General features: G+C 45.0%; 47 protein-coding genes (2 of these 47 running past the window's edge). 24 read left to right on the forward strand and 23 right to left on the reverse strand.

All coding sequences use genetic code 11. From position 1 onward, the window contains the following. The 6 genes from sps_RS10060 to sps_RS10085 all read right to left on the reverse strand — a co-directional run. Positions 1-811 carry the 5' portion of a thiolase family protein gene (locus sps_RS10060; protein WP_077752401.1) on the reverse strand. 380 nt of this gene lie to the left of the window's left edge, so the window shows 811 of its 1,191 coding nt (coding positions 1-811); the start codon lies at positions 809-811; its stop codon lies off the left edge, out of view. Between the two features lie 260 nt (positions 812-1,071). After that, the gene (locus sps_RS10065; RefSeq protein ID WP_149027256.1) at positions 1,072-1,521 is read right to left on the reverse strand and encodes a hypothetical protein; all 450 of its coding nucleotides are present in this window, start codon (positions 1,519-1,521) and stop codon (positions 1,072-1,074) included. A gap of 117 nt (positions 1,522-1,638) precedes the next feature. After that, positions 1,639-3,969, reverse strand: coding sequence for an immune inhibitor A domain-containing protein (locus tag sps_RS10070; protein WP_077752403.1), 2,331 nt, complete (start codon positions 3,967-3,969; stop codon positions 1,639-1,641). 506 nt (positions 3,970-4,475) lie between these two features. Beyond that, the gene (gene metA, locus sps_RS10075; protein ID WP_077752404.1) at positions 4,476-5,420 is read right to left on the reverse strand and encodes a homoserine O-acetyltransferase MetA; all 945 of its coding nucleotides are present in this window, start codon (positions 5,418-5,420) and stop codon (positions 4,476-4,478) included. A 70-nt stretch (positions 5,421-5,490) separates the two neighbouring features. Further along, a complete protein-coding gene (locus sps_RS10080; RefSeq protein WP_077752405.1) occupies positions 5,491-5,892 on the reverse strand; it encodes a YbaY family lipoprotein in 402 nt (133 codons plus the stop codon). 565 nt (positions 5,893-6,457) lie between these two features. Further along, on the reverse strand, positions 6,458-8,260 hold the full coding sequence (locus sps_RS10085; RefSeq protein ID WP_077752406.1) for a pre-peptidase C-terminal domain-containing protein: 1,803 nt from the start codon (positions 8,258-8,260) through the stop codon (positions 6,458-6,460). 778 nt (positions 8,261-9,038) lie between these two features. Here sps_RS10085 and sps_RS10090 point away from each other — a divergent pair. Both sps_RS10090 and sps_RS10095 read left to right on the forward strand, forming a co-directional pair. After that, positions 9,039-10,181: an IS4 family transposase gene (locus tag sps_RS10090; protein WP_077751384.1), complete on the forward strand. Its 1,143-nt coding sequence runs from the start codon at positions 9,039-9,041 to the stop codon at positions 10,179-10,181. Between the two features lie 146 nt (positions 10,182-10,327). Next, complete coding sequence (locus tag sps_RS10095; protein ID WP_077755632.1) at positions 10,328-11,095, forward strand: SDR family NAD(P)-dependent oxidoreductase; 768 nt, start codon at positions 10,328-10,330, stop codon at positions 11,093-11,095. Positions 11,096-11,200: 105 nt separating this feature from the next. On the opposite strand, the gene ompW is transcribed toward sps_RS10095, so the two are convergent. The 6 genes from ompW to sps_RS10125 all read right to left on the reverse strand — a co-directional run bounded on the left by ompW (position 11,201) and on the right by sps_RS10125 (position 17,622). After that, the gene (ompW, locus tag sps_RS10100) at positions 11,201-11,848 is read right to left on the reverse strand and encodes an outer membrane protein OmpW (protein ID WP_077752407.1); all 648 of its coding nucleotides are present in this window, start codon (positions 11,846-11,848) and stop codon (positions 11,201-11,203) included. Between the two features lie 294 nt (positions 11,849-12,142). Continuing rightward, entirely contained in the window at positions 12,143-12,655 is a 513-nt protein-coding gene (locus tag sps_RS10105) for a nucleotidyltransferase family protein (protein WP_335695443.1), read from the reverse strand. 111 nt (positions 12,656-12,766) lie between these two features. Next, on the reverse strand, positions 12,767-14,992 hold the full coding sequence (locus tag sps_RS10110; RefSeq protein WP_149027257.1) for a hypothetical protein: 2,226 nt from the start codon (positions 14,990-14,992) through the stop codon (positions 12,767-12,769). Positions 14,993-15,197: 205 nt separating this feature from the next. After that, positions 15,198-15,593, reverse strand: a complete 396-nt coding sequence (locus sps_RS10115; protein ID WP_077752409.1) for a YbaY family lipoprotein — start codon at positions 15,591-15,593, stop codon at positions 15,198-15,200. A 62-nt stretch (positions 15,594-15,655) separates the two neighbouring features. After that, entirely contained in the window at positions 15,656-16,522 is an 867-nt protein-coding gene (gene tesB, locus sps_RS10120; protein ID WP_077752410.1) for an acyl-CoA thioesterase II, read from the reverse strand. A 185-nt stretch (positions 16,523-16,707) separates the two neighbouring features. After that, positions 16,708-17,622 carry an SDR family NAD(P)-dependent oxidoreductase gene (locus sps_RS10125; RefSeq protein WP_077752411.1) on the reverse strand — a complete coding sequence of 305 codons (915 nt, stop codon included), beginning with the start codon at positions 17,620-17,622 and terminating at the stop codon, positions 16,708-16,710. Positions 17,623-18,051: 429 nt separating this feature from the next. Between sps_RS10125 and sps_RS10130 the strand changes: the two genes are divergently transcribed. Then, positions 18,052-18,924, forward strand: a complete 873-nt coding sequence (locus sps_RS10130; protein ID WP_077752412.1) for a 1,4-dihydroxy-2-naphthoate polyprenyltransferase — start codon at positions 18,052-18,054, stop codon at positions 18,922-18,924. Between the two features lie 64 nt (positions 18,925-18,988). Next, positions 18,989-19,228 carry a DUF3624 domain-containing protein gene (locus sps_RS10135; protein ID WP_077752413.1) on the forward strand — a complete coding sequence of 80 codons (240 nt, stop codon included), beginning with the start codon at positions 18,989-18,991 and terminating at the stop codon, positions 19,226-19,228. Between the two features lie 76 nt (positions 19,229-19,304). Here the strand turns inward: sps_RS10135 and sps_RS10140 are convergent, their stop codons facing one another. After that, a complete protein-coding gene (locus sps_RS10140; RefSeq protein ID WP_077752414.1) occupies positions 19,305-20,681 on the reverse strand; it encodes a leucine-rich repeat-containing protein kinase family protein in 1,377 nt (458 codons plus the stop codon). A 241-nt stretch (positions 20,682-20,922) separates the two neighbouring features. Here sps_RS10140 and tpx point away from each other — a divergent pair, with 241 nt between their 5' ends. The 4 genes from tpx to sps_RS10160 all read left to right on the forward strand — a co-directional run bounded on the left by tpx (position 20,923) and on the right by sps_RS10160 (position 25,485). Then, positions 20,923-21,420: a thiol peroxidase gene (gene tpx / locus sps_RS10145; protein WP_077752415.1), complete on the forward strand. Its 498-nt coding sequence runs from the start codon at positions 20,923-20,925 to the stop codon at positions 21,418-21,420. 3 nt (positions 21,421-21,423) lie between these two features. Continuing rightward, a complete protein-coding gene (locus tag sps_RS10150; protein ID WP_077752416.1) occupies positions 21,424-22,032 on the forward strand; it encodes a peroxiredoxin in 609 nt (202 codons plus the stop codon). A 237-nt stretch (positions 22,033-22,269) separates the two neighbouring features. Continuing rightward, complete coding sequence (locus sps_RS10155) at positions 22,270-24,558, forward strand: peptidase U32 family protein (RefSeq protein WP_077752417.1); 2,289 nt, start codon at positions 22,270-22,272, stop codon at positions 24,556-24,558. Positions 24,559-24,714: 156 nt separating this feature from the next. Next, entirely contained in the window at positions 24,715-25,485 is a 771-nt protein-coding gene (locus sps_RS10160) for a glutathione S-transferase (protein WP_077752418.1), read from the forward strand. 564 nt (positions 25,486-26,049) lie between these two features. Here sps_RS10160 and sps_RS10165 read toward each other — a convergent pair. Then, positions 26,050-26,349: a hypothetical protein gene (locus sps_RS10165; protein ID WP_077752419.1), complete on the reverse strand. Its 300-nt coding sequence runs from the start codon at positions 26,347-26,349 to the stop codon at positions 26,050-26,052. 277 nt (positions 26,350-26,626) lie between these two features. Between sps_RS10165 and sps_RS10170 the strand changes: the two genes are divergently transcribed. Continuing rightward, on the forward strand, positions 26,627-27,661 hold the full coding sequence (locus tag sps_RS10170; RefSeq protein WP_077752420.1) for a formylglycine-generating enzyme family protein: 1,035 nt from the start codon (positions 26,627-26,629) through the stop codon (positions 27,659-27,661). A 943-nt stretch (positions 27,662-28,604) separates the two neighbouring features. On the opposite strand, the gene sps_RS10180 is transcribed toward sps_RS10170, so the two are convergent. From sps_RS10180 to sps_RS10195, 4 genes are all read right to left on the reverse strand, one after another. Next, positions 28,605-30,218, reverse strand: a complete 1,614-nt coding sequence (locus sps_RS10180; RefSeq protein ID WP_077752422.1) for a LysM peptidoglycan-binding domain-containing protein — start codon at positions 30,216-30,218, stop codon at positions 28,605-28,607. Between the two features lie 14 nt (positions 30,219-30,232). Then, complete coding sequence (locus tag sps_RS10185; RefSeq protein WP_077752423.1) at positions 30,233-30,859, reverse strand: DUF4123 domain-containing protein; 627 nt, start codon at positions 30,857-30,859, stop codon at positions 30,233-30,235. After that, positions 30,838-32,943, reverse strand: coding sequence for a type VI secretion system Vgr family protein (locus sps_RS10190; protein ID WP_077752424.1), 2,106 nt, complete (start codon positions 32,941-32,943; stop codon positions 30,838-30,840). Before sps_RS10190 ends, sps_RS10185 begins: the two co-directional genes overlap by 22 nt. A gap of 202 nt (positions 32,944-33,145) precedes the next feature. Next, the gene (locus tag sps_RS10195; RefSeq protein WP_077752425.1) at positions 33,146-33,664 is read right to left on the reverse strand and encodes an Hcp family type VI secretion system effector; all 519 of its coding nucleotides are present in this window, start codon (positions 33,662-33,664) and stop codon (positions 33,146-33,148) included. Between the two features lie 468 nt (positions 33,665-34,132). Here sps_RS10195 and sps_RS10200 point away from each other — a divergent pair, with 468 nt between their 5' ends. Beyond that, the gene (locus tag sps_RS10200) at positions 34,133-35,932 is read left to right on the forward strand and encodes an RluA family pseudouridine synthase (protein WP_077752426.1); all 1,800 of its coding nucleotides are present in this window, start codon (positions 34,133-34,135) and stop codon (positions 35,930-35,932) included. A gap of 132 nt (positions 35,933-36,064) precedes the next feature. Here sps_RS10200 and gndA read toward each other — a convergent pair whose 3' ends face one another. Both gndA and sps_RS10210 read right to left on the reverse strand, forming a co-directional pair. After that, entirely contained in the window at positions 36,065-37,618 is a 1,554-nt protein-coding gene (gndA, locus tag sps_RS10205) for an NADP-dependent phosphogluconate dehydrogenase (RefSeq protein ID WP_077752427.1), read from the reverse strand. 376 nt (positions 37,619-37,994) lie between these two features. Further along, positions 37,995-39,932 (reverse strand): propionyl-CoA synthetase, encoded by a 1,938-nt coding sequence (locus tag sps_RS10210; protein ID WP_077755634.1) that lies wholly within the window; start codon positions 39,930-39,932, stop codon positions 37,995-37,997. 360 nt (positions 39,933-40,292) lie between these two features. On the opposite strand from sps_RS10210, the gene sps_RS10215 reads away from it, so the two are divergent. From sps_RS10215 to sps_RS10275, 13 genes are all read left to right on the forward strand, one after another. Further along, positions 40,293-41,270, forward strand: a complete 978-nt coding sequence (locus sps_RS10215; RefSeq protein WP_169915736.1) for a L,D-transpeptidase scaffold domain-containing protein — start codon at positions 40,293-40,295, stop codon at positions 41,268-41,270. After that, on the forward strand, positions 41,230-42,216 hold the full coding sequence (locus sps_RS10220) for a L,D-transpeptidase family protein (protein WP_169915738.1): 987 nt from the start codon (positions 41,230-41,232) through the stop codon (positions 42,214-42,216). Before sps_RS10215 ends, sps_RS10220 begins: the two co-directional genes overlap by 41 nt. Positions 42,217-42,523: 307 nt before the next feature. Next, the gene (locus sps_RS10225) at positions 42,524-42,922 is read left to right on the forward strand and encodes a MerR family transcriptional regulator (RefSeq protein WP_077752430.1); all 399 of its coding nucleotides are present in this window, start codon (positions 42,524-42,526) and stop codon (positions 42,920-42,922) included. A gap of 110 nt (positions 42,923-43,032) precedes the next feature. Then, positions 43,033-44,202, forward strand: a complete 1,170-nt coding sequence (locus sps_RS10230; protein ID WP_077752431.1) for an isovaleryl-CoA dehydrogenase — start codon at positions 43,033-43,035, stop codon at positions 44,200-44,202. Positions 44,203-44,279: 77 nt separating this feature from the next. Next, entirely contained in the window at positions 44,280-45,887 is a 1,608-nt protein-coding gene (locus tag sps_RS10235; protein ID WP_077752432.1) for a carboxyl transferase domain-containing protein, read from the forward strand. Positions 45,888-45,944: 57 nt separating this feature from the next. Beyond that, positions 45,945-46,820, forward strand: coding sequence for an enoyl-CoA hydratase-related protein (locus sps_RS10240; RefSeq protein WP_077752433.1), 876 nt, complete (start codon positions 45,945-45,947; stop codon positions 46,818-46,820). Continuing rightward, on the forward strand, positions 46,820-48,925 hold the full coding sequence (locus sps_RS10245) for an acetyl-CoA carboxylase biotin carboxylase subunit (protein ID WP_077752434.1): 2,106 nt from the start codon (positions 46,820-46,822) through the stop codon (positions 48,923-48,925). The genes sps_RS10240 and sps_RS10245 overlap by 1 nt, the downstream gene beginning before the upstream one ends. Continuing rightward, a complete protein-coding gene (locus sps_RS10250) occupies positions 48,922-49,083 on the forward strand; it encodes a 3-methylcrotonyl-CoA carboxylase (RefSeq protein ID WP_237158048.1) in 162 nt (53 codons plus the stop codon). The genes sps_RS10245 and sps_RS10250 overlap by 4 nt, the downstream gene beginning before the upstream one ends. 46 nt (positions 49,084-49,129) lie before the next feature. Further along, a complete protein-coding gene (locus tag sps_RS10255) occupies positions 49,130-50,020 on the forward strand; it encodes a hydroxymethylglutaryl-CoA lyase (protein ID WP_077752435.1) in 891 nt (296 codons plus the stop codon). 82 nt (positions 50,021-50,102) lie between these two features. Beyond that, positions 50,103-50,816 carry a CoA transferase subunit A gene (locus tag sps_RS10260; RefSeq protein WP_077752436.1) on the forward strand — a complete coding sequence of 238 codons (714 nt, stop codon included), beginning with the start codon at positions 50,103-50,105 and terminating at the stop codon, positions 50,814-50,816. A 16-nt stretch (positions 50,817-50,832) separates the two neighbouring features. Then, positions 50,833-51,489 (forward strand): 3-oxoacid CoA-transferase subunit B, encoded by a 657-nt coding sequence (locus tag sps_RS10265; protein WP_077752437.1) that lies wholly within the window; start codon positions 50,833-50,835, stop codon positions 51,487-51,489. Between the two features lie 249 nt (positions 51,490-51,738). Further along, complete coding sequence (locus sps_RS10270; RefSeq protein WP_149027259.1) at positions 51,739-54,387, forward strand: hypothetical protein; 2,649 nt, start codon at positions 51,739-51,741, stop codon at positions 54,385-54,387. A gap of 191 nt (positions 54,388-54,578) precedes the next feature. Continuing rightward, positions 54,579-55,145, forward strand: a complete 567-nt coding sequence (locus sps_RS10275) for a prepilin-type N-terminal cleavage/methylation domain-containing protein (RefSeq protein ID WP_077752439.1) — start codon at positions 54,579-54,581, stop codon at positions 55,143-55,145. Between the two features lie 38 nt (positions 55,146-55,183). Here sps_RS10275 and sps_RS10280 read toward each other — a convergent pair whose 3' ends face one another. Continuing rightward, entirely contained in the window at positions 55,184-55,714 is a 531-nt protein-coding gene (locus sps_RS10280; RefSeq protein WP_077752440.1) for a TlpA family protein disulfide reductase, read from the reverse strand. Positions 55,715-55,944: 230 nt separating this feature from the next. Between sps_RS10280 and sps_RS10285 the strand changes: the two genes are divergently transcribed. After that, positions 55,945-56,379 (forward strand): hypothetical protein, encoded by a 435-nt coding sequence (locus tag sps_RS10285; protein ID WP_077752441.1) that lies wholly within the window; start codon positions 55,945-55,947, stop codon positions 56,377-56,379. 43 nt (positions 56,380-56,422) lie between these two features. Here sps_RS10285 and sps_RS10290 read toward each other — a convergent pair whose 3' ends face one another. Then, the gene (locus sps_RS10290; protein ID WP_077752442.1) at positions 56,423-57,001 is read right to left on the reverse strand and encodes a thymidine kinase; all 579 of its coding nucleotides are present in this window, start codon (positions 56,999-57,001) and stop codon (positions 56,423-56,425) included. 197 nt (positions 57,002-57,198) lie between these two features. Continuing rightward, positions 57,199-57,671: the 3' end of a Na+/H+ antiporter NhaC family protein gene (locus tag sps_RS10295; protein ID WP_077752443.1), read on the reverse strand. 1,096 nt of this gene lie beyond the right edge of the window; the window shows 473 of its 1,569 coding nt (coding positions 1,097-1,569); the start codon falls outside the window, past its right edge — the gene reads right to left on this strand; its stop codon occupies positions 57,199-57,201.

The following is a 57,671-nucleotide window of genomic DNA, read 5'->3' on the forward strand; positions in this document are numbered from 1 at the left end:
TATTAGCCTGCTTCGCAGTCATCAACATAAGCGCCGCTGCGCCATCTGAGATTGAGCTTGAGTTAGCGGCAGTAATTGTGCCATCTTTAGCAAAGGCTGGGCGCAGAGTTGGGATCTTATCGGGACGTGCATTACCCGGTTGCTCATCGGTATCGACTAAGGTATCGCCGCGGCGACTCGATACAGTGACTGGTGCTATCTCATCTTTAAATGCACCTGATTCGATGGCCTTATTGGCTTTATCTAATGAGCTCAGAGAAAAAGCATCCATCTGCTCACGAGTAAGCTTGAATTCATCGGCTGTGTTTTGTGCAAACGTCCCCATAGCACCACCCGTATAGGCATCTTCCAGACCATCTAAGAACATATGATCCAATACCTTACCGTGGCCCATACGCATGCCTCCTCGCGCTTTATCGAGCAAATAAGGTGCCTGACTCATGCTTTCCATGCCGCCAGCGATAACGATATCTGCACTGCCAGCCTTGATAAGATCATGGGCTAACATGACAGTCTTCATACCTGAGCCACAGACTTTATTGACGGTAGTTGCGCCGACAGACAAAGGTAAATCAGCACCAAGGCTTGCTTGACGAGCCGGCGCCTGGCCAAGACCCGCTGGCAGTACACAGCCCATTAACACCTCATCGACGGCGTCGGCAGCTACGCCAGTCTGCTCAATCAGACTCTTGATGGCTGTCGCGGCCAATTTAGGCGATGGGACGGTAGATAAGGATCCCTGAAACCCGCCCATAGGGGTGCGCTTAGCTGCCACAATGACGATCTCTTGACTCAATTGCTCTGTACTCATTATCCACTCCGTCGTTTATCGACTAATTAGCGTCATCCAAAAATAGGTGATCTAGTTCAAGTTCTATAACTAAAGAATAGCACTGTGACGTTTACGCGAACGTAAAGCAAGCAGAAATAGTAATATAAGAAAGGAAACCAAGAAGTGATATTGTCACTCAAGATTTACACTCTTAACTGGCTTTTGGTTAACTCGAGGAAATAGGCGAGCTAGCTTAAATTGCTAGCCCTTGTACAGATGGGGATTAGTAGAATAGCCTACTAGAGTGCTGCGCCTTGTTTCAATTGGCACAGTCTGTACTCTGACTCGCTCTTATGACGATACCCTTCTATCAATACTTGTTTTTTCTCATCGCTGGTGTCTTGGGTTATCGCGCCTTCATTGCGCAAATTTGTTGTAATTTGTCCGTCACTCATCTTTGGCTTGTTACAAGACGAAGTGCTTTTATCTCGGCTCAGACATTGACGGTACTTATCATTTTTCTTATTGATATAGTTCCGAATTGCCATCTCCTTTTCCGTTTGAGTCATAGAGCCCTTGAGCACGCCACTTTTTGTTAGCATTGGCTCTAATGACCATATATCGACAACGGGTAACGGCTGCTGACAAACCTGAGCTAACTTGGCCTTAGCTAATGCTGGAGTCGCCATAATGGCTAACACAGAGACATTCAATAAGAGTACGGCAATTAATTTTATTGGTTTCATCATCTACCCATTTTTCACTATCTTAGTTATACCAATCAATGTTTGTTTTCGACAATAAAAAAGCGCTGAAATCAGCGCTTTTATTAAGCCCTATCAGCAAGGGCTTAGCTTACTTCATCATTAACGATAAATATAAACAGAACCTACGCTTCTGTCTTTACTCTGATTGAGCAAACGAACCTTCAGGCCATAGGTCGGAACATTACGACCCGCATCAGGAATATCAGTGCCGATATACCTTCTACGGTCATTGAACAGACGTTGACCACGAACTCGGTTATCACGAAGTGTGATGCCGTACTGTTCTTCAAGATCTAAGAACATCTTGTCATTTCTGTCTATGCTGAATGTCGCATCATGGATCTGATACTTAGTTGATGCTGGTGCGCCATCACTCCACATAAGTGTCTTCTGATCTGCATCGACAACCCCTAAGAAGCCATCACCTGGGTGAATACCTACCCAGTTGTCTGAATACTTGTTATCAACATACCAGATTAGAAGACCTTCTTCGTAGGCCATTGTCTCACCTGCAGCATTGATGTGGGCAAGGCCACTATCTACGCCATGATGAGTACGCCATTCAAGCAAGTAATAATGATCCGTATAGTTACTACCTGTATCAGCCATAAAGCCAGCAAAGCTAAATGGCTCAGAAGCTGAGTCATCGGCATTAGCGCTAACAACAGCTACACTGTCTAGCTCGACACTTAAATCATCGATATAGATACCCGCATTTGCCACACCAGGATCTGTGCCGTAAATAACTGTGATATCCACCATCTGACCCGCAAAGCTAGTCAGATCAAATTCTGCATCTATCCAACCATTTGATGTACCAGTAATACCATTGCCCAAGTTATTGCCATTTGGATTGGTATCTGTGGTCAATGCACCTGGGATAGTAAATAGCCCTTCTGAGGTTTCAACTGCCAGATATGCATAATCCCAATCGGCTTCGATGTCATACCAAGTCTTAAACTTAACAACAACTGAGGTTGCATCGGTTAAATCCACTGAAGTTGACATACGATTATCGAGATCATTTCCTGAACCACTAAAGTAAGCATATTGACCACTCACAGGAGTAGTGATCAGACTCTCTTTTTGAGGCAGGTTAATACGAATGGCATCATGGTTTGTGCCCTTACTTGACGCTTGGTCGAGTAAGCCTTGAACACCACTGCGTGGGATATCATCGAAGTTAACTGTGGCGCCGTGTAACCAGTTACCGCCCAGAGAACCCTGTAGCTGCTCCTTGGCCCAAGCACTGAAACCTGTTGGCTCTGTGCCACCTAGACGACCCGCCCAGCTACCAGAAGACATCACTGACCACATAGAAACAGGCTCACCTTTACCTGTATATTGAGTATCGTACTCATCAGGTAGACCTAGATCATGGCCATATTCATGGCTAATCACACCAACAGCACTATCGATAGGTGCAATAGTGTAATCATAAGCAACCATAGCTCCGCCCCAATAAGGAGCGTCAGATGTTGCACCAGGAATCGCCCAGACACCACCTAGATTCCAGCGATGTGCCCAGATAGCATCTTCGCCAAGTTGACCACCGCCGGCTTCTTCGCCCACACTCGAATGGAACACCATCACGTGATCCACCAGACCATCGGCTTCCCAGAAATCGCCATCACCATCGAGATCGTATCTATCTTCAATATCAAACTGAGAGAGATCGACACTTGGATCAGCAGATGCTGCAGCCAATGCTTCACGGATTAAGCTACGTGCGTCGCCATCTGGGTTGCCACCATAGTAAGCCGCATTTTCTGTAGCCATATACCAACCCGCTACGTCACCAGTGAGTGAGTAACTACCACCAGACTGCTTCTCATAAAACTGAGTAAATGAATTTGCATGATGTCCGTTAGGGGCTACCCAGCCCTCGGCACCGAACAAGATCTCACGATAATGCTCTTGATTATAATCTTCATAATACATGCCGCTATCTTCCGGCAAAATTGAGTTATGAGGGAAATCAGGGAACTCCATCAAGATAGCCAGCACTCGGCCCTGTCGAGTTTCACCGCTATAATCTTCCAACATAATGTTGTCAGGACGGTTTCTACGGGATGAACCTAATTTACCCGGCTTCTCCCCTCTGCCCTTACGAGCTTTCTTACCACTTGATTTTATTTCGCTATCCATGGCGAAATTGCTCGTCGCTTCGGCATCTAAGTTCGCAGCTCTCTGCGCCTCTTCCTGTTGACGAGTGTGTAGGAAACCCCGTAAGGCGACCTCAGCATCCTTATAAGATGCCCCTTGAGAAATTTTTCCTGATTTTTTTAACATTTGAATCAGTCTTTGCTCATCGGCAATGACCAGATCGAATGCACCTGATTGATGTGAATGTTCACGCTCTGCTGCGAGCGCATTACCTGATAATCCTGCTAGCGCTATGGCTAGTGGCAATAGTTTTTTATTCAACACGTGAATCCCCTGCGTTAACTTCCAATTGTTGAGATAGAGTTCTGCCTCGGAGTACTAGTTTTGCGCTAGCTTTTTTATGAATCGAGGCAAGGTAAAAACTCTACCTGAAGGGGGACAACCTCAACAACAAAATAACAACATATCATTCACAAGTTGTACTTATTTAGCTAAATGCTAATGCTTTAGTCTAAATTTGAAATGAGTGGGATCATTGAGCTTGGTCAAAGTGATAATCCATGCTTATAAACTGAGGACTTAGCATGCTGTTTCTATTTATTTTGAAAGTTTCAGATGATAAACACGTCTGTAAATTAGCGTGTTTTACTGACAAAACAGCCGGTACTTTAGACTTACCTAAGGCGATAAGTTATAGCCTTAGCAACTAGAATAAGGTTAAGTGTAAACCTGCTATTCCATAATCCAATGTTTAAACCCTGAGTCCTGAGCTTGCATAAAATAAAAGCCACATTAAGTGGCTTTATCTTCAAAGCGTCAATCTAAAGAGGTTACTCCCCCACTTCCCAAGGAGTAATGGCACTCATATCATCTAAGTTATATGGGGTTAACTGATACACATAATAATTGAGCCAATTACTGACCAACAAGCTGCCATGTCCATGCCAGCGTGCAACGGGTTCCTGTTCTGGATCGTCATCTCGAAAATAGTTTTGCGGAATTTCAGGCTCAAACCCCTCGGCAAGATCACGAAGGTATTCATCCTTAAGAGTCATCTTCTGATACTCAGGATGGCCCATCACAAACAAATTTCGACTATTGGTACTGAGCACCATATAGGCACCGGCTTCATCTGATTCCGTTAACACTTGCAGCCCAGGGTGGGCCTTAAGCTCATCGATATCCATCTGAGCAAAGCGAGAATGTGGTGCTAAGAACTCATCATCGAAACCGCGCAACAAAGGGTAATGTTGACAGGTACGCTGATGAAGAAACACACCTGAACGTTTCGCCTTGAGTAGTTTCCTATTCAAACCATACAGATGGTAAAGAGCGGCATGGGCAGCCCAACATAGAAACAGTACCGAGGTAACGTGGCGTTGGGACCAATCTATAATCTCACGTATATGATCCCAATAGGTTACATCTTCAAACTCTATCTGCCCCAGAGGCGCACCAGTGATGATGAGTCCATCGTAATTTTTATGTCTAAGCGCCTCAAAATCCCGATAGAAATTATTCATATGATCGATAGAAGTATGCTTAGACTCTTTATCATGGATCCGCAGTAAGTCCACATCCACCTGCAGTGGCGTGTTACCCAAAAGACGCAGTAACTGAGTCTCTGTTTCAATCTTATTGGGCATCAGATTCAAGATCAGCACTTTCATCGGACGTATGTCCTGATTCGCGGCCCGAGTCTCGGACATAACGAAAATATTTTCTGACTCTAAAATCTCTGCCGCGGGCAAATTATCGGGAATTTTAACCGGCATACAGCGCCTCATCCTCTATCATTGATTAAACCAAGTAGTAGATAATGCGCCGCTGAATCATTGATCCGACTTAGCTACCCACCTTATCTACCATGATAGACATAGGCTCTGGCGAACCTACATCTATGTTGTACGCTTGAGTATTAATAAACATCAGCTTGTCATCGAGGCGAATGCTTGCTCCTATCGCGTAGGTATGACCCGCCTCAAATTGATCTCTGTTTATCAAGAAATGAAAGGGAGCAGGAGACGTGACATCACTTCTCTCAACCTCAGCCATTACCACTGCAGGCACATCCATCAAGGACACATCTTTTACCTGAACCGTTAATACCGCATCTTGTGGCAAAGCGATACGCTCCTTGTACCAAATCTCCCCTTGTATCTCGACAACCGCATTAGGTGTTGCGCAACCAACTAAAGTTGCAGCAGCCATGACCAAAGGTAAAACTAGTTTCAACCATTTTTTCATTGTATCTCTCCTAATCATACATCAAGACCTCTAGATGTCCATACGTCCATTATAAATGAACAAGCACATTTATCATTTTACTCTTTCCTTAAACTTATAGCAGACCACATACATTGGCATAATGTAACCATGACCGGTAAAATTCCCACCAAGTGAGCTGGCTTCCAATGAAGCTTGATGAAATTTTTTGATTCAGCTTCTGGTTGAGTTGATATTGAGGAGTGTGTTTGAAGGTTTAATATTCATTGTGATCTATCGTCTGGCCGGCGAGGCATGTGCGAGCTTTATTTTGAGAGGGTTCTGCGAGTCGCTACAGGTCCATGCAGGCTGACCACCCCATGAATGACCAGTTCAACTCTATTCGGTTAGGCTATGGTGCTAACCGTAGCTTTGAGCCTGCTAAATCATTTTTAACCCAAAGTTAGTTGAGTGATTACAGCTCGATAAGCTTCTATGTTGAATGATCAATACAGAAGCTTATGCGAATTGTCGACTCCAAAGGACTTACTTTCTGCAAGCCCACTCTGTTCTAGCTTAATAAGATTAAATATTTAGACAACTAAATTTAGCGTGCCCATTCAACTTTAAGATCTAAGTTTGTGAAATTATTATAACCCATGAGACCAATAAACCATGTCCCATCTTGTGGGTTATCAATACTGCATTCTTCATTATTTCCAGCCAAATACGGACGACAATTCCAATTACTGAGATCCGGTTGACTGTTTCTGCGTACATACAAATCAGCATCACCCTCCCCCCCTTGGATCATCACTGTTAATTTAGTCATATTATCCGGAACTTCAATTAAGAAATATTTCCATTCACTCTGTTTAGCCGATAATAGTTTTCCCTCAAAGCTCCCTCCATTACTGTCACCATTGTCAGCAGCGAGTTCAAATAAAGCAGCGACAAGCCCTGTCATTGGTTGAGAATAATTAGAAGAATTTATTGCTTTAGCACGCCATACTTCAGGTAAAGGCTGGCTTATATCCCATTGAGGGTCAGAATCATTTATATCATAGTAGGATTGAGCAATAGAGTTTTTCTTTGGACCCCACAAAAAGTCTGGATGTGCTTGTGTATACCATTCACCGCCTATAATATCACCCTCTGAGTTTAACTCTAAATCATAGTGATAAGTTACATACGCGACTCTATCAAAAAACTTATTATCATATTCTCTTTGTGTTGGTGAAGTCTCTAACAAATAACCGACCCTCATCCTCACACCTATAATATGGGTCGCTTTATTGCTTCGAAACTCACTGAATTTATCAAGGGTATAATCTTCTATCGGTAACAAACTACCTGAAACTTGAGATTCATCTATTGCATCTCCTGACTCAGGATCGAAATATGAAATATCATAACTCAATAAAGGTTGATTCCAAACTTGGTAATCATAAGTTGCGTCAAATACCATACTTCTATTACTGACACCTAGTTGGTTTACTATTGAAATATGCCAAGAACCTGGGTTATTATCAAAACATGATTGATTGATAATTCTTCCACTCTCATTTTCTTCAGGTGTTTTCGTGTTACACCTTCCACCTATAAAGTTTATGTCTGTATTTGCATCAGCCCATAAAGCAGTCCCTAATGCTTTTAAGTCTGATGGATAAAATACCAAGTCTTCATTGCTAGCATCTTTTAATATTAGTGACTTAGTCGGTCTAGGAAACATATATGATGCAGGTGCCCAGCCATGGCATAGCCCCATCCATCTTTCTACAGAACCAGACCTATCAAAATAACTTTTACCTCTTTTCCAATGAGACTTTGTAAAACTAAAATTATCATCTCCGACTAACAAATCATATTTTTCAGCAGGTGATAATTTATTCCTACGTAATTCAACATAATTTACAACAGGTTCAACTTTATCAGTAAAATAATTCTGCCAACTATCAACATAGTTTAGATAGTCCTGCCAACGATGAGATTCTAAATAACGATTTGCCAGTGATCCTTTGTATAGAGGCCAATAATCATCAGACCAAGGCTGTGTTGGTATAGTGTGTGAAAATGGAATATTATCAACTATTTTGTATAAATTCCTAACAACATTATTACCTGAATCAACTAACTTAGCTGGGTTATCATTTCCACGCATATGAGAGGACGTCGAAAAATCATCACTCATTAACTCCAGCCTCAATTCATCTTTAATAGTGATAAAACCCTTAGAATAAATTTCATCATAATCAAAAATGGCTTTACCATACAAATGCTCTGGTATCTTTCTCATCACACTTGCAGGATCAGAATGAAAATCTTCCATGTACTTTTTAATTTCTTGCTGAGCATCAGCATATAACTGCCCTGAAAAAACCAGCAATATAACTATACAAAACCTTTTCAACTTAACCTTCCTTAATTATTACTTCAAATATTCCACTAAGCTACTAAAAAAATTCAAACTTCTAATCATTAGCCTTATATCTAACCCACATCCATGACGTTTAAACTTTACGGCAAATACATTTCGCCCCCATAAATATCCACAACGCAACGAGTAAAAACAAAACAATAAGAACACACTTAAAGCAAACCTATTACAAAAACAACAAACCAAGACCAATAGTAACGCGACAGATACACCATGCGGTATACGAAAACATAATAACTGTCCAAAGGAACAGTAAAATATAACGTCAAAAAAATAATACATTTAGATTTACAATGAGATATTTGACTTTTAATATTCACTTAGTTAGTGATATTTTTAAAGGATGAAATAGCCGAAGATAATTATACCCGTCAAATAAACTAAGATATTTAATCTAATTAATATCAGTCTCCCTCGGAAATAACTCCCCATAGAATACTTAAGTTGAAGAGATGAATAACTTTATTTGGGTGCAACTGTAGACTTGGGTTTCAAGGTGAGATTTCACGAAATGAGACTCTTCGAACGAGAAATAAGGTGAATATGGCAAAGCCATCTATGACCATTTGATCACGACATTCGTATACCCTATACGGCGCCTACTTCAAGCAATAAATACCGATGAAGCCATGTTTACCAGACAATAACTAAATAAGGAACTAGCCCTTAAGCATCCCCTCATAATAACCAGAGGCAGCAAGGCTTCCAGAGTATAATAAGCCAAATCACTCTATGTTCTAAAATTTATAACATGATAAATAAAGCCCTTATTCATAATCACATCGATGAACTCTTTGGCCATGACATGCATGCTAAAAGGGTCACCTCACTTGCTAATGCCGCTCACGGAGTGATTGAAAAGGGGTCACTCGCTATTCATGCCATTGGCGCTGGCTTAGCCCAAGCCAATAAACTTAAGCGTAAGTCTGCTATTAAACAAGTAGACCGATTACTCAGTAATACAAAGTTAAACGTCTGGCAATTACTGGACTCCTGGGGGCCTTATATTATCGGTGCACGCAAAGAGATAGTGGTCTCTCTCGATTGGACTGAATTTGATTCAGACGACCATTCAACCATCGTACTGAGTATGCAAACAACCCATGGACGTAACACGCCACTGCTATGGAAAACCCATCGTAAACATGCTTTAAAAGGTAATAGAAACAACCATGAAGATGAGTTGTTGGTTAAGTTAAGGTCGATCGTTGCAGAGGATGTTAAAGTGACAATTGTTGCTGATAGAGGCTTTAGTGATACGGCACTATTTAACTTCATTGAACATGAGCTGGGTTTTGACTTCATCATTAGAATTAAGGCTAATATCAAAGTCACCGATGCGGTAGGAGAGCTGTTTCCAGTAAAGGACTGGCTATTACCCAGCGGCATAACAAGAACCCTTAAGGACGTTCAAATAACGGGTAATAAGCAAGCAGTCGCTCGGGTCATTTGCACCAAGAAAAAAGGCATGAAAGAAGCTTGGTATTTAGCATCAAGTCGACGTGACCTAGTGAGTAGCAAGATGTTGACTTTATATGGGAAACGTTGGGGGATAGAGACGACTTTTCGTGACATTAAAGACTATCGTTTTGGCATGGGGATGAGTGCCACCTACACGCGTTCCCCGGTACGTAGAGACCGGTTGTTTTTGCTAAGCGCCTTGGCGATAGGCTTGCTGACGCTACTAGGAAAAGCGGGCGAGGATGCTGACTTGGAAAAGACAATAAAGGCAAATACCAGTAAAACTCGCTCATACTCTCTGTTTCGCCAAGGTTGTATTTACTATGAACTGTTACCCACGATGCGAGAAGAGTGGGCAGAACCTCTAATGGATAATTTTTATCGTTACCTTAAAAACCAGCCTATTTACCGTTCAATTTTCGGGATTATTTAAAATTGAAAAATGAGGGGATCTCTAAGGAACTAGCCTTACTTGCTAGCCAGCAATACACCACTCTCTTCACAGCTCTGGGCTATTCGCCTTGTCCTCCTGCTGATATCTTCCTATCATGGGTTACCCAAATTAAGTCGAATAGTCTAATGACCAAAGCAACAGCCATTATTGTGGGCGCGAGCTCCCTTCTGAGTCGTGAAATAGCCAAACAACTTGCCGAGCAAGGTGTTGAGCTTGTACTTCTTGCCCAAGAGCCAGAATCACTGCAAGAATTTGTCGATTCGCTTCCTACTCAGGCACACCTGTTCCCACTGGTGATTGCTAGCCCCCAGAAGGTCATTACTACTCTCGAAAACATCTGGGAAAAAATAGGCGGAGCACATTTAGTCATAGTGAATACTGGCTTAAACAGTTATGACCCACAGCTACCTTGGCTACCAGAGCAAGATATCATCACGGTTAACGTCCAGGGCTATGCGGCTATCTGCAACACCGCATTTAAATTATTTCGAGATCAAGGCTATGGCCAACTCGCGGCAATTAATTCCATTGCCGGCCTACGTGGTGGCCCGAATGTGGCCTATCACGCCTCTAAAGCCTTCGCCAGCAACTACTTAGATGGTTTAAGTATGCACGCCCAGAGATTAAAGCTGCCCATCACCATTACAGATATTCAGCTAGGCTTGCTGGATAAGGCCGCGATGCAGCAAAGCCGTCTCTGGCTATCGCCACCCGATGAGGTAGCCAGTCAGATAATCAAGGCGATGCAGAAGGCGAAACGTAAGGTCTATGTAACTAAGCGTTGGCGTCTGGTAGCCTGGCTAACTAAGTTATTGCCAGAATTTGTCTACAATACCCGTCACTGGCGCACTAAAGAAGAGCGTCTCGCGGCCAAAGCCGAAGGTAAGAAATAGGTCGATTTCAGCTCTCGTAATAAGCAGTTAAATCAAAAAAGGAGCCAATTGGCTCCTTTTTTGATTTGCGAAACTGGTTTTACTAAACTTTTTTATGAAACCAGTTTAGAAGGTATAACCGACACTCACCATGTAAACCCAAGGGTCGATATCGGTTTCGATAGTGGTAGCTTCCCCACCAAGATTGAATTTCACGTCAGTACTTATCTGTGCGTACCAGACAGAGGCATTCACCAACCAGTTTTTATTCACTTGATAGTCTAGACCCACCTGAGCTGCCAATCCCCATGAATTACCCATACTCAGATCCGATAACGCCCCACCTAGATCATTGGTGAATTCATTGTCATAGAAGTTAGTGAAGTTAACCCCTCCGCCGATGTAAGGACGTAACTTAGACTCAGCATTACCAAAATAGTATTGAACGACTAAGGTAGGCGGTAACTGCTTAGTTTCGGCTATCTTACCAACATCAGGCAGAGAAATATCGTGACTGAATGGTGTCGCCGCTAACAACTCAATGCCTATGTTATCGGTCAACATATAGCCGAAGTTAAGCCCTAATTGAGTATTACTGCTCACACCAAACTCACCGAAAGTTGCTACCTGCTCACTCGACTCGTTAGGTGCGACAACGACAGCACCTGCACGAATGATAATGTCACCCGCTTGATGAGCCAAGACTGAACCGCTGAAACCTGTAGCTAGTAGGGTGGCTGCGATTAATCCAGAAACGATACTTCTTTTCATCATACTACTCCATTAATACAAGACTAATTGTCGTTTTTATTATCATGCTTTTTACATTTGCCAGCATCCTGCCAGATCCAAACCCGCAACAATTTGATCCAAATCAACAAGTACACCAGATACCCACTTATAAGTACGCTAGAGTGACCCCTGTCACGCTTTAATAACAAATATTGAAGATACACCTTATGATTTAATGACTTAGATCTCACTTACAACAATGCGCCAACCCATTCCCTAGGACCTATGAAAAGTTAGGCTTACTGACACATAAAATGAAAACACGAGAGGGAGGGATCAGGCTAATTGTAGTTTAGGATATCGGGTTAACCAGGCTTTCTGGTCTGTTCTTGCGTTAAAAAGTGACAACTCACGTTTAGAGTTGTGAGTTAGCTTTAAATCGAACAGGGATTCAACTCCAAAAGGTGCAATAAAGTCGAAGCGATTACTCTCTCTAGAAACATGGACACCTATCGCGGTCTCACATTCAGGCCAGAAGGACATCGCGTGTTCGCAGCTCGTATAGGGGGCATCACAGTTTCGAATATGCATTCTCGCCTGATTCTTAACTGACCAGGGCAGATGAGGTGCCCATGAGTTTAGCTGCTGTTCGTAGTCTTTCTCTCTACTCTCACTGAGATCTTCTGCATCAAAATAGATAAGATCGATATCATTAAGATGCTGACCCGCTACATCGTGTAATCTATCCCATACAAGATCACGCACGAACCCTGCAGCTAATAACCATTGAGGCAAGTCGAGCTTAATGGCAATCTCTATGGCTTCCATCCTGATTGAATCTTGCTTCAACCATTGCTCAATCTTATATTGTCTTTTAAACCTTGAATCCACTTTTAGCCCAAGTTTCTAAAAAGATAATAAATACTAATCTATAGCCGATATTAAACCTAGAACACTTGGCTATAGTTTGACACTAAAAGGTGCGATGCCATCCCAGACAAAGGATTGCTTTATCTTGTCATCACGCAAGATATCAACAGTAAATCCATTCTCCTGTCGGCGAATCACAATGTCGAAGGGCCCGTTAAAGGCATATATCTTTCTTAACGCCATATTATCCCAATGCTCAGGCAATCGAGGAGCCAGTAAAAACTCATTGAACCCCGTAGGCTCAATGCCAAATAGGCCTTCGACAACCACTCTGGCGTAAAGCCCACTTTCAGCCGATAAATGACGTTGATCTCCCTCTGGCCAAGCCTCTACGGCATAAGGAACATGTTCCCCGGTCAACCGCTTGTAACTGTAGTGCTCGAAATAGGGCCAAACTCGCTCAAGTTCACCGACTTTCATTAAGGCTCTGAATCCGTATAAGGTAGAGCGATCCCAGAATGTCTTATCACCCTCTTCTGTCAGCAAGCCGTCTATGGTCCATAGTTTTTCAGACAATAATGCATCGATCGTCCCTTGCTTATTGGCATCAAAGCCGAAGGCTAATGGTAATGCAATCCAAGATCTGAGCTTATTGTTACCCTCAAAATATCGATATGTCTGATAGCCACTGATCTCGGCAGAAAAATAGTCAATAATTGCCGACTTTAGTTGCTTGGCTTCTTCCTGCAGCTCGTCGAAAGGTTCACCTAGTGCAGATTTAACCCGAGCGGCTCTGATCAGGCCACCATAAGCCAAAACATTAGTACTTAAATTTGCATTACCTGCAGGGAAACGTCCTTCTAACTCATCGCTATCACTGGCAATCACGCCGCTCACTAGCTGCTGACGACGGTTATATTCAAGGCACCAATCGATGAGCGGCATCAAGCGTCTCGCCCCATTGACATCACCCAGAGTCAGGGCGAAGTCACTGGCACCATAGGCAATCATGGCGCAATCTCCACGGTCGCCAGCCCCATTCCAGATATCTCTGCCTTCGGCAATGATCGAAGATGGCAATGGCTTGTATTCAGCATTCATGTAGCGAGAAAACCACTTAAAGCTATTCATCGCCGACTCTATGCCGCGCTCATCGCCCAGATAAGGAAAGAAAGGGTTCACATATTCGGCCTGATCATTAGCCCAAATCGCGGCGTAATAACGTGTGCCACCGGGGCCGTGGGCTAAGCCTCCTCGGGTAGCAAAAATGGATTCAGTGGCTCTGAATTTAGCAAATTCAAACATCTGATTAATCTTTGGATCCGGAGTCTCAAGTTTGAGTGCTGTGCGCCAACCGTCAACTTGTAGGGCTCTTTGTTTTAGCGCGCGTGCAGGTTCTATATAGATCATCTCATCGGCAAGCTTGGCACTGTACACAATAAAGTGCTCCTTACCCTCTCCAGCTGAGAGTCTGCTATTTAACCCATCAGAGTGAACCGAGATCAGGTAACTACCGTACTCACCTTGGCTAACTAGTGTCATTTCAATTTCATTTAATTCGGTTAGCCGTAACGTAAGCGGCTCGACACCGTTATTCTCGAACTGCCAACGCTCAATAAAAGCTGGTTCACTCGGATGAACCGAAAGGGTGCGGATTAACTTGAGTTCAGGGCTTAGCATTTGTATAAGCGTTAATTGGCCATCGAATATCACCTCTTTTAGGCCTGAACTGGTGACGAGCTCGTCATTGATATAAATGCTTGGCGTCACTTGATTAGAAAACTTGCGAATCAAACTGGCATGGGTGTCGTTTGGCAGAGTGCGTAACATGGGCCAAACTAAGGTTTTGTCGAGAACCAAGTCACCATCAATATCCAATCCATAATCGATGACGGCTGAGACTTGCAGCCCACTCATCTCAAGCTGGTCTTGATGGGCTGAATCCACAGTCCAATGAATACCGTTATCAGTTAGCTGCCAATATTGGTTAAATGTCGCTATCTTTTCTGAGGTGTGTACCTCTCGAGTTTTAGCTATTTTCTCTTCACTAGTAGACTCATCAATAGTAGATAAGTCCTGTTTATCTGTGCAGCCTGCAATCAAGAGCAATAGCACCGCGGATAGAAGCAGTAACAATGCCTGAATATCTTGCAGTGATAGAATGGACTTCAGCCTGAATAAAAGGCCTATCTGGCTAGTAGACTCTGAGTTGTTAACTCGCTCAGGGCTATGGTTTCGATCGAAAAGATTATCTAGCTCAGGGCTATTAGCTGATCTGACGTTTTTAATAATTTGATGGCTACCAATAAATCGCACAAGACACTCCATGTGAAAAGACTCACAGCAGCTTATTGCATACAATATTCACAATCAAGTAACACGACTTGAAAATAGCTAATCCAAATTGCTATAGCAAACGCTATAAATAGTTTATCTCAACACCTAACGTCCCAAATTTCAGCCACAAAAAAGGGGCCTTAAGCCCCTTTAATTTAGTGGTTTTATTAATAAATTAAGCTCACTACCTAACCGCTTTCATCAACACTTCAGTGGTGTACTTACCATTGTTAATAATTGGAAATCTGTCATAAGTCTGAAAAATAACCTGATTCTGATACAAGATCATTGCTACGACCCCGTAATTTACATTTTCTTCGACCGTTTCAGGCGGTAAGATAAATTTAAACGGCACTGGCGCTCTGGCAATATCGAAACTCTTTTGCGCAATAATTGCGCCCGGAGTGTCCATATCTATAATGGCTATGGTGATCTTACTCCCCTGAGGCAGATTAATCTTCTCCAAGTATCCGGCGGCACCGTTAATAATAACTGGCGGCTCGGACTCCACTGTCACACAGGCCGAAAGCGATAAAACACAAACCAATAAAATTACTACTCTTTTCAGCATTACCAACATCGTAAATCCCTTATTTCAACATACGGCCCAATAGCCATCAATAATTCCTTATCTTGGCTCCGCTATTTGGGCGAAACCATTCGCATTAAACCTTCTTGCGTGGCAGAAGCCACCAGCTCACCTTTCTGATTGAAAAACTGCCCCTTAACAAAACCACGACCGCCACTGGCGCTTGGACTCTCTATGCTATAAAGCAGCCAGTCATTCAAATCCAGTGGTCTATGAAACCACATAGAATGATCTATCGTCGCCATGCGCATACCAGGCGTCAGAAAGGAGACTCCGTGAGGCTGCGCGGCCGTGACCAGAAAGTTGAAATCTGACGCATAAGCCAACAAGTATTCGTTGACCGAAAAGTCTTTTGGTACTTTCCCATTGGCTCTGATCCACACATAGCGCTTGGGCTCTGTAATGCTAGATACCATAGGGTTACAGGCATCGATAAGACGCATCTCAATCGGTGCATCAGCCATAAATTTTTCCAGCATTTTAGGCGGCACTTTATCTTGAAGTGCCATGGCGAGTTCTTGCTGATTCAGTAAGCCATCAGGGCCTGGTACATCGGGCATTTTATCTTGATGCTCAAGCCCCTGTTCAAACTCTTGGAATGAGCAGGTCATATAGAAAATGGGTCGACCTTTCTGGATAGCCTTGACTCTTCTCGCACTGAAGCTGCCGCCATCACGCATAACTTCAACATCATAAACAATAGGTAGTTTTTCATCTCCGGCACGGAGAAAATAGGAATGCAAAGAGTGAACCTGGCGCGATGCAGATACCGTCTGTTTGGCGGCGCTCAACGCCTGCCCCATCACTTGACCACCGAAAACATGACCGAAGCCTAAATCTTGGCTCTGACCACGAAATAAGCCCTCTTCAATTCGCTCTAAAGAGAGTAGAGATAATAAATCATTCAATACCTGACTCACCGCATGCCTCACACTACTAATCAACAGCCATACAGCTTAACTCACATAATGGTCTTCAAGCCAGAGTTTTACTGAATCAGGAGGGTAATCTCCCCCTGATAACACAGGGGTTACACGACAGCTTATCTATAGGTACATCGCGCGTTTGAAACCTCACGCTCCATCAAGTCACTTAACCGCACTTATCACTCGATAGTGATATGACGCTCCCCTGCACCTCTCTTGGCCCAGGCAAGAACTTGGTCCTCACCACTTCGGTGTAAGTTGACAGGTTGTGCCTGATGGATCTGCTGCCAACTATTGTGTATGGCCTCTGGCTTACAAGAATCTGCAGGAAAATAACAGGACTTGAACTCGGTAAATTGTCCGTGACTGACACTTCCCGCTGCGGTAAGTAGATGCTGACCCGTAGGCGCTTCTGAACTACACAAGAACATCATGCTCGCCGTGATTGATGATTTAGAGAAAAGTGGCTTTACCGAAGACGCGAGGCGATTTTCTGTCATCGGAGTCAAGGCGTGAGGCGTTAAGGTGTTGACCTTGATATTACGATCTATTCCTTCGAGATAAAGGCTATTCACTAGACCTATCAAACCCATCTTGCTGGCACTGTATGAGGTTTCATGCATATCGCCATATAAACCACTGGCCCCACAACTCATTACGATCCTTCCATAGCCTTGCAGCTTCATCTGCGGCCATATTGCCTTGGCCATGTAGAAGCTGCCATTAAGATCGATATTTAACTGATGCTGCCACATATCGACAGTTAAATTATCAAAGTCACAAGGTGTATGTACCCCTGCATTATTGATTAAAATATCGATACGGCCCCAGCGCTCCAATATATCAACAACAGCCTGTTTCACTCCTTCTACGTCACTCACATCGAGATTAAAACGCATCGATTGTTCTCCCAGAGCGAGTACAGCCTTATGACTTCTGATTAATCCAGAGCTTGCAAGTCCTGCTTCTTGATCATGCTCACCCGAATCAATCAACGCCACCTTAGCACCACGTTCGGCTAAAGCCAGCGCATATGCTCGCCCTAAACCCGATCCTGCTCCCGTTATTACGGCCACCTGATTATCAAAACGCATCGATACCTTTCCTCAATGAATAGTCTCTAAATGTAGTTTAAACAAGGATAAAATAAGCATGTTAATCAGTACGATAGTCTTAAGCTAGACTAACAAGCCTCACTCATACTTTGAATATAAAAGCATATCTAACTCAGTAAATCTTTGAAGCAGATAACAAAATCAGATTCAATTTCCTATTGGCACGACTAAACCTTCCCTGCTTAAATCCAGCTGAAACTGAGTAATAAACATAGTTCTAGCTGATTATTTGATCATAGTATGTGTCCTACTTTTAATCCGAATTTAGTGCGAGTATTTGAATCTAATCACGTTCGATAAGGCGATCACAAACAGTGACTTCATCAAGGTCTAGAAACTTGTTATTATAGGGTATCAATAGCTAACGAACGTCTGCCGTCTTGATGTTCCCCCTTAAGAAATGAATAAATGAACCCTTGGATTTTGGCCGTAAGGCCACGGACATTACCAGCGGCTATCGGGCCTCTCTTGGTAGGAAATATACTGGCGTTAGAATTAGAACAATTCAGCATATTGATTGCCTGCACCTCTATGCTTTGCGCTATCTTGTTACAGGTTGCCACTAACTTAGCCAACGACTACTTTGACTTTAAGAGCGGTATCGATACCGAAGAGCGATTAGGACCAGTGCGTGTCACCCAAAGTGGCTTGCTTGCTCCAGAGAAAGTCCGTAATGCCATGACGCTCTGTCTAGTACTGGCAATTATTGTTGGCTCATACCTCATCTATCACGGTGGTTGGCCCATTGCCTTTTTGGCTTTAGCTGCAATTCTAGGTGCCCTTGGTTATAGCGGTGGTCCATATCCATTGGCATCCCACGGATTAGGTGAAGTTGCCGCTTTTGTCTTTTTTGGTTTAGTCGCTGTGGTCGGCAGTTACTTTCTGCAAGCGGGTGAAACCAACACTGCCGCCTGGATATTAGGCTGTGCAATTGGATTCTTAAATGCGGCAATAATGTTGGTCAATAACACTCGAGATATTGAAACTGACGCAAAAGCTGGCAAGAAAACCATCGCCGTTCGGCTGGGGATCGGTCAGGCAAGAGTCATCTATCAAGCCTTTGTTTACTTACCTTTCGCATTGATTATTGGTAGCTTTTTTCTTGGATTCTTACCTGGCGCCCCCGTACTGCTAGCAGGGCTCGCACTGATTATTGCACGTAAACTCAACAGTGATTTTAGCGTGACTTCAGGAGAGGCGTTAAACCCCTTACTCGGCCGTACCGCTAAGCTCACCATGATTTTCAGTGGCTTGTTTAGTGTAGGATTATTCTTCGTTTAAATTATGGACGAATATCTACTTGATAAGCGGCGTAATTTAAGCGCCGCTAAGCTTTGGAGTATCAATGGCCTGTAACGACTGTGAGTCATCAATTTTTAAGCAAAAACTTGGTCGTTGTAAAGCTTGTATGTGGCAACTGGCAATATTGTCAGTTATAGCCTGGCCCTTGTGGTGGTTTCTCTATAGCGAACGAGTTTCTCATGTTGAATCCATTGCACTGCTGTTTTTTTGTATCAGCTTCACCGGGCTTCTGCTGCTTCATCTTATCGTACTTAGCTATCGTTCACTTACTCGCAGAACTTAAAGGATAGAGCTTGAAGATAGAGCCTAAAAACAGTGCTCAGGTTCTCGATTTAAACTATTTTCTTAAACTTTCGACTTTAAAGCTGAACTTCACTCACTGGCTCTAAAACTACTAACTCTAGTTTGGCAAGAATCTCGAAAAAACGAGGTCGAAATGCAAACTCATTATGCAAACAGTCATCTCTTATTTGTAATAGCACAGACAAGAGCGCTTGCTTGCCTGATGTTATGGCTTCATCACTTAAGTGCTTCTCATCAACTAACAAGAGATCTTCCAATAGACAGCCAAAGGCTCTTACCTCTATGGCTTGCATCGCTTCTCTTTGCAATTGAGGCAGAACAGATAAATCCGACGAGGCACCAAAATCACCAAATAGCATATCGGCATCATCATTAATCATGGTGTTATGGGCATACAGATCCCCATGACTGACAGCTTGCTGGTGCAGGTGCGTCATCGTCGCCGCCATCTGTTGCAGAATTTTAGCAATTTGTGACACGTTAAATAGAGTCCCGGACGCAAAGGTATCTCGGGTACAAGTCACCAGCGATGGCGGTAAACCTAAGTTATAGAAACTCGGCGGGATCAATTCCATCACCAGCCCCAGATGCCCTTCCTCGTTTATCTGAGAGATAACGTTAATAAGGTTGGGATGCTCGCCCGCCTGTAAACAACAGGCTAGCTCATCGACAGGATAGCCATCACTGGTCACCTCCCCCTTAAACACTTTTACAGCCACAGCCTGGGAAGTAGCATGTAAACTAACGGGTTGATGTAGCCACTGACCTTTATAGATAACGCCCGATGCCCCTTCACCCAGTTTTTCACTAAGGATGATATCGGTCATCTTCACTTTAAGCATCTCAGGTACAGCTAAGGATATTTTATCCGTACAGTTAAGCTTATTACCATCAAATGCCAGCCAAGCAAGTTTTGGCAATTGCAGTAACCAGTCGGGGATATGAGTAAGCTGATTTGCAGATAAACGTACTAACTCGAGTTTCTTACAATTGGCCATCGACGCAGGTAGTGCAGAAAGGCTATTCCCCGCCAAGGCGAGTTTTTGTAGACGAGACAGCTGCCCCGTAGATTCAGGCAATATCTCGATTTGATTATCGGTTAAGATCAACCAGCGAGTCTGAACAGGCAAAGCGTTTTCATCGACTGTGCGGATCTTATTCGCCTTAAAACCTATCATCTCAAGCTTAGGACAATCGGCTAAAACCTTAGGCAAGCTTTCAAACTGATTATTTGAGAGAAACAAGATTCTAAGTTGTGTCAGAAGGCCCAAATCGTCGGGTAAGCTGGATAAGCAATTATTAGACAGATCCAGCACTTCCAAGGTGTCAGCTAAATCAAAGATCTCTTTTGGGAATTCAGTTAGGTTTTCGGCTAACTGTAAACGTACCGTCGATGTTAACTGTCCATTTTTAAGTGCTGCTAATGTTTGCAAACCTGATCACTCTACTTAATATTGAAAATAGCGCGACATGATATAGCATGTATCCATCTTGTGTGAGCGTTTTTTGAAAATGGATCTGATGGTTCATAATGGACTTTCCTTCTCCTTTAAGTATCAGCAGAATGTGTACTGGCCAGACCAATTAAAACTATCTTGAACTTTAACCATCACTTATATAACATGCGAAAAATATACATCACTGTATATTAAATAACTATTTGAGAGCTAAACCATGTCTATAACTTTCCAAGGATCTCCAGTCTCTGTTTCAGGCACACTCCCACAAACAAGACAAATTGCCCCAAACTTTACTCTTTGTGCTGCGGATCTCAGTGACATAACTTTAGAGAGCCTAAAAGGTCAAAAGGTTGTGTTAAATATCTTCCTAAGTATCGACACTCCTGTTTGTGCAAGCAGCGTTCGAACGTTTAACGAGAAAGCTTCTGCTTTAGATAATGTAACTGTTCTTTGCATTTCTGCAGATCTGCCGTTTGCAACTGACCGTTTCTGCGGTGCTGAAGGCATCGAAGGGGTGAAAACTGCTTCTTGCTTCCGCTCACCATCATTCACCGAAGACTACGGTGTCAACTTAAATCAGGGTGCCCTAAAAGGCCTAGCAACCCGCGCTGTTTTGGTGGTTAACGAGGAAGGCATTATCGTACACAGCGAGCTAGTCTCTGAGATCACTGAAGAACCAAACTACGAAGCAGCTATTGCAGCTCTAGGATAAGCAATGAAAAAAATAGCTCTATTAATATCTGCTCTTATTTCAACCAGTGTTTATGCACAGTTCGAAACAACGACAGAAAGCGCTAAATTTGGTCCAGGCCAAGTCGTCACACTTGAGAAAACAAACCAGTTTGATCTGATTGGTCATGCGGTTAAAGTTGGAGACTTGATGCCATCAGCTCAACTAATGACATCAGATCTTCAACCTTACGACACCAGTGCTGAAAGTAAAAAGATAAAAATTTACAGTGTATTAACTTCAGTCGACACACCTGTATGTGTACAACAAGCTATTGACCTTTCAGCGTATATAAAAGCACACGGTAACGAACACAAAGACATCGAGTTTTACGCGATCAGTGCTGATACGCCGTTTGCTCAGCAACGTTTCATCAAGGAACATTCGTTGTCGGGCGTAACCTACCTTTCGGATGCATCAGAGCATCAGTTTGGGCTTAAAACAGGCTCTCAGATCCAACAACTTGGTCTGTTAACTCGCAGTATTATCGTGACAGATATAAATAATAAAATTACTTATATTCAACGAGTACCTGAGCTTACAAGCATTCCAGACCTAGTAGCTGCAGTTAAGGTTGCTGACAAAAACCTGTAATTACCTGATATAAAAAGAGGCTGCGGCCTCTTTTTTCTTAACAGAACACATCAAAACTAATTCTATTTATCGACTTACCAGCCCTTCTCGAACTGACATCAATTTAGCCGCTCCCTCTTCAACCAGCATCGACTATGTTCTTTCGACTTAAGCCTAATGTATGGCAATGCTGGCGGGATGCGGGTAAAATCGCCCCTCAAAAAATGATAATCGATTAAATGAGTGAGTTAGTCTGAGATGAGTAGAAAAATAGAGTTGTTAGCGCCAGGCGGTGATGTTGAAGCAATAAAGGCCGCTATTGTTGCCGGTGCCAATGCCGTCTATTGCGGCTTAGATACCTTTAATGCCCGTAACCGTGCCGCTAACCTTTCCTTTGATGATCTCTGTGGCATCCTAAGGCTCGCTCACCAGTATGAATGTGAAGTGTTCCTGACTTTGAACGTGGTGATTTTGGAACATGAACTACCCGCACTATTTAAGTTACTGAATCAGTTAGTCAACACCAGTTTAGATGGCATCATAGTTCAAGATCTCGGTCTGTTTAATCTCGTTAAGAAGCACTTCCCGACCTTAGACATTCACGCATCGACTCAGTTAACCACTCATAATGAAGGCCAGATACACTTTCTTAGCAGAATAGGCGCTTCACGGGTCAACCTCTCACGAGAAATGAATTTACCTGAGATAAAAACACTAACAGCCCTGGCCCATGAACATGATATGTTGACCGAAGTGTTTGTTCATGGCTCTTTATGTATCGCTTTCTCGGGCCAATGTTATTCGAGCTCAGTCAGCGTCGGTAATTCAGGTAACCGAGGCCGCTGTAGTCAGGCTTGCCGAGATGAGTACGAAGAGACGGCTGCGGGCAATAAATATCCTTTGAATCTCAAAGATAACTCAGCGTATTTTGACCTGCCAGAATTAGTCGATGCTCAGGTTGATTCACTCAAAATTGAAGGTCGTATCAAGGGCGCACACTATGTTTATACCGTGGTAGATAGCTGGCGCAAACAGATCAACCAGTTCGTCGATACCGGCAAGTTACTTGAAGATGATACTAACCTCTACAAGGTATTTAACCGTGATTTTACCAACTCATTCTTGAAGGGTAACCTCACAAAAGACATGTTTATCGATAACCCTCGCGATAACAGTGTTAACCATGCGGTAGAAAAACAAAATGCTATCTCAGTGGTGCAAATCCAAGAAGTAAAACAAACACTCAGAGCCGATAAGAATGAGCTAGGGGCAAGCCTTGAAGATAAGATTCAGTACCTTAATATCGACAAGATGCTACTCACGTTAAACTTCAAAGGTCAGCTAGACCAGACCTTCGCTATTGAGGCAAGAGTTGAAACGGTTTCTAATCAAGTCGAACAAGCAAACCAGATCCAAACTTTCTCTGTTCAATCTGAGTCCATGCTACGAGCCTCAGATAAGTCTCCATTAGATAAAGAGGCGTTAGAGAAACGCTTCAGAAGCTTCAACAACGCTGATTATGTTATACAAAATTATGATTTCACTGAATTAGCTAGCGGTCTGAGTATTCCATTTAAAGAGCTAACGGCGCTTAAAAACAAGCTAGCGTTTCTGCTTAATAATTCGGTAGATGTGATAGCCCCGGTTGAACTCCCAAAACTTGAGCAGCATGCCAAGGTGCATGGAAAACAAGATGATAAGCCAAGCCTTTCACTGCTGATAAGTGATGAGCAAGATGCCCATCTTGGCGATATTACCGATGCCGATATCTACTTCAAGCTGCCAGAGAGCTTTAAGAAAAACTGCAATAAGTATATTGAGCTATTGAAGCGTAATCCAAGATTCATCCCTTGGTTCCCAGCAGTATTGATCGGCAAAGATTACCTCGAAGCAGTGAGAATTCTTGAAGAGGTTAAGCCCACACGTATCGTCAGCAATAACACAGGTGTTGCCTATAAGGCGTTTGAGATGGGCATCGAGTGGATTGCCGGCCCACTGTTAAATACCACCAACTCCTATGCCCTGCGAACCTTACAGGAAGACTTAAACTGCTCTGGTGCATTTATTTCTAACGAAATTAACCGTATGCAGATGAGAAACATTAAGCGTCCTGCAGGGTTCAAGTTGCTTTACAGCATCTATCATCCAATCTTAATGATGACTAGCCGTCAGTGTTTCTTCCAGCAGACCGTGGGCTGTAATAAACCGAGTATCGAAGATGGTTGCATGCTCAAATGTGAGAAAGCCACTACCATCACTAACGTCAAAGGGATCTCATTTGCCGTCGATAAGCAAAAAGGCGGTTACCCGAGCATCTACAACGATGAGCAATTCTTAAACTTAGATGTGATCAATGACTACTCTAACCTATTCGATCAGTTCTTTATCGACCTGACCGATATCGGCTCAGGCTCAAAAGCTAAACTGGATAAAACCCAACTTATTGCACACTTCGAAAATTTGCTCGAAGGCAGTGAAGACGCTAAGACTCAGCTAGATACTATGGTAACCGTGTCGACACATGCTCAGTACCGACAAGGTCTGTAACCGGTCCAAATTATATTTTATGAATAAAGTAGAAAGAGCAGCCTATCGGTGTTTTGAAATAGGCTGCTCTTTCTTTATAAGATAAGCTTGTTTCTTCATCGCCTCTGCACCTATACACTTATAATCGACCTAACGATTAAAGAGTCAATAAAACCCATGAACCAGCTCCCTTTACCAACCCTCTATTCACTGCAGCACTGCCCCTATGCCATGCGAGCCCGCTTAGGCTTGTTACTGGCTAAACAGAAAGTCATGCTAAAAGCCGTGGTCACCAAAAATAAACCCGAGGAAATGCTCGCCATTTCCCCCAAGGGCACAGTACCCGTGCTTATACTTGAACATGTGATTGAAGATCTCAGTGAATGTGAGGATGAGAGTCACGGTGTGGCTAGAGTGGTGACTAGAGTTGAGGCCGGAGTTGAAACTGGGATCGAAAGTGCAGACTATTCTCAACAAGTAAAAATCATCGATGAGAGTGTGGATATCATGCTGTGGGCGCTGAACATAAACGACCCGGATGATCTACTGTTAAGCCAGACACCCGATGCGCTGCCAAAGATGCTCAAATTAATCAGCTACAACGATAAGGTATTCAAGCCATTGCTCGAAGAATATAAAGATGCCAAACGCTATCATAAAGACACCGAATCCGAGTTACGTCAGCAGTGTGAAGGTTTTATACAAACTTTAGAGCTACGCCTGTCTCAACACACATACCTAATGGGCGACAGCCTAAGCTTGCTCGATTTTGCGCTACTGCCCTTCGTGCGTCAGTTTGCCCGAGTCGACCGCCATTGGTATTTACAATCCCCCTATCCGTTATTAAGACAGTGGTTAAAAGCCCACTTGGACAGCCCGCTATTTTCGCGAATGATGAAGAAATTCCCGCTCTATCTTGAGTCTGGAGAAGCGTATCCTTTTGGTTAAAAGAAAAGCTCTAGATAACCTGATTGATGTTCCGTGTAAACGACTGTTATAAGGCAACACATTATTAGCGCTAATAATATGTACTAATAAGATACCGCAAAACACATACCGACCAGCTAATGTAAGCTATTCCTATCAATTGATCGTCTGTAGAGGCATACTGATATAGTTATGCATTGACTTATAACTTGCATAAAGGCCATAGCGTATCTTCAGCCCTTAGGTTGGCTCAAACTAACTTTAGGTTTAAGAGTTTACCTCAAAAGGAAAGTATCATGAGTAAAGGTCAAGACAGTAAAAAAAATGTCAAAAAGAAACCGCTTTTAACAGCAAAAGAGAAGAAAGCAGCAAAGGCTGCGAAGAAAACCTCCAGCAATTCTCTAGCTCATTAAGCACTAGATGGTCATCAAAATTTTTCGATGGCCTTTCTTTTACTCGTCAAAAAAGCAACTAAAGAATCCATTCTTAATAGACTGCAAGTACCTAATCTTCTTACTAGAAACAGGAAACTTTCTTCAGAAGACCCCTTCATAAAATTTATTTTTCAGGGGAAAGCCGCATAAATCAGTCGATGACGGCCTTAGTCGCCTTCTTCATCACACTGTCACTTTTTTTCGGCTTAGCAATATCCACCGCTTTGCCCGCAACGCCCTCATCCGGTAACGCTTCATTCACTGCTTTAGTCGTAGCGTCTTTAGCCGTTTCGGCAGGAGAGCAACGACCCTTAACGCCAACAGTGGCATTTGCAACAGCACTTTTGGCTGCTTTCTCGGCAGTACAATCCGGATTAACAATCCCAGCACTGGCTAACTGAGAAATACTCAGCATTGCACCGACTAATACCCATCTACATACCTTGTCCATCACTGCACCTCGAATACAAAAATAAATTGAACCGAATATCATACTAGCACTGGGTCTTATACCACTCAACAAGAGGGTTTAATATAGAGGTCTCAAAACAAGATATCCGGCTCAAACTTTCATCAAGGTCAAGACCAAAACCAAAGTCGAAGCCGAAGCTATGTTCACTCGTCTGCCCTAATGCTTCCTAGCTGTATTAGAGAGAGATATTTGATTTATGTCTTTGGTAAATGACTGAATGAGTTTAAAATAACCAAAAATATTAAGGATGATACTCATGAGATTTTATCGGTTAAATTCATTGACTCTGGGCTTAATGACCACCTTCATACTGACAGCGTGTGGCACTGGTGATTTGAATCCTCTCCTCATCACCAGTAGCTCAGTGCCAGATAATGATATCAAGGCCATTTCAGCCAAAATAGAAGCCCGTTATCCCAAGATGGATAAACAGCTTAAGCTGCAAATATTAGATGTGGCGGTTAAATCCATGGAAGACATGGTGTGGATTGAAGGTGGCAGTTTCATGATGGGCGATATTCGAACCCCTTGTGACATTATCGATAAAGATCGCATGGACTGGACACCTGAAGCCAGTTGCTACAGCGACTTCATCTCCAGAAAAAATGGCGCAATTTATCAGCACAAGGTCACACTGGATAACTATTCATTGGCCAAATATGAAACAACTTATTATGGGGCCGATGCATATCGTTTAGCCCACGGTATAGAGCTGGACCGTGCCGAAGATCGTGTGTTGTATGAGGGATTAACTCAACGAATTAAAAATGACCCATCGAGAACCAAGCGCTGGCAAGAAGCCAAAAACTACTGCCTCTGGCTGGGCGATCTCACTGGCTACAAGTTTGACTTACCTACCGAAGCCCAGTGGGAATATGCGGCGCGCAACCGCGGTAAAAATATCTACTACGCCACCAACAATGGTTATAAACAGCGTGCTAATGACAGTTATTATGTTTCAGAGTTAGGCCGGCATGTCGACATCCTCCCCGAAGAAGTCAATTACGGCTCAGGATTTGACGAGGTTGGTAGCTGGCCGGCTAACCCCTTGGGTATTCACGACCTGTCCGGCAACATGGAGGAGTGGGTTAATGACTGGTTCTCGGCGGATTATTACCAACACTCACCAGAAGACAATCCTCAGGGGCCGGACACTGGCAGCGATAAAGTGGTCAGAGGAGGCCAAGGTTTGGTCGTCACGACTCGCGCCTTCGAGCCGATCGATAGTGAATATACTGCTACAAGAGGTTTTCGCTGCGCTGTGCAGCAAAGCCTCCCTGTGGTTGAATGATATTACCCTTTACACATAAAATGTATCTCCCGGCTGATATTCGTGTAGCTGGGCTATTTGCTCGCCGATTTGTTTTTTGTTAGGACTATTTCTATCACTCATCTCACTTCGACTACGCAATTGGTACACTTTAGGTAATTGAGGTGCGCTGCTGGCTTGAACATTGGCGCATCTTAGCGCAGCTAAGGCATCGAGCCAGACATTAAAGTCATGCTGTTGGTGTCTATCTAAGATGGCATTAATGCGGTTTAAGTTCGCAAATAAGGCTTTATCTCCCGATGCCTTAGTACCGCTGGCATTCATGCAGGCTAAGCTTTCTTCGAACTTACGCCAACTCTTGATGCTAGTGCTCAGCAAGAGATAGATGGCCTTTTCCTGTTGCTGCTCCCAGTTAAACCAAAAGGTCGTCACTAAAGTATTGAGCAGCAAACCAACAGTTTCCGGTGGTAACAAACGTGGAGGTATGCCGGCGTAATGTTCCTGATTAATTATCCGCTCGGCAACCCGCAAAGCCTCGGCTTCTTGATACTGTTGCGATTCCCAATTACGAACCCGATCACCCCACCAAGTCTCAATAGCAGTCGTTCCTGACATCACCGCTTGTTGCAAGTAGAGCTTGGGGTTCTGGACCAGTGCGTTTGTTTCATCCAGTACCTTTTGTGGCACAGCGAACGCATAGTAACTGGCACGTTGCAAATATTGGTACGCGTCTTTATTGATATTATCGAGCACGTGATAATCCACCACCTCGAGTGCGCCCCATATCACCTTGACCAGCTCCCAGAGTTTTTCAAAATCTACGGTAGTACCAAAGCCACCGCTGCCCCCAGGGCCCCAAACTAAGCGACCCGAGCAATAGAAATAAAATTGCCCCCTATCTAATGCCAGTTGAAACTCGCCGCCAATCCCGGCACCAAAGGAAATGTTGCCCTCGGCTTTAATTTCAGCCAGTGCACTGAAATTGGTGGTAGCAATATCTTCCGGTGACTGCCATTCGAGCGCACCTGCAACCTGACCGCCCGCTTGTACTCCAGCAAAACCTTCCGCTTTTACCCCGAGGCCACCTGTCGCATTGGTGGGGGCAAGCTGAGTATTGGCTGATAATAAAATCCCCCCCCGATGCCTGCTCTTGATTACTGAGTTTAGCTTCGCCATTGACAATCACTCCCGCAAAGCAGCTCAAGGTCACGCCGATTGAGGCGCGAAAGCAACCAAAGGAATAGAGTGCGGTTTGTTTGTTACTGTCGAGATAAGCCAAGGTTAAGGCGTAGCCTTTCTCATAGGGCATAAAATATTTGCCTTCCACCTTGCCTTCGGCCAAAGAGAAAGTGGCATCACCGCCGATACCAATATCCACCTTCCCTTCGCTGGGTTCAAAACTAGCCTTAACGCTGGCTTGAGCCGAAAATCGCAGTAACTGCGCTTCTGCGCTAACTGCAAAGCGGGTATCCCCATCCTCATTGACCCATAACTTTTTGGTGTCTTTCCACTCCTTCCATTTCCACCCGGGGTGTGCCCACTTCTTGATATTGCCTTCTAACTTACCCAACATGCCATTGCTTTTATCTTTGACCAGGCCCTCACGTATATCCTCAAACATCGCCTGCTGTATGCCAGCTACATCACGATTAGCTATCAACTGGCGTAATCGGGTCTGAGTTGGGTTTGTTCGCCAAGATGTCCTTTCACGCTCAAGAAACTCCGCGCGGATATACACTAATCGGTTTTCACTCACCAACATGATTTCGATGATGCCTCTCTGGCTAGGGCGGGAACCAAGCTGTCCACTCACGTTACCGAGGTTCTCGAAGTTAACGCCTTGCTTCACCGAGCTTTCCGGTGAAGGTTTACTGGGCACTTGCGCGATGAGTTTTTCTATCTCTGTATCGATACTCTTGAGTCGCTGGCTCCGCAGCGTTGCCATTGATGGCTCAGAGAAAAAGGGCACATAGTCAGCAAGCAACTGACGCGTACGCCGTAACTCGGTAATTTTTGCCACTAGGTACTGTTTATTTTGTGGCTGAATAGCTGAAGACTGGGTTGCCCCCTTACTTGACTCAACACCAATGGCCCCGGCGTGCACCGCTTTAGCGACCCAAGCCTGTTTTCGGCTCAGATGTTGTTCAACATCGGCTTCGCTGGCTTCTTTGTTATCGGGCGCTTTATCTAATACTGCTCGGTAATCTTCAATGAGCTTGTCCATAGTGGAAATTTCTTGCTTGAGCAAGGTCTGGGCATGCTCATCAAGGACGTAATAAGCATCAGGCTCACCACCAGTTAGAAATAATACATCGCAGGCATCCATCCCTTTACAAGCAGGTTTACCCATTACACAACCAGGCTCTACAGGACGCACTGGCTCAACCGGTTCAATGGTCAGCTCAGGCTCCGCCGGCTCAAAGGTGCTCGGCAGTGTTACGAGCTCGCCAGGATAAATGACGTCCGGGTTTAATTGATATTGCGGGTTTAACGCTAACAGCTCAGGAAAGGCAATATTTTGCTCGATGGCGATGCCTAATAGGGTATCGCCCTGTTTAACGGTATAGGTGGTAGTCATAATGAGTGGTTCCGTTATCCTGAATGTACAGTAGGTGAATGGGCAGTATTTTGCTGCCACTGGGTTAACACTTGCTGCATTGCCTCACCCTGTTGGGCTGTCATTGTCCAGCGGGTAACATCTGAGTGTTGAGAAGGTGAGGCGGCATTGGCCACAGAAGCGGATAACCATTGCTTGTCAAACCAGGTGAATGAGGTGATACCTTGAAAAAAATGTTGTTTATCTGCCTTGCTCATCACCATCATCAAAGGCAGCAGCATTCTGGGTTCATAAAACCTGAACAGGGCAAGGTTTTGGCCGCTATTAATGGTCAAGCATTCAGAGAGCAAGTCAGCTAACGCTTCAAAACTCAAGTCTGACTGAATAAAACAGCCAACAGGGAAACGCTGGCAAGCGGATTTAATACTGCTTGTGAGTTGTGTCCGCTCAGCAAGCTCAATCAATAGCGGTCCATCTTCGGCCAGTGATTGGTAAGGCGTATCAGAAAACAGGGGAATAGACCTTGCAGAAATGCCCTCTTCATACAACCATTGACTAATATCCGAACACAAAAGCGGCTCTATAATGGCGTATTGCGCACTGTCGATACGGGACACACTCTGCGTGATGTCAGCCTGAACTAAGTCGAGTGTATGCTGCATGCTTGCCCTCCATTGCAGTGGCAAAGTTCGGTGACTAACGCCCCCTTTTGCAATATCGCAGGGTAATCGAGTACCGTGACGCTTTCCATGCTGGCAGCAGCCAGCATCACCGCATCACCTTCTGGTAATATTGCAGCGTCGACATTACCAGGCAGCGAGGCCAGTGTCCCTGCATAACCACTGCCTGAGCCCGCGCTACCGCCTGAGTTTAAGTTGATTGCTGCACCAACTAAATGCACGCCCGCAGGGTCTATCTTAAGGAAGCTGCCACCGGCTTTAAGGGTGATTTCGGCGCCAGCTTCGATGATAATTTTTGTGCCCGCTTTAAGGTGCACTTCGGTGCCGGCTTCCAATATCGATTTTTTAGCCACTTTCTGCTGTAGACTGCCATCGATATTGAGGCTGACATCTTGCTTCACCACAGTGCGTCTCTCTCCCTCGACGGTAAGGTGGTCATTAGCCTTGATGCGGGTAAAGCGTTCATTTTCAATGTCCAGATGGGCATCGTGTTTGATGTTCGTACTCTGGTCGTTTTCAACTAAGGTATTCATGTCCTTCTGTGCATGAAGGTATATCTCTTCCTTGTCAGCCTCATCTTCAAAACGTAACTCGTTACTGCCTTCACCCTTATGGGTTTGGGTCTTCAGCACGGTACGGGTCTTATTAGCTGGCAGCGGATAAGGCACCTGATTAGTGCTGTGAAAAGTGCGACCTGTAATGATGGGTTGGTCTGGGTCGCCCTCTAAAAAACTGACAATGACTTCATGACCAATCCGGGGAATAGCCATCATGCCATATTGACCACCGGCCCAGCCTTGACTGACACGCACCCAGCAGCTGGAATTATCATCGCTATAGCCATAACGGTCCCAGGGAAATTGTACTTTTACACGGCCAAACTCATCACAAAAAATCTCTTCATCTTTGGGGCCGACCACTGTCGCACACTGGTCCCCACTGACCAAAGGTTTTGCATTAGGCTCTGCTTGCCAGGGCGCATTGCCGGGAATGGCGGTAAATGTGTTGCTATAGGTGGTGACGGCTTGAGTATTGGCCTCTTCCGCCGCCGCGCCTTGCTCACCTTTATGCTCAACCGAGACCATGAGCCAGTCACGGTTTAGCGCTGCATCTCCCTCTTTGTTTAAATCAGGGTGCTCCATCAGGTCAAACTTGCTGCCGCTGACGGCCTGCATGAGGTTGCTTTTACCGGCCGCGAGCTGTGCATCTCGGCGCAGGTATTCTTGCCGAACTTGTGTGAACGGTATACCACTCTCATCGTCTTTATAACGCCCGGGGTAATCGAAGTGTTCGTAATCTTGTCGCTGAAAACCCAATGCCTTACCCGTATTGGTTTGTAGGAAGCTGTATTGGGGCTTCTTGAAGCTGTTGTCTTTGAGCGTCACGCTGGCAGGCTTGATTTGGTGCTGGTAGCTAAATGAGCTAACAAATGGCACTTCTGCTGCGCCGCCATTGACCGCGTTGTAGGGAAATGGCACTTCTAAATGAGGTTGCTTAGTGGTGCTGTCACTGAACACCAGCGTGTGACTCTTCTCACTGTGCTGAAAGTAATAAAACAAGCCAACTTCTGCTGCTAAGCGGGAGATAAAGTCGAAATCAGTTTCCCGATACTGGACACAGTATTCACGCACCTGCGACTCAAATCTAGCATCACAACTGAACGCATAATCCTTAATCCCCATCTCAGTGAGGAGCGTCGCGATAATACTCAGCACGCTTTTTTGCTGGAAGATGCGACTATTTTGTCTGAGTTTGAGTCTGGATAGCGCCGGCACTAAGGTGATGTGGTATTGGGTATGATGATGGCCCGTATCAGCTTTACTGAATTGACTGACGATGCCGTGTACCTGACGTTGCAGCGAACCCGCTTGATACCAGGTGAGCAACCCCGTCTGGTCGACAATAGACTCAGGCGTCAAATCATCCAGTCGGCTCAGCAACGTGAGCTTGACCTCAAAGGGTGATGATAACCCCTCTTTAAAATCAAACGCTAACACCTCAAAGCTGTCATCACTCACACCTTCGGCGCTAAAGTGGTAACGCAATCCATTTCCAACAGCAATCATCGCAACATCCTAATGCAATTAAAGGGGGCTCCCCTTCCAAAGGACCAACAAAAGAAGGGGAGCGTGTCGAGCTGCAAACTATAGGAAGTTACAGGTCGACGGTGTTCAGCGCCATTTGAAAGGAGTCAAAACAACGTTGAACGTATTTGCCCTCAGGCTCAGGGTACCGAGCCTGAGGGCAAATAAGGGCTGAAGCTAAATCTTATGCTTCAATTGGCTTACGCCAGTCATCAGCACCTGATGTACCGGCAGTGACGTGATCCCAATCAATCTTGCGATAAGCCATAGATACAGTGAGTAGCTGAGTAAAGTCTGCTTTATTGCTGTCTTGGCAATGAGGCATATGACATTGAATGTCGATAATGGTGGCGCCTTCAAGCTTGGTGCTGAAGAAATGTTCCTGTTTACCCTCAACTGAAGTGCGGTACCACTTGAGTTCCACTTCTGAGATTTTCTCACCTGACGCCAGCGAGTTATACATCAAAGGCACCGCTTTATTGAGTGCCACAGTAAACTTAAATGGCTTGTGAATACGCTGACCAGAAGGCTGTCCTGATTGTGGATCTGTAGGCACCGTGACAACATGGTCAAATTGTTGAACCAGCATCTCATCTTCATGCCCTTCGACAAAAATGTCACCGACGGAGTCGGCAGTGAAAGCACCTGCAGTAATGTGTCCTTGGGTCTGTCCTTTGATGGAGATATAACATGGAGTTGGCATAGCTTATTCCTTTACTAACAATAAATTAACGAGTGTGTGTGGTGGCCACCCGCCAACAAAGCAAACACCATGCCAACTGCATAACCCGATGAATTTACAGAAATCAGGTAAATGGGGGATGTTGAGCTGGGCAAGATATGGCCCAGATTTGAGCAAGATCTTGCCCAGCGGGCAATAAATGGCCCAAGTTTTCTGGTGGGAATATGAAGTAAGGGATTTTAAAGTATGATGATTACAAATATATAAAGTCTTTAACTGCTGATTGAACTCCCTCAGCTTTCCACTTCCGAATGCAATTAAATAGAATAATCTGCTTTTCTTTAATGATCTCAGGCCATCTTAAGGTTAAAATCCCTCCATATTTTTCACCCTTATTTATCGTCCGCTTTATCGCACTGACTTCCTCATAAAATATGATGAAGCAAGTTTGCGCTTCACGGCTAAATCTTCATAACAATAGACAAGCAGATGCATTCCCCAGAACATTGTTTTACCTCATTTAAAGCGCCGACCTCTGAGTTTACTCTTCCGGAGCTTTTTACTTTTCCGTTTTATTATGAGCCCCACCCTCTGTGTTTGTTAGCAGCCAGTGAATTGCAGCAACACCTAGAAACCCAAACAGTGTGGCAGCATGACTTTGGTTTACGTGAAGCTGAAGACTCTGGTTTACGTGAAGCTAATGGTTCTGATTTAAATGAAGCTAATGGCTTTGGTTTAAATGAAGCTAAAGGCTCTAGTTTAAATGAAACTAAAGGCTCTGGCCTCAATGACGATGGGAGTGATGGCTTAGGCAAAATGTTCGGTGTGTTACTGGTAAAAAACCAGCAAGGTGAGCTTGGTTACCTATCAGCATTTTCCGGCAAGATAGCGGATAAAAATCTACTGCCAGGCTTTGTGCCTCCAGTATTTGATATGTTGGCCAAAGACGGCTTTTTTATTCCCGAGCAAGATAAGATAAACCTGATAAACGCTGAAATCACCGAACTTAAACGCAAGCCAGAGCTTGCTCGTTTACACTCTATGTTAGCCGATGAAACTCTGTTAGCTGAGCAACAGATAGCCGCCCATCGCGCATCTATGATTGAAAATCGTAAGCAAAGAAAGGCACAGCGTTTGGCGGGTGAATCCCTCGATGAAGATGCCCTTAAGCAACTCAGTATTCAGATGAGTAGAGAGAGCGTTCAAGATAAGAATCGATTAAAAGAGTTAACCAGCTATTGGGATGAACGACTCGCCAGTGCCAAGTCTGCACATGGGCAAGTTAATGATCGTCTCTTACGTTTAAAGCTAAAGCGTAAAACCATGTCTGCCGCCCTGCAGCAACGCCTGTTTGATGAATATTGCTTCCTGAACATAAAAGAAGAGCAAAGAAGTCTAGGTGATATCTTCAAAGACACCATACATAAGACTCCACCAGCGGGTTCGGGTGAATGCGCCGCGCCTAAGCTATTACACTATGCCTTTAAACATGGTCTGACACCTGTAGCCATGGCCGAATTTTGGTGGGGAGTCGCACCAAAGTCTGAGATAAGGCAACATAAGAACTTCTATGGTGCTTGTAAGGGGAAATGCCAACCGATATTAGGACATATGCTTGACGGTCTGCCTACCGATGAAAACCCTTTATTAACCAATCCTGCAGAGGGTAAACAGCTCGATATAATCTATCAGGATCGAGATATGTTAGTGATCAACAAGCCCGCAGAGTTCCTGTCTGTTCCCGGTAGAAACATAGATGATTCTGTGTATTCACGAATTAAACAGTTATATCCCGATGCAACAGGCCCGCTTATCGTCCATAGGCTGGATATGTCCACCTCTGGCTTAATGGTGATCGCCCTCAATAAAGAGGCCAACAAAAGCTTGCAGAAGCAATTTATTACTCGCACCGTCAAGAAGCGCTATGTAGCGTTATTAACGGGCGAGCTCAGCCAAGATGAAGGCATCATCAGCTTACCGCTTCGGGGAGACTTCGATGATCGCCCCAGACAACTGGTGTGTTTCGAACATGGCAAGCCGGCAGAAACAAAATGGCAGGTTATTTCTCGGCGCGATGGACTAACGAAAGTACATCTATACCCTAAGACTGGGCGCACTCACCAACTCAGAGTACACAGCGCCCACCCCCAAGGGCTTAACATGCCAATCGTCGGGGATGATCTATACGGTAAAAAGAGTGAACGATTACATCTCCATGCCGAGTTATTAGAGCTCAATCATCCAACGACACGTGAAGCCATGAGCTTCCGAGTTGATGCAGGCTTTTAATCGGCTTCGCCTCAACGGCTAGACTTGTACCGATTGGTATTATCACGCGCACAAAAAAGGCTTCCCGTGGAAGCCTTTTTACTCTTTGCTATAACTAGCAAGAAGATACAATACCGATTGGCATAAGCAGCATTAGACCTTAATCAAGTCTCTGGCGGCATCGCTCCAGTTGAGATGATACTTCTCACCTGCTGGTTTATCGGTGCGCTCAAACGTATGAGCACCGAAGAAGTCTCTCTGTCCCTGCAGCAGGCTAGCTGGCAAGGTTTCACAGCGATAACTGTCGTAATAGGCCAGAGCCGAGCCAATACAAGGCACAGGAATCCCCTTTAGCACCGCCGCCGATACAGCCTTACGCCAATCCAGTTGTTTCTCAGACAAGGCTGTACTGAAAGCTTCAGCCATCAACAAATTATCTAATTCTGTCTCATTACTCACAGCGGCTTGATAAGCTTGAGTAATGGATTGCAGGAATCTGGCACGAATAATACAACCAGCACGCCAGATTTTGGCTATTTCGGCAAAATCTAAATGCCAACCTCTGTCTTTCGCCGCCATGGCCATCAGCTGGAAGCCTTGGGCATAACAGGCAATTTTGGCACAATAAAGGGCATTTTCAAGCTGAGCAATGAAGGCATCGCGCTCATCAGCTGTTGGCTGCTCGGCCAAAGGACCTTTCAGCAGTAGGCTTAATTTCTGTCGCTGGTCTTTTTGGGTACTGACGGCACGAGCATAGACAGCTTCGGCAATCGTTGGCGCCGGACAACCAATTTGTAAACTGCTGACAGCAGTCCAGAGTCCTGTGCCTTTCTGCCCTGCTTTATCTAAGATCATCTCCACCAGCGGCTTACCTGAAATAGGATCGGCCTGTCTTAAGACTTCGGCGCTGATTTCCATTAGGTAGCTGTTCAAGCTACCTTTGTTCCAGGTATCAAATAGGTCGGCAATCTCAGTCGTTGTCATGGCAAAGCCATCACTGAGTAATTGATAGGCCTCACAGATGAGCTGCATGTCGGCATATTCGATGCCGTTATGTACCATCTTCACATAATGGCCAGAGCCGGCCGGACCAATATAAGTAGTACAAGGCTCACCTTCGGTAACTGGATTACCCGGCTCCTGACGCTCTATGGGTAAGCCTGTTTCAGCATCAACCTTAGCCGCAATCGCTTCCCAGATAGGCTTAATTCTGTCCCAGGCCTTGATGTCACCGCTTGGCATCAATGAAGGGCCAAAACGTGCCCCCATCTCACCGCCAGAAACGGCGCAGCTGAAGAAGACAAATTGCTTAGAGTAACGTGCTTCGCGCTCGACGGTATCCGTCCATAAGCTGTTGCCCGTATCGATAACGATGTCATCAGACTCGATACCTGCATCGATGAGTGCATTACACACACCATCTACAGGAGCCCCCGCTGGTACTGAAAGCACCAAGATACGCGGTTTTTCGAGACTAGATAACATTTCAGAAAGATTATTACAGCCATTAATACGTAAAGGCACTTGGGCTTGCTTGCTGGCGGCGCGTTCAGATTTCTCTTGTTGCACAACACCTTGCACCTTGTTCGAATCGAGATCAAACGCAGCAACGCTGTATTGATTATCGGCAATATTAAGTGCAAGGTTCTTGCCCATAACACCCAGTCCGATAACGCCGATATCATGTAATTTGGTGTGTTTTTGCATTGATTAATTTCCGCAGGTCACAGAGATAGTTTACCCTATCTTGTTATTGACTAAGACCCATTCCAACCCGAAGAACTGTCCTGAATATTAGTCGCTCTTTTATAAGAGACTGCTCATCTAAGGAGCATAGACGATAGGTTGTATTTGGCGGAGATTATACAGACTTTGGTAACTTAATTACTAGGCTTTACGTGTTAATGGCGAATTAGTTTCATGTTTATCTGGGACGAGCTGTAAACATTTCGATAAAAAAGGCTAAGCCATGTCATTTAATCAATTAAATACACTGACTTAGCCTTATCTAAAACCTTACAATTTTAATCGAATTTGCATAGCAACAATCGGTCTTAAGTTAGTAGCTTCACCCTTAAGATAGTCACACCAAAGCATCGGCGTAGCCCATACGTGTCAGTGCATTACGAACCAGATCTAAGGTATGAGGATCTTCAATCGTCGCCGGTATCTTATAGCTTTGGTTATCGGCTATTTTCCTCATTGTCCCCCGTAATACTTTGCCGGAACGCGTTTTAGGCAATTTTTGAATCACACTGACCAGACGAAAAGAAGCCACCGGACCGATATGCTCTCTCACTAAGGCAATTAACTCACGGTGCAAGTCCTCATCGCTTAAGGTCACGCCTTTTTTTAATACAACTAAGCCCAGTGGCAGCTGACCCTTTAATTTATCCTCGACGCCGATAACAGCCACTTCCGCCACAGCCTCATGTTGACATAATACCTCTTCGAAGCGCCCCGTAGAGAGTCTATGACCGGCGACATTGATGATGTCGTCGATTCGGCTCATGATATAGAGATAACCCTCTTCATCCATGTAGCCCGCATCTCCGGTAAGATAAAACCCTGGATACATAGACAGATAACTATCGAGATATCTGGTTTCATTGTTCCACAGTGTCGTGAGCGCCCCGGGCGGTAAAGGTAGCTTGATAACCACATTGCCTGACTGACCAGTGGGCACCATTTCCCCTAGCTCATCGACAACCTCGACTTGAAAGCCAGGCACCGCAAGCGCCGGAGATCCAGCCTTTACCTCAACGGGAGCAGTGCCCATTAAGTTAGCTGCTACTGGCCAACCAGTTTCTGTCTGCCACCAGTGATCGATCACCGGCTTTTTAAGTCTCTCTTCGGCCCAATGTAAGGTATCTGGATCGCAGCGCTCTCCCGCTAAAAACAAAGTTTTCAAGCAAGACAGGTCAACATCTCTTAAGAAATCACCATCGGGATCGTCACGTTTTATGGCGCGTATGGCGGTGGGTGCGGTAAAGAAGCTTTTCACTCTATACTTTTCAATGGTTCGCCAAAATATGCCCGGATCCGGCGTGCCGATAGGCTTGCCTTCGAACAAGACAGTGGTGGCTCCAACCAGCAAAGGAGCATAGACAATATAGGAGTGGCCAACAACCCAGCCCACATCCGATGCAGCCCAAAACGTATCACCCGGGCCGACATCATAAATATGTTTCATTGACCATGAAAGCGCGACGCTATGACCACCGTTATCACGTACCACGCCTTTGGGCTGGCCTGTTGTTCCCGATGTATAAAGTACATAGAGAGGATCGGTAGCCGCAACTGTTTGGCAAGCTATAGCCTCAGCAGAAGCGACTGAAATTTGCCAATCACTATCTCTCCCCTCAACCAGCTCGGCTGAGTATTGGGCGCGGTTCAAAATAATACATTGCTCGACCTTATGGCGAGACTGAGTAATCGCAGCGTCGAGCAGAGGCTTATAGGGCACCACGCCTGATGGCTCTATACCACATGATGCAGAAAGAATGAGCTTAGGTTTAGCATCCTCGATACGAGCCGCCAACTCACTGGCAGCAAATCCACCAAAGACCACCGAGTGTATCGCCCCTAGGCGAGCACAGGCCAACATGGCATAGACCGTCTCCGGGATCATCGGCATATAGATGATCACCCTATCGCCCTTTTTTACACCACTAGCGTGCATATAGCCGGCAAGTCGGCTCACCTGGGCCAGCAGCTCATCATAGGTAATGCCATATTCGGTGTCCGTCACCGGACTGACATATTGAATGGCCACCTGCATACCCCGGCCTTGCTCCACATGACGGTCGACTGCGTTATAACAGGTGTTCAATTGCGCTCCTGAAAACCAAGAATAAAGCGGCGCACAGTCCTCATCGAGTACCTTATCCCAAGGTTTATCCCAATGAACAGCCCTTGCCGCTTCGGCCCAGAAAGACTCAGGCTTAGCAAGAGAGCGGGCATGTAAGACCCGATGAAGGTCTTGATTAGCTTGCGACGCTAATGCTTGTTTATCTAACATTTTGCAACCTAAAGTAGGTTCTGACATATCCATTGCTCTCCCCTAATACCGATCGATATAAATCACTGGTCTTTTACTATTCTTACCTAGAATCCTTAGCCGATTTCTATGAGCACCTCTTGTTGGCGCTTTGTATATAAAACAGCCAGGTTGAATTCCATTATGCTGGCAGATGCACCGATTCCCATTAGACCTTGGGCTAAGCCGATGTGAAATTCGTCAAGTTATCGAGTGGATTTTTTGACTGTTTAATAGGAATAACGTACCGTTAACTTGGTCTTCATGAATGGGTTTTATAACAGTAAAACCAGTTTAATATCGACACTTAGATGCTTGTTTTCACGGAAAGAAAAACACCATATGAAAAACCTGAATCCATTTAGTTTGCTGCTAATTCTTGGCCTTTTCCTACAAGCTAGCCCCTTTAAAATCTTTGCAGCCGTTGAATTGTCCTCCATAACGTATGCAGAACAAGCCCACTCCCCTGAAGTTGATCGGCAAAATGCTATTTTCGAATCCTTGCTCGAGCCATTACTGCTGGGGGAAACCTCGAAAATTGCCGAATTCAGTATCATCAGCCCCTATTTAACCTCGCATCTGTATCAAAAAAGACAATATCTCAGCCTGTGGAATGACAAAGATTATGCGGCCTCGGTAATAGAGACCATCGGAGACGCCGACGACGAAGGCTTATTTAAAGAGGATTATCATTATCAGGAATTGGTATCACTCTACCAGGCCCAAGAACTCGATGATTGGCAAGACCCATATCAGCGGGCTCAATTCGATATCTTGCTCACAGATGCAATCATTACCTATGGTATTCACCTGATCAACGGCAAGGTCAATCCAGATACCTTAGGAAAGACCTGGAATTATGATGAGGCCGTCATCAAGCTAGGCACTGTTATTGAGGAGCTAAATACCCATATACAGGCTCAAGATATCGCCGAACGATTGGCCCAGTTCAATCCACAACTCACCCCTTATGACGAGTTAAAGTCGGCACTAAAACACTATCGTCAATTAGCCGATAACCAGACTTTCTCAAACATCAGCTACCTAAGCGTAGTAAAAACCGGCGAAAGCTCTCCCATGTTGCCAAGCATTGCCCAGAGACTGATTTTACTCAATTACCTCTCTCCTGAGGCGGACATCAGTCACTTTAGCCCTGAGTTTGTTGCAGCCATAAAAAGATATCAAACTGCTCATAGCTTGAATGCAGACGGCATCATAGGCAAAGGGACGATAAACTCCCTCAATGTGCCTTTCTCAAGACGTGCAGATCAGGATCAATATGGAGCGAGCCAGATGGCTCTCAGCCGATCTCACCGATGAATACATCATCATCAACTTGGCCGGTTACGATCTCTGGATGTATAAAAATGGTCAGCTAGATTGGCAGACAGATATCATCATAGGCAAGATCAATTCAAAGACCCCTCTGTTTAAATCCCGCATCAGTTATCTCGTCGTTAACCCGACCTGGACAGTCCCCCGCAGCATCAACCGGGAAATAATCGGTAAAATAAAGCGTGATCCTGACTATATAGAGAAGAAGCATTTCATGCTCAAAGAAAGCTCAGGAAAAGCCTTCAATATCGATAAAATAGACTGGCAGTCCGTTAATCCAAAAACTTTCAAATATTGGTTCGTACAGAAACCATGGAAAAATAATGCTCTGGGGCAGGTAAAGTTTATCTTTCCTAATCGACATGCCATTTATCTCCATGATACACCGACCAAACAACTGTTCGAACACACAGACAGAGCCTTCAGCCACGGCTGTATTCGAGTTAAAAACCCCATAGTTCTCGCCGAAAAGCTCTTGGCTAGAAATAGAGAAGTCAGTATCGAAAAAGCGCTTAACATTCAGAATGACAAACTGGCTAAACAAGGGAAGCAAGCTCTGGAATTGGCAAGTAAAATAAAGAGTAAGGCTAGATTGGGAGGTATAGCCCCCTTAACTAACACAGCTTTATTGGCCAGCACAGATCTCAGTTCGATTGATATTCAGCCGATTACAATACCGAAACAATCACCCGTGACAAGCTCAACGGCAGATGAGCTACTCACTCAAACTATTGCTGCGGGTGATACCCAGAAACTCTATCTCGATACCCCCATGGAGATCCTCATCATGTATTGGACCGCTGCAACCAATAACGGTGAGCTGACCTTTTACCACGACGTTTATAAACGCGATAACAAACTGATTGATTTACTTAAACGTCCACTGGTATCCACGACACGAGTAGAAAAGGAAAGCACCATTAAACTGTAAATCGACGAGTACCTAGTTCCTAGGTGTAAACTCAAAACTCCTAGGAACTCGAAACTCGTAGCCCATAAATATGGCCCTTTACTTAAAGCTTACAGCTTAAAACTTCAGCCCTAACTCCTCCCCTAACTCAAAAAACCTAGCTCTTAACTCACACCTCAAGCCTAATCTCTTATCCGAGTGGCACATTTGCTTGACGTTCCCCCGCGTAATTCCAATTAAAAATTCAATGTTCAAAATGGCCATTACCTTTACCTTTACGTAAACTTCATATATCGTTCTGGAAAAGTTAAATATTATGGTGTTTTTTATGAGTGAAAATCAGAGCCCCCAGACAACTTACTCTATTAGCGATCTCTCAAAAGAGTTCGATATTACGACTCGTAGTATCCGTTTCTATGAAGATCAGGGCTTACTTAAGCCTAAGCGTCGTGGGCAGACTCGCATCTATGGGCTAAAAGATAGGGTGCGTCTTAAACTGATTCTCAGAGGTAAACGTCTGGGCTTTTCTCTCGCCGAGACTCGCCGCCTATTCGAACTCTACGATGCCGATAAGAACAGCAGCTCACAGCTTCAGACCATGTTAGATCTCGTCGAAGATAAGAAGACATCTCTGCAACAGCAGATGGATGACATCAAGGTTGTCTTGATGGAGCTAAATTCAGCCGAACAGCAATGTAGGACGGCGCTGGCGCTTCAAGAGAAATAAAGCTCAACAGCAATGAAAATCTAGCTACAAACCTTATTTACGAACGAAAGTTACAAACAATAATAAAAATCTACTCATTAAAGATTTAAGAAATTGACAGGACACAAGCAATGACTCAACTCTACTCATCTCTTAATTTCGGCCTAGGCGAAGACGTCGACATGCTGCGTGATGCAGTGCAGAACTTTGCCGCCAATGAAATTGCCCCCATCGCAGCAAAGACAGATTCAGACAACGCATTCCCTAATGATCTCTGGCCGGTGCTGGGTGATATGGGCTTGCTGGGTGTCACTGTATCTGAAGAATATGGCGGCGCCGACATGGGCTACCTTGCCCACGTGGTTGCCATGGAAGAAATTTCCCGCGCATCGGCCTCAATTGGTCTGAGCTACGGCGCTCACTCTAACTTGTGTGTTAACCAAATTAACCGCAACGGTAATGCCGAGCAAAAAGACAAATACTTGCCTAAATTGGTCACAGGTGAGCACATTGGTGCCCTTGCCATGAGTGAGCCTAATGCGGGTTCGGATGTGGTATCGATGAAGCTTCACGCTCGCAAAGAAGGTGACAGATACATCCTGAATGGCAACAAGATGTGGATCACCAACGGTCCCGACGCTCAAACCTATGTAATCTATGCTAAAACAGAACTGGACAAAGGTGCCCACGGCATCACAGCCTTTATCGTAGATCGTGACTCTAAGGGTTTTAGCACGGCGCAGAAACTCGACAAACTCGGCATGCGTGGCTCTAACACCTGTGAACTGGTTTTCCAGGATTGTGAAGTACCGGCAGAAAACATACTGGGTGGCCTTAATAACGGCGTAAAGGTATTGATGAGCGGTCTGGATTACGAACGAGTGGTGCTTTCCGGTGGTCCTCTGGGGATCATGAACGCCTGTATGGATATCGTCATTCCCTATATTCATGAGCGTGAGCAATTTGGTAAATCAATCGGTCAATTCCAGCTAGTACAGGGCAAGCTTGCCGACATGTACACCGGCATGAATGCAGCTAAATCATATATCTACAATGTGGCCAAGTCTTGTGACCGAGGTGAAACCACCCGTAAAGATGCCGCCGGTGCCATTCTCTACTCCGCCGAACTCGCCACTAAGATGGCACTGGATGCGATTCAGCTACTGGGCGGTAACGGTTACGTCAACGAATATGCAACGGGTCGACTACTGCGTGATGCCAAGCTCTATGAAATTGGCGCAGGTACTTCGGAGATCCGCCGTATGTTAATAGGACGAGAGCTGTTCAACGAGTCTAAGTAGCTCCACTACACAGAGACGATGCCCCATTCATTTGGCATCGTCATTTGACCTCAGTTTTGCTCAAAAGGATTGAAACCGTGACGCAACTTAGCAGTCGTATAAATTCCCGCAGTGATGAATTCAAGGCAAAACATGAAGACATGGCAGCCATAGTTCAAGATCTTAAATTCAAGCTGCAACAGATTGAACAAGGTGGCGGCGACGTCGCCCGTCAGCGCCACCTTTCCCGCGGCAAGTTATTACCAAGACAAAGGGTCGAAAAGCTGCTCGATCCTGGCTCACCGTTTCTTGAACTCTCCCAATTCGCCGCCTACGAGTTATATGAAGATGTTGTTCCGGCTGCCGGCGTTATCGCTGGGATCGGTCGTGTTAGCGGCGTTGAATGTATGATCATAGCTAACGATGCCACTGTTAAGGGCGGCACCTACTACCCAGTCACGGTTAAGAAACACTTAAGAGCCCAAGAAATTGCCAGTCGCTGTCACTTGCCTTGTATTTATCTGGTGGATTCAGGCGGCGCCTATCTGCCCCGCCAAGATGAAGTCTTCCCTGACAGGGACCATTTTGGCCGTATTTTCTACAACCAGGCGCAAATGTCAGCCAAAGGTATTCCTCAAATTGCCGTGGTCATGGGCCTATGTACCGCAGGTGGTGCCTATGTGCCGGCCATGGCGGACGAATCTATTATCGTCAAAGAGCAAGGCACCATCTTCCTCGCTGGCCCACCTTTAGTAAAAGCGGCTACTGGTGAAGAAGTCACCGCTGAAGAGCTTGGTGGCGCCGAGGTACACACTAAGATCTCAGGTGTTGCCGATCATTTAGCTCAAAATGATGACCATGCCCTGGAATTGGCACGCAAAGCCGTCACTCGCTTGAATCATCAAAAAATGATTGCAGCCCAGCTCAGTCCGGTAAAACCACCTAAATTCGATATCAATGAACTCTACGGCATAGTCGGTACCGATCTTAAGAAGCCATTCGATATCAAAGAAGTCATCGCACGTGTAGTCGATGACTCTGATTTCGATGAATTCAAGGCAAACTACGGTAACACCTTAGTTTGTGGATTCGCCCGTATACACGGCTATCCGGTCGGCATAGTGGCCAACAACGGCATTCTCTTTTCTGAATCAGCCCAAAAAGGCGCCCATTTTATTGAACTCTGTTGTCAACGTAAGATCCCGCTGCTGTTCTTGCAGAATATCACAGGGTTCATGGTAGGTAAGAAGTACGAGCATGAAGGCATAGCTAAACACGGCGCCAAGATGGTCACCGCTGTGTCTTGTGCCAACGTGCCTAAATTCACTGTCATCATAGGTGGCAGTTATGGTGCGGGTAACTACGGCATGTGTGGCCGTGCATTTGAACCGACCATGATGTGGATGTGGCCCAACGCACGTATCTCAGTAATGGGCGGCGAGCAAGCTGCCGGCGTTTTAGCCACAGTGAAACGTGATGGTTTAGCCCGTAAGGGTGTCGAATGGTCTGATGATGAAGAGCAAAAGTTCCGTGCGCCTATCGTTGAGCAATACGACAAAGAGGGACACCCCTACCACGCCAGTGCACGATTGTGGGATGACGGCATTATCGACCCGGCACAAACCCGTGATGTGGTGGGATTAGCCCTATCTGCCGCACTCAATGCGCCGATAAAAGAGACCAAATTTGGTGTTTTCCGTATGTAGTGGCCTTGGCCATACTAACCGACAAGCCTGTATTGACTAAGCTGTGAGTGCTTAACCATGACGACTGAATTGATAGAAAATTTTGAATACGTTTCATGCCAACTAAGTAATGGCGTGGGACAGATGATCCTCAACCGAGCCGACAAGCATAATGCCTTCGATGAAGTGATGATCAGCGAGATGATCCAAACCCTCGAATATTTTGCTAACAATAGCGAATGTCAGGTACTAGTGCTGAAAGCCAATGGTAAAAACTTCAGTGCAGGCGCAGATCTCAATTGGATGCGTAAACAGGCCAAAATGGATTTCGAGCAGAACTTATGTGATGCCAACGAGCTTGCCAGGCTGATGTCGACCTTAGATAAATTCCCTAAACCCACTCTTGCGCTAATTCAGGGAGCAGCATTTGGTGGCGCGTTAGGACTTATCTGTTGTTGTGATATCGCCATCGCCAATGGGCGTGCCAGCTTTTGCTTGAGTGAAGTAAAGCTTGGACTTATCCCGGCGGTTATCAGCCCTTATGTGGTTCGCGCCATGGGACAGAGAGCCTCACGCCGCTACATGTTGACAGCCGAACGGTTTACTGCCGAAAAGGCACTGGCTTTGCAAGTCATTCATGAAATTAGTAACGACCTCGACGCCGCTGCCGAGCCTATAATTCAAAGCTTACTCGCTAACAGCCCACAAGGCATGGCATGGGTTAAAAGCTTGCTGTCTCGCCTCGAAGATGGCGTTATCGATGACACGACTCTAGATTATACCAGTGAGCGTATCGCCAGAATTCGGGTATCAAATGAAGGCCAGGAAGGCTTAAATGCCTTCTTCGACAAACGCAGGCCAAACTGGAATGACACCGTCACTCTTTCCCATGACAGTGCTCAGATCAACGCTCAAATCGATTCAAAAAATATCAGTGGGCAAGGAGCCAAATAATGTTTAGCCAATCTCTAATTAAAAAACTATTAATTGCTAACCGTGGTGAAATTGCCTGTCGTATCATCAAAACGGCTAAGTCCATGGGCGTTCGCACTGTTGCCTTATACAGTGACGCCGATGTCAATGCCCGCCATGTGGCATTAGCCGATGAATCCTTCTACTTAGGCGGCAGTGCGCCAGCAGATTCTTATCTTAAAGCCGATCTGATCTTAGACATCGCCAAGAAGTCTGGTGCACAGGCCATACATCCGGGATATGGTTTCCTCTCTGAAAATGCCGAATTTGCACGAAAATGTGAGCAAGCCGGCGTAATATTCGTCGGTCCAACTGCCGATGCCATCGACTCCATGGGCAGTAAAAGCGCCGCAAAAGAGATCATGGGTGCGGCAAGTGTGCCGCTTGTGCCAGGTTATCATGGTGACGCACAAGATGATGCATTGCTCGTCAAGGAAGCCAACAAGATGGGCTTCCCCTTACTGATTAAGGCAGCATTTGGCGGCGGTGGTAAAGGCATGCGTATCGTCGAGACTAGTGATCAAGTGTTGGAAAACATTCATTCAGCCAGACGTGAAGCCACCTCCTCTTTTGGCAATGACAAACTCCTGATGGAACGCTATTTGCGTCAGCCTCGTCATGTAGAAGTACAGGTCTTCGCCGACAACTATGGCAACTGCATCTATTTGTCAGATCGCGACTGTTCAATTCAGCGTCGCCATCAAAAAGTCGTCGAAGAAGCCCCCGCCCCAGGTCTGAGTGACGAACTCAGAGTCGAAATGGGTGAAGCAGCAGTAGCGGCGGCCAAAGCCATCGACTATCGCGGTGCAGGCACCATAGAATTTCTACTGGATACCGATAACAGTTTCTATTTCATGGAGATGAATACTCGTTTGCAGGTTGAGCATCCGGTCACCGAAATGGTCACAGGCCAAGATCTGGTTAAATGGCAGTTAATGGTAGCCAGCGGCAGCCACTTACCCTTGAAACAAGATGAGGTACGTATTCATGGTCACTCATTCGAAGTGCGTATCTACGCAGAAGATCCACAAAATGACTTTCTTCCCGCCAGTGGTAAGCTGAACTTCCTCCGTGAACCTGAGCAGAGCAAGTTTGTACGCATCGACTCGGGCATTCGTGAAAATGATGTGATCAGTAACTTCTATGATCCTATGATCTCTAAGCTTATCGTGTGGGACGAGTCTCGCCCTAGAGCATTGCAACGTATGGTCCATTCTCTGGAGTCATACCAGATCAGCGGCTTGAAACACAATATCGAGTTTCTGGCTAACATCACCGAACATAAAGCCTTCAGGGATGCCAATTTCAGCACCGACTTTATCGAGCGTTACGGCGATGAACTTATTGGTCGTAGCCCCCTTCTGTCACAAGAGTCGGCGTCAAACGATGAACAAAATTCCTTAGCGCTGGCAGCACTCTACCAGCTCTGCGCCCGAAAAGTCGCCGCTAAAGAATGCGCGGTAAACAGTCATGATCCTTACTCTCCTTGGGGCACGGTAAGCGGATTTAGGCTCAATAGCACCAGCACTCACCAGATTTCACTGTTGGATGATAACCATGAAGTTCAGCATCTAGAAGTCAGTGAAGTGATTATTGCTGATCAGTCTGTCTATCAGGTTCAAATCGATGACAAAACTTATGTATTAAAGGGCGAGTTCATCGATGAAATGCTTCACGCTGAAATTGCCGTAAAAGATGACAATAACAAGGCTGCTATCAAGGCATCCGGCCATAAAGTGAAAGTGCCAGTCAGCCAGGTTGAAGAAGATTTCACCCTATTTATCAATACCACCAGCTATCATTACCGCGCCATTCAAACTGAGCTAGTTGAAGAGCAAGAGTGTCTCGAAGATAAGCTAAAAGCACCGATGAACGGCACTATAGTGACTCATCTGGTTAATAAGGGGGATACAGTAACAGCTGGCCAAGGCCTGATGGTCATGGAGGCGATGAAGATGGAATACACTATAGAATCTCCCTTTGACGGCGTAGTATCAGCCTTCTTCTTCGAACCAGGCGAGCTAGTCACTGACGGCACCATATTGGTAGAAGTCGAGCTTGCTAGGACTGGAAAAGAGAAAGCATGAAGATGACTCATGTAATAAACGCCATAGAATCTCCCTTTGACGGCGTAGTATCAGCCTTTTTCTTCGAACCAGGCGAGCTAGTCACTGACGGCACCATATTGGTAGAAGTCGAGCCTGCTAGGACTAAAAATAAAGCTGAAGGAAGAGTGAAAGCATGAAGATGACTCATGTAATAAACGCAACTGTTGAGCGGAGAGCCTAATAATGTTCCCTAAACAAGTCAGCATATTCGAAGTCGGTGCCCGTGACGGCCTGCAAAACGAAAAGCCCGTCAGTACTCAGGACAAGATAGTCTTGATACAAGACTTAGCCAAAGCAGGAATTAAGCGCATCGAAGCGGCAAGTTTTGTGTCACCTAAGTGGGTGCCACAGATGGCCGATTCAGGTGAAGTCTTGCGTAATATGAAGCGTGAAGCAGATGTTATCTATAGCGCCCTGACCCCAAACCTAAAAGGTCTGGAACTCGCACTTGACGCTAAAGCCGATGAAGTTGCGATCTTTGGCGCGGCGTCTGAGAGCTTCTCTCAGCGTAATATAAACTGTTCGATCCAAGAGTCTATCGCTCGCTTTGTGCCACTGATGGAGCGGGCTAAGGCCGAGAACATTCGGGTTCGAGGCTATGTGTCCTGTGTCTTGGGTTGCCCCTATGAAGGTGAGATTGCCGTGAGCGAAGTGGCCCGAGTGTCTGAAATCCTTTACAAGATGGGCTGCTATGAGATCTCACTCGGTGACACCATAGGCGTTGGCACACCAAATAATGCCCGTAAAATGGTGCAAGCCGTCAGCCAAGTCGTGCCAGTTGCTCAACTCGCACTGCACTTTCATGATACCTACGGCCAAGCACTGGCGAATATTCTGGCCTGCCTTGAAACCGGCGTCAGTGTCGTCGACTCATCGGTGGCAGGACTCGGTGGATGTCCCTATGCCAAAGGTGCATCGGGTAACTTAGCCAGCGAAGATCTGGTCTACATGTTACATGGACTCGGTATAGAAACAGGTATAGATATTGATTTACTGGCAAAGGCCGGCAATAGCATAAGTCAGGCTCTTGGCAGACAGACAGGCTCTAAAGTTGCCCAAGCGTTGATCAGTTAAGAGCCTTCAGCAGATAAAAGCTAAGCGCTTCGCTAGAACCTACAAATTAAAGCTCGTACCTTCTACAAAGGAGATAAGAATAATGGCAGGACTGAATAAAGTAGTACACAGTTATGAAGAAGCATTAAAAGGCCTCTCTAATGATATGACTGTGATGGTGGGTGGTTTTGGTTTATGTGGCATTCCGGAAGGCCTGATAGCTCAAATGGTCAAGACCGGCGTTACTAGATTGACGGCCATCTCTAATAACGCCGGAGTCGATGACTTTGGCTTAGGCTTGCTACTAAAAAGCCGTCAAATCGATACTATGATCGCCTCCTATGTCGGCGAAAATGCGACCTTCGAGCAGCAGATGTTGTCTGGTGAGCTCAATGTGATATTGACCCCCCAAGGAACACTCGCCGAGAAAATACGCGCCGGCGGTGCTGGTATTCCAGCCTTCTTCACCGCTACGGGATACGGCACCCCTGTAGCCGAAGGTAAAGAGACGCGTGAAATCGACGGTCGTCATTACGTTTTAGAGCCTTCACTCACCGCAGACTTTGCCTTAGTGCGCGCATGGAAAGCCGATACTATGGGTAACTTAGTCTTTCGTAAAACAGCCGCTAACTTCAACCCTATGATGGCAACGGCAGGTAAAATTACTGTGGTAGAAGCCGAGCATATCGTTGAACCTGGTGAGCTGGATCCGGATCATATTCACACCCCTGGGATTTACGTTAATCGTGTTATTCAAGGTACATTCGAGAAGCGCATCGAGCAACGCACCGTGAAACTATCTTCAACAAAAGCATAAGCTGGAGGGAAACAGTATGGCATTATCAAGAGAACAACTGGCACAACGTGTAGCCCAAGAGCTAAAAGATGGTTATTACGTAAATCTAGGCATAGGCATTCCAACTCTAGTGGCGAACTATATTCCACAGGGAATAGATGTAATGCTGCAATCAGAAAACGGCCTGCTCGGCATGGGTGAGTTCCCTACTGAAGAGACTATAGATGCCGACCTTATCAATGCAGGTAAGCAAACTGTCACCGCCGTCGATGGCGCATCATTCTTCTCATCGAGCGAAAGTTTTGCCATGATCCGCGGCGGTCATGTTGACCTAACCGTATTGGGCGCTTTTGAGGTCGATGAACAAGGCTCTATCGCCTCCTGGATGATCCCAGGCAAGCTCATCAAGGGCATGGGCGGCGCTATGGACTTGGTCGCTGGTGCTGATAATATTATCGTCACCATGATGCACGCGGATAAGCGCGGTAACTCTAAACTGCTACCTAAGTGTGAACTGCCACTAACAGGCTTTGGTTGCATCAAGCGAGTGCTGACAGACTTAGCCTTTATGGAGATTAAAGACGGTGCCTTTCATTTGCTAGAACGCGCTCCAGGCGTCTCTGTCGAAGAGATAGTTGAGAAGACAGCGGGTAAGTTAATCGTTCCTGATCATGTACCTGAGATGAGTCTTTAGCTATTGGCCGTGCCTGCCCCTAAGCTGGCACACAAGTATTAAAGGTCAGTGATAAATCACTGACCTTTTTTTTCCTTTAAAAAATCGACTAAAATTAATCTTTATGCAACATAGCCAAACAAATGGCACATCAGACTTTTAATACAAACTCACTTTTTATGTCTTATACAAGTAGCCGAATGATAGATGTGATGAATCACTTTGCAATGCATGACATTGCTCATTATGTTCTCATTTGAGGAAGATAAAGTGGCCATATTTAGTCAAAGTAACAAGTGGGATCTAGATTCAGATTTACAGATGCTAGCTGTAAACTTTCGCTTTATAAGCCTGATGATCACAGCCCTACTGTTAACAGCTTGTAGTGGTGACGACAATGGTTTTCCAAGCTATCAAACCTTCTCACCACCTACAGCCGCACAACTATCGATATCACCGCAAGCTGAGGTCGATACCATTTTATTCCTAGATTACCAGTTTAATGATGCCGCTGGACGCCCGGAAGGTGTTAGCAAAATAAATTGGTATCTTGATAATAAACTGCAAAATTCAGCCCTCCAATTTACACCAAGAAAACAAAATGAAGGCCAGTGGCTGCATTTTTGTGTGACCCCTATAGCTGCCTATGGAAATAACCATACTGGTACGTTAACCTGCTCAATTGCAGCGCTCATCTTACCCGCTTCTGGCAGTGCCCCTACGGCAGAAAATGTACAGATAGACTCGGCGTTGCAACCGGGTAAGACAGTTCAAGGAGACTATCAATATCTTGACGTCGATGAAGATTTAGAAGGTAACAGCAAGTTAATCTGGGCATTAAATACTTTAGAAGTAGCTCAAGGTAATAGCTATACACTCCCTGCAAACTCTGAAAATTCTCAACTCAGCTTTTGTGTCACACCAATAGCATTAACGGGTGAGCCGAAAACAGGTGTAGAGGTTTGTGACACTAAAACAGTAGCAGGCAGCTATACCGCACCAACGGCAACCAGCTTGTTGATCAGTCCCACACCGGTAACAGGCAACTTACTGACTGGCAGTTACCTATTCAGTGATGCTAACAGCCGAACGGAAGGGAGCAGTTTATCCAGCTGGAGACTCGATGGAAGTGAGGTAGCAACGAACACCACTCTCACACTCGCCGCCACCGATGAAGATAAAAGTTTGGAGTTTTGTGTTACTCCAATTGCAGCATATGGCCAAAATGCTACAGGTACTCAATCATGTACACTAGTGACAAATGTTGCACCTAAAGCAGGCAGTGCTCCTGTAGCAAGCAGCTTAGCTATCTCATCGCCACTGCAACCCGGGCAAGGCGTCAATGCCAGCTACCTCTATAGTGACGCAGATGCTGATATTGAAGCCAGTAGCCTGACTCTATGGCGCATCGATAATGTCGATAGTGGCACGGATTTAAGTCTGACCTTGCCCGTAGACAGTGAAGGTAAAAACCTGGAGCTTTGTGTCACCCCTATTGCACTAACAGGCTCACCAAAACAAGGGTCTCAGGTGTGCCAGTCGCTAACGATTATAGGTAGCTATCCCCCACCGACAGCAACCAGCTTGTTGATCAGTCCCACACCGATGACGAACACCTTACTGACTGGAAGCTACCAGTTCAATGATGCTAACAGTCGCCCAGAAGGTACTTCCTTAATCAGCTGGAAACTCGATGCTAGTGAGGTAGCAACGAGCATCACTCTCACACTCCTCGCCACCGATGAAGACAAGAATATAGAGTTTTGCGTTACCCCAATTGCAGCATATGGCCAAAATGCCTCAGGCACTCAGGCGTGTACCCTTGTTGCTAATGCTGACCCTCTGCCCGGGAGCGCACCAAGTGTAACGAATCTCACTTGGGACACTTTTGCTAAACCCAGTACCTTTTTGACCCTTAGCTATGACTTTATCGATTCTGATGGCGATACTGAAGGCGTTAGTCTCTTTAGCTGGAAATTGGATAATATAGAAGTCAGCCAAAACATCTCATACACACCATCAGCAAACAGTGGCGGAAAAAATCTAGCGTTTTGCGTCACACCTGTTGCCGTAACAGGAACCCCAAAAATAGGATCACAATCCTGCATAACAGCAGATATAGCAGCAATTTTGTTATCGGGTAACTTGCAACTGGATGACACATTAACATTAGAGATTAAAGGTTATACTGACCTTGGCGTCATTTGGCGCTCTAGCAATCCATCCAACAATAGTACCCGTTCAACAAGTAATTCAAGTTTCACTATATCAAGAGGAACACCTACAGAATCTGCATTTACATTAGTCAGTCATGATATTGAAGTGTGCGTAACAACGGCTGAAGAAGGAGAGCTTTGCTCATTAGCCTCTACATATGATAGTACCGAGGTAACCGGTGGACTCCCTATCGCCATAGATGCTGGATTTAATGTTACCCAAAGAGGCGTAGCTCCCATTCCCTATGCCGATCTCACCATAGGTTTAATCACCAAACGTTTGCATAGGCCGCTTACAACGGTAGAGACGAGTATTTTAAATAACGCACAACCTACAGTGCCATTATTCGACAGCCAAAGAGCCGAAAATGGTACTAGTGTTTTCTGGGGACTATTTACCTGGCCGAACTCAAATACACACTGTCTAGAGAGAGGATATAGTCTCACTGTCGATGGTATCAATGATACCTCTGATGCATTCGGGCTTAGGCAGTATTACGATCATATTGTGAGTTTGTATCCTGCATTACCTTCAACACATGTCTCTCTGGCTTTAGGTTGGGGTACCAATGCGGACTATTATTGGAGTATTTCAGATGTTGGCGGGGGCTCTCATGCTGACGTGTACATGGTATCGGGAGCCTTAGGCAGTATCACTGATACACGACCTGAATACGCCGCTTGTATTGAAACCCTTCCCTAACAATGAAAACACTACTCAGCAACACGCAAGGCGATAGTAATACTTAAAAAGCAATTACCACACAAGATAGCAGAGACTAATTAACACATTAAAATAATTGAATTTTATGTATAAATTTGCGCGATACATTCTTGACCGTAAAGTTTAATCTAAGTATATTCCGCGCATAATTTGTTAGTGATGTATATAAAGTGTCTTTAGACAAACATCAAACAGGCTTTACCTTAATTGAATTAGTGGTTGTCATCATAATACTCGGTATTCTTGCGGTAATTGCAGCACCTAAGTTCCTGTCATTAAGCAGTGATGTTCAAACAGCAAGCCTTGAAGGTATCGCGGGCACTATTGCTTCGATGAATAAACTTGCCCACTCAAAAACCCAATTTGATGGCATTGCCGATAGAAAAGATTGCGATACTACATGTAACAACAACCCCAATTGGGATAGCAAGATAGGTTATTTCTACATAGATGTATCAGGTACACGTCTATATGTATCGAACGGCTATCCTAAAGCAACTGGCACATCATCTTCTGACACAGTTGTAGAAGATAATTATAAGAGTGTAATGGGCTTATCCGACGATGATTTCGTTTTTGGAATAGGCTCATCCTCCTCATTTGCTATCATTCCCAAAAAATTTGAAGACAAGCTAGCGAATATACAACAAGGGACTTTCAAATGTCACGTCGAGTATAGATCTCCGCAACCTAAATTTGAATACTATACAAGTGCTGTAACTGATGATTGTTTTTAATCAAGCACTCGCGCCTAGCTAAAGGCTGCATTTATCACTTAGTGGCTAAGAATAAACTCAGTAGCACCTTTTAACTTCTGATTGTTAGGATCTGAAACATTTGTCACCCACACAATCTCCCCGTGACGATTGATAAATACCGTCGTAGGGGTGCCGGGAACGCCATAGGCTTTAGCGGCGCTCTCCCCTTGCACTAAGGTCGGGAAATTAATACCACGCTCCGTTAAAGTCTGAGCAGGATCAGCGCCTACATCTTCATTAAAACTGATGCCTAAAATCTGTAAGTCGGTATCACTGTGATCAACACGCAACTTCTCCAGTCCTGGCTGCAGTTTCTTACAATAGGGGCACCAGGTTGCCCAAAAGTGAATGATCGTCGGCTTGCCTTTATATTCTGACCACTGATGAAGCTTGCCCTGTGGATCAGCTAATGCGAAATCAGGGGCCAGTTTCACATCCTCACTAAACGCTAATGAGTTTGACCCTGGGCTAATAAAAGCAAAGGCGATTAAACCCAAAAGAGTAAAAACAACAGCCATTAAACTGAAAGCCTTGATGCCAAATTTCATTTGAATACATCCTTTCCTTAAGTATATCAATCGGTGTAATCCCCTAAGCAATCACATAAAAAAACGACTGCTGACTACCCAAGCTATGAACTCAACCCGTTAATTCATAGTTATAGACCGAATACTTAGCTATTAACATTCAGTAAAAATTATATGTTTAGAAGGTAAAATGAAATTTTTATCCGCTTTACACTATCTTTGTCTATAAGCTAGGCAATGAAATAAACAATATGCAGCCGAAATTTGCGAAGAGTAAAGAACACATTTTCCAAATAACCGCCATCTTTAGCATGGTATTTGCACTAATAGGATTTAGCTACAACGTCTGGCGAATGGAGGTAACCGAATATAACTCCAACATGCGCTCGGCCAGCTTTGAGATTTTACTTCAGCTATCTGAGCTGGAAGGGATCATCTACGCGGCTCATTATGACCAAGATAGTGTCGAGGGAAATCCGAGAAAAGGTTGGATCAAAGTGAACCTCATTGCAGACCTGAGCATGATCACTGAGTCTGAATTACAACAAGCGACTCAACAACTAAAACAAGAATGGCAGCAAGATTGGGATTCGATAGACGATGACGAAACGAGTGTAAAGCAAATAATCACCAAGATAGATAACACACGAGAAAAGGTAAGGCAGTTACTATCCAAGTTGGATTAATAAGAGATCCTAGTACCTAGATACCAGGACCCAGAAGCTGATGCTAATCCCACAAAAATTCTCTAAAGTGCTTGCGGCAAACTGATTCATAACTCTCATTACCACCTATGGCGACCTGCTCACCCTCACGCATAGGTTTTCCCTCACCGTCCAGTCTCACCACCATGTTTGCCTTGCGGCCACAGTGACAGATTGTTTTGAGTTCAACCAGTTTATCTGACCAAGCCAGTAGGTATTGGCTACCGGTGAATAACTCACCCTGAAAGTCTGTTTTAAGACCATAACAGAGCACAGGAATATCCAAAATATCGACAATATAAGTTAGCTGCTTGACCTGCTCTTTGCTCAAAAATTGTGATTCATCGATAAGGATACAATGCAGCTTCTGCTCTTCATGGGCCTCCGCAATCATCTTGGCAATATCATCGCTACTACCAAATACTTGCGCATCGGTTTCGATACCAATTCGTGAAGACACTTTACCCACACCGTATCTGTCATCGATTGATGCCGTCATCACTAAGGTGTTCATACCACGTTCGCGATAATTATATGAAGACTGCAAGAGCGAAGTAGACTTACCGGCATTCATCGCCGAATAATAAAAATAGAGCTGTGCCAAACTGATATTCCTTATACGTGAATTCGACTACAGCTTAACAATTTTTATGGCTAAAATCATGTGCAGCTGCCATTGATACAAGAGAAACATCACTAAATAAACAACAGCGAAACTGTAGACAAAAAAATACCGCTCATATGGGCGGTATTTCACTTGTTAGCCAGCTCCTAAATTAGCAGGAGCACTGCCAAACATGGCTAGCTGGTAGCCTGAGTGGACTTAACCTTCAAGACTACGACGCTAATCACAAATAAGATGCTACAGGTCACTAAGCCAGCCATCAGAGACTCGGTAAAACCAAGCACGGTGTAACCCGCCAAACTGATTCCCGCAACAATTAAGGCATAGGGAAGTTGAGTGATCACATGATCGATATGATGACAGTTGGCTCCAGTGGAAGAGAGGATCGTCGTATCAGAAATAGGTGAGCAATGATCACCAAATACAGCACCTGCGAGCACTGCAGCAAGCATAGGCAACATCATGTTGGTGTGAGTTCCCATGGCCATATCGGCTGCAATAGGTAGCATGATACCGAACGTTCCCCAGCTGGTACCTGTTGAGAACGCCGTCAGGCCTGCAAGCACAAATAACACAGCAGGTAGCAGTGCAAAAGGAATATTGCCCGATGCCAGACTCGCCATGTACTTACCTGTCTCTAATTGACCAA

This window comes from Shewanella psychrophila (assembly GCF_002005305.1).
Taxonomy (GTDB): domain Bacteria; phylum Pseudomonadota; class Gammaproteobacteria; order Enterobacterales; family Shewanellaceae; genus Shewanella; species Shewanella psychrophila.

Bases quoted from the DNA above. Each gene is read 5' to 3' on its own strand.
- sps_RS10065 (WP_149027256.1), bottom strand. From the start codon at position 1,521: ATGATGAAACCAATAAAATTAATTGCCGTACTCTTATTGAATGTCTCT.
- metA (WP_077752404.1), bottom strand. From the start codon at position 5,420: ATGCCGGTTAAAATTCCCGATAATTTGCCCGCGGCAGAGATTTTAGAG.
- sps_RS10080 (WP_077752405.1), bottom strand. From the start codon at position 5,892: ATGAAAAAATGGTTGAAACTAGTTTTACCTTTGGTCATGGCTGCTGCA.
- sps_RS10090 (WP_077751384.1), top strand. From the start codon at position 9,039: ATGATAAATAAAGCCCTTATTCATAATCACATCGATGAACTCTTTGGC.
- sps_RS10095 (WP_077755632.1), top strand. From the start codon at position 10,328: ATGACCAAAGCAACAGCCATTATTGTGGGCGCGAGCTCCCTTCTGAGT.
- ompW (WP_077752407.1), bottom strand. From the start codon at position 11,848: ATGATGAAAAGAAGTATCGTTTCTGGATTAATCGCAGCCACCCTACTA.
- sps_RS10115 (WP_077752409.1), bottom strand. From the start codon at position 15,593: ATGTTGGTAATGCTGAAAAGAGTAGTAATTTTATTGGTTTGTGTTTTA.
- sps_RS10125 (WP_077752411.1), bottom strand. From the start codon at position 17,622: ATGCGTTTTGATAATCAGGTGGCCGTAATAACGGGAGCAGGATCGGGT.
- sps_RS10130 (WP_077752412.1), top strand. From the start codon at position 18,052: ATGAACCCTTGGATTTTGGCCGTAAGGCCACGGACATTACCAGCGGCT.
- sps_RS10135 (WP_077752413.1), top strand. From the start codon at position 18,989: ATGGCCTGTAACGACTGTGAGTCATCAATTTTTAAGCAAAAACTTGGT.
- tpx (WP_077752415.1), top strand. From the start codon at position 20,923: ATGTCTATAACTTTCCAAGGATCTCCAGTCTCTGTTTCAGGCACACTC.
- sps_RS10150 (WP_077752416.1), top strand. From the start codon at position 21,424: ATGAAAAAAATAGCTCTATTAATATCTGCTCTTATTTCAACCAGTGTT.
- sps_RS10155 (WP_077752417.1), top strand. From the start codon at position 22,270: ATGAGTAGAAAAATAGAGTTGTTAGCGCCAGGCGGTGATGTTGAAGCA.
- sps_RS10160 (WP_077752418.1), top strand. From the start codon at position 24,715: ATGAACCAGCTCCCTTTACCAACCCTCTATTCACTGCAGCACTGCCCC.
- sps_RS10165 (WP_077752419.1), bottom strand. From the start codon at position 26,349: ATGGACAAGGTATGTAGATGGGTATTAGTCGGTGCAATGCTGAGTATT.
- sps_RS10170 (WP_077752420.1), top strand. From the start codon at position 26,627: ATGAGATTTTATCGGTTAAATTCATTGACTCTGGGCTTAATGACCACC.
- sps_RS10180 (WP_077752422.1), bottom strand. From the start codon at position 30,218: ATGACTACCACCTATACCGTTAAACAGGGCGATACCCTATTAGGCATC.
- sps_RS10185 (WP_077752423.1), bottom strand. From the start codon at position 30,859: ATGCAGCATACACTCGACTTAGTTCAGGCTGACATCACGCAGAGTGTG.
- sps_RS10190 (WP_077752424.1), bottom strand. From the start codon at position 32,943: ATGATTGCTGTTGGAAATGGATTGCGTTACCACTTTAGCGCCGAAGGT.
- sps_RS10195 (WP_077752425.1), bottom strand. From the start codon at position 33,664: ATGCCAACTCCATGTTATATCTCCATCAAAGGACAGACCCAAGGACAC.
- sps_RS10200 (WP_077752426.1), top strand. From the start codon at position 34,133: ATGCATTCCCCAGAACATTGTTTTACCTCATTTAAAGCGCCGACCTCT.
- gndA (WP_077752427.1), bottom strand. From the start codon at position 37,618: ATGCAAAAACACACCAAATTACATGATATCGGCGTTATCGGACTGGGT.
- sps_RS10210 (WP_077755634.1), bottom strand. From the start codon at position 39,932: ATGTTAGATAAACAAGCATTAGCGTCGCAAGCTAATCAAGACCTTCAT.
- sps_RS10215 (WP_169915736.1), top strand. From the start codon at position 40,293: ATGAAAAACCTGAATCCATTTAGTTTGCTGCTAATTCTTGGCCTTTTC.
- sps_RS10220 (WP_169915738.1), top strand. From the start codon at position 41,230: ATGGAGCGAGCCAGATGGCTCTCAGCCGATCTCACCGATGAATACATC.
- sps_RS10225 (WP_077752430.1), top strand. From the start codon at position 42,524: ATGAGTGAAAATCAGAGCCCCCAGACAACTTACTCTATTAGCGATCTC.
- sps_RS10230 (WP_077752431.1), top strand. From the start codon at position 43,033: ATGACTCAACTCTACTCATCTCTTAATTTCGGCCTAGGCGAAGACGTC.
- sps_RS10240 (WP_077752433.1), top strand. From the start codon at position 45,945: ATGACGACTGAATTGATAGAAAATTTTGAATACGTTTCATGCCAACTA.
- sps_RS10245 (WP_077752434.1), top strand. From the start codon at position 46,820: ATGTTTAGCCAATCTCTAATTAAAAAACTATTAATTGCTAACCGTGGT.
- sps_RS10250 (WP_237158048.1), top strand. From the start codon at position 48,922: ATGAAGATGACTCATGTAATAAACGCCATAGAATCTCCCTTTGACGGC.
- sps_RS10255 (WP_077752435.1), top strand. From the start codon at position 49,130: ATGTTCCCTAAACAAGTCAGCATATTCGAAGTCGGTGCCCGTGACGGC.
- sps_RS10260 (WP_077752436.1), top strand. From the start codon at position 50,103: ATGGCAGGACTGAATAAAGTAGTACACAGTTATGAAGAAGCATTAAAA.
- sps_RS10265 (WP_077752437.1), top strand. From the start codon at position 50,833: ATGGCATTATCAAGAGAACAACTGGCACAACGTGTAGCCCAAGAGCTA.
- sps_RS10280 (WP_077752440.1), bottom strand. From the start codon at position 55,714: ATGAAATTTGGCATCAAGGCTTTCAGTTTAATGGCTGTTGTTTTTACT.
- sps_RS10285 (WP_077752441.1), top strand. From the start codon at position 55,945: ATGCAGCCGAAATTTGCGAAGAGTAAAGAACACATTTTCCAAATAACC.